49 protein-coding genes and 2 pseudogenes (2 of these 51 running past the window's edge) are annotated in these 57,671 nt (G+C 61.5%); 36 read left to right on the plus strand and 15 right to left on the minus strand.

Features of this window, described 5'->3' with window-relative positions:
• Nucleotides 1-3,318 carry the 3' portion of a CheR family methyltransferase gene (locus KVG91_RS24395; protein ID WP_169374487.1) on the plus strand. Its footprint begins 825 nt before the window's first position, so the window shows 3,318 of its 4,143 coding nt (coding positions 826-4,143); its start codon lies off the left edge, out of view; the stop codon is at nt 3,316-3,318.
• Between the two features lie 7 nt (nt 3,319-3,325).
• Here KVG91_RS24395 and KVG91_RS24400 read toward each other — a convergent pair whose 3' ends face one another.
• The 3 genes from KVG91_RS24400 to KVG91_RS24410 are packed head-to-tail and all read right to left on the minus strand — an operon-like array spanning nt 3,326 to nt 4,524.
• Nucleotides 3,326-3,769 (minus strand): DUF421 domain-containing protein, encoded by a 444-nt coding sequence (locus KVG91_RS24400; protein WP_169374488.1) that lies wholly within the window; start codon nt 3,767-3,769, stop codon nt 3,326-3,328.
• A gap of 12 nt (nt 3,770-3,781) precedes the next feature.
• Nucleotides 3,782-4,297 (minus strand): hypothetical protein, encoded by a 516-nt coding sequence (locus KVG91_RS24405; RefSeq protein WP_169374489.1) that lies wholly within the window; start codon nt 4,295-4,297, stop codon nt 3,782-3,784.
• A 5-nt stretch (nt 4,298-4,302) separates the two neighbouring features.
• Nucleotides 4,303-4,524, minus strand: coding sequence for a PLD nuclease N-terminal domain-containing protein (locus KVG91_RS24410; RefSeq protein ID WP_076954922.1), 222 nt, complete (start codon nt 4,522-4,524; stop codon nt 4,303-4,305).
• 311 nt (nt 4,525-4,835) lie between these two features.
• Here KVG91_RS24410 and KVG91_RS24415 point away from each other — a divergent pair, with 311 nt between their 5' ends.
• Nucleotides 4,836-5,012, plus strand: a complete 177-nt coding sequence (locus KVG91_RS24415; protein WP_076954923.1) for a con-10 family general stress protein — start codon at nt 4,836-4,838, stop codon at nt 5,010-5,012.
• A 188-nt stretch (nt 5,013-5,200) separates the two neighbouring features.
• On the plus strand, nt 5,201-5,437 hold the full coding sequence (locus tag KVG91_RS24420) for a hypothetical protein (protein ID WP_169375992.1): 237 nt from the start codon (nt 5,201-5,203) through the stop codon (nt 5,435-5,437).
• Nucleotides 5,438-5,444: 7 nt separating this feature from the next.
• Here KVG91_RS24420 and KVG91_RS24425 read toward each other — a convergent pair whose 3' ends face one another.
• Entirely contained in the window at nt 5,445-5,693 is a 249-nt protein-coding gene (locus KVG91_RS24425) for a hypothetical protein (RefSeq protein ID WP_169375993.1), read from the minus strand.
• Between the two features lie 236 nt (nt 5,694-5,929).
• Between KVG91_RS24425 and ligD the strand changes: the two genes are divergently transcribed.
• Both ligD and KVG91_RS24435 read left to right on the plus strand, forming a co-directional pair.
• Complete coding sequence (ligD, locus tag KVG91_RS24430; protein WP_169375994.1) at nt 5,930-9,346, plus strand: DNA ligase D; 3,417 nt, start codon at nt 5,930-5,932, stop codon at nt 9,344-9,346.
• A 21-nt stretch (nt 9,347-9,367) separates the two neighbouring features.
• A complete protein-coding gene (locus KVG91_RS24435) occupies nt 9,368-9,592 on the plus strand; it encodes a DUF2188 domain-containing protein (RefSeq protein ID WP_169375995.1) in 225 nt (74 codons plus the stop codon).
• A gap of 196 nt (nt 9,593-9,788) precedes the next feature.
• On the opposite strand, the gene KVG91_RS24440 is transcribed toward KVG91_RS24435, so the two are convergent.
• On the minus strand, nt 9,789-10,307 hold the full coding sequence (locus KVG91_RS24440) for an SgcJ/EcaC family oxidoreductase (RefSeq protein WP_169375996.1): 519 nt from the start codon (nt 10,305-10,307) through the stop codon (nt 9,789-9,791).
• A 155-nt stretch (nt 10,308-10,462) separates the two neighbouring features.
• Between KVG91_RS24440 and KVG91_RS24445 the strand changes: the two genes are divergently transcribed.
• The 19 genes from KVG91_RS24445 (at nt 10,463) to KVG91_RS24535 (ending at nt 32,598) form a co-directional block, all read left to right on the plus strand.
• Nucleotides 10,463-11,620 (plus strand): sensor histidine kinase, encoded by a 1,158-nt coding sequence (locus KVG91_RS24445; protein WP_169375997.1) that lies wholly within the window; start codon nt 10,463-10,465, stop codon nt 11,618-11,620.
• Nucleotides 11,617-12,270, plus strand: coding sequence for a response regulator (locus tag KVG91_RS24450; protein WP_169375998.1), 654 nt, complete (start codon nt 11,617-11,619; stop codon nt 12,268-12,270). The genes KVG91_RS24445 and KVG91_RS24450 overlap by 4 nt, the downstream gene beginning before the upstream one ends.
• Nucleotides 12,267-14,582 (plus strand): ATP-binding protein, encoded by a 2,316-nt coding sequence (locus KVG91_RS24455; RefSeq protein WP_169375999.1) that lies wholly within the window; start codon nt 12,267-12,269, stop codon nt 14,580-14,582. The genes KVG91_RS24450 and KVG91_RS24455 overlap by 4 nt, the downstream gene beginning before the upstream one ends.
• On the plus strand, nt 14,579-15,067 hold the full coding sequence (locus KVG91_RS24460; RefSeq protein WP_076952282.1) for a response regulator: 489 nt from the start codon (nt 14,579-14,581) through the stop codon (nt 15,065-15,067). Before KVG91_RS24455 ends, KVG91_RS24460 begins: the two co-directional genes overlap by 4 nt.
• A 35-nt stretch (nt 15,068-15,102) precedes the next feature.
• Entirely contained in the window at nt 15,103-15,672 is a 570-nt protein-coding gene (locus KVG91_RS24465; protein ID WP_169376000.1) for a sterol desaturase family protein, read from the plus strand.
• A 376-nt stretch (nt 15,673-16,048) separates the two neighbouring features.
• The gene (locus tag KVG91_RS24470) at nt 16,049-16,960 is read left to right on the plus strand and encodes a methyl-accepting chemotaxis protein (protein WP_404822464.1); all 912 of its coding nucleotides are present in this window, start codon (nt 16,049-16,051) and stop codon (nt 16,958-16,960) included.
• 9 nt (nt 16,961-16,969) lie between these two features.
• Nucleotides 16,970-17,338: a response regulator gene (locus tag KVG91_RS24475; RefSeq protein WP_169376002.1), complete on the plus strand. Its 369-nt coding sequence runs from the start codon at nt 16,970-16,972 to the stop codon at nt 17,336-17,338.
• 20 nt (nt 17,339-17,358) lie between these two features.
• On the plus strand, nt 17,359-17,646 hold the full coding sequence (locus tag KVG91_RS24480; RefSeq protein WP_169376003.1) for an STAS domain-containing protein: 288 nt from the start codon (nt 17,359-17,361) through the stop codon (nt 17,644-17,646).
• A 43-nt stretch (nt 17,647-17,689) separates the two neighbouring features.
• Nucleotides 17,690-19,720, plus strand: coding sequence for a chemotaxis protein CheA (locus tag KVG91_RS24485; protein WP_169376004.1), 2,031 nt, complete (start codon nt 17,690-17,692; stop codon nt 19,718-19,720).
• Between the two features lie 29 nt (nt 19,721-19,749).
• On the plus strand, nt 19,750-21,408 hold the full coding sequence (locus tag KVG91_RS24490) for a methyl-accepting chemotaxis protein (protein ID WP_169376005.1): 1,659 nt from the start codon (nt 19,750-19,752) through the stop codon (nt 21,406-21,408).
• Between the two features lie 36 nt (nt 21,409-21,444).
• Nucleotides 21,445-21,984 (plus strand): chemotaxis protein CheW, encoded by a 540-nt coding sequence (locus tag KVG91_RS24495; protein ID WP_169376006.1) that lies wholly within the window; start codon nt 21,445-21,447, stop codon nt 21,982-21,984.
• Nucleotides 21,985-21,993: 9 nt separating this feature from the next.
• Nucleotides 21,994-22,803, plus strand: coding sequence for a CheR family methyltransferase (locus tag KVG91_RS24500; protein WP_169376007.1), 810 nt, complete (start codon nt 21,994-21,996; stop codon nt 22,801-22,803).
• A complete protein-coding gene (cheD, locus tag KVG91_RS24505) occupies nt 22,800-23,321 on the plus strand; it encodes a chemoreceptor glutamine deamidase CheD (protein WP_169376008.1) in 522 nt (173 codons plus the stop codon). Before KVG91_RS24500 ends, cheD begins: the two co-directional genes overlap by 4 nt.
• Nucleotides 23,284-24,366, plus strand: coding sequence for a protein-glutamate methylesterase/protein-glutamine glutaminase (locus KVG91_RS24510; RefSeq protein WP_169376009.1), 1,083 nt, complete (start codon nt 23,284-23,286; stop codon nt 24,364-24,366). The genes cheD and KVG91_RS24510 overlap by 38 nt, the downstream gene beginning before the upstream one ends.
• A 203-nt stretch (nt 24,367-24,569) precedes the next feature.
• Nucleotides 24,570-25,811 carry a multidrug efflux RND transporter periplasmic adaptor subunit MexE gene (gene mexE, locus KVG91_RS24515; protein ID WP_169376010.1) on the plus strand — a complete coding sequence of 414 codons (1,242 nt, stop codon included), beginning with the start codon at nt 24,570-24,572 and terminating at the stop codon, nt 25,809-25,811.
• Between the two features lie 15 nt (nt 25,812-25,826).
• On the plus strand, nt 25,827-29,006 hold the full coding sequence (locus KVG91_RS24520) for an efflux RND transporter permease subunit (RefSeq protein WP_169376011.1): 3,180 nt from the start codon (nt 25,827-25,829) through the stop codon (nt 29,004-29,006).
• Nucleotides 29,003-30,418 carry an efflux transporter outer membrane subunit gene (locus KVG91_RS24525; RefSeq protein WP_169376012.1) on the plus strand — a complete coding sequence of 472 codons (1,416 nt, stop codon included), beginning with the start codon at nt 29,003-29,005 and terminating at the stop codon, nt 30,416-30,418. The genes KVG91_RS24520 and KVG91_RS24525 overlap by 4 nt, the downstream gene beginning before the upstream one ends.
• A gap of 231 nt (nt 30,419-30,649) precedes the next feature.
• A complete protein-coding gene (locus tag KVG91_RS24530; RefSeq protein ID WP_217894946.1) occupies nt 30,650-31,168 on the plus strand; it encodes a hypothetical protein in 519 nt (172 codons plus the stop codon).
• A 911-nt stretch (nt 31,169-32,079) separates the two neighbouring features.
• Nucleotides 32,080-32,598 carry a hypothetical protein gene (locus KVG91_RS24535; protein ID WP_169377307.1) on the plus strand — a complete coding sequence of 173 codons (519 nt, stop codon included), beginning with the start codon at nt 32,080-32,082 and terminating at the stop codon, nt 32,596-32,598.
• A gap of 62 nt (nt 32,599-32,660) precedes the next feature.
• Here KVG91_RS24535 and KVG91_RS24540 read toward each other — a convergent pair whose 3' ends face one another.
• Complete coding sequence (locus KVG91_RS24540; RefSeq protein ID WP_169377305.1) at nt 32,661-33,041, minus strand: hypothetical protein; 381 nt, start codon at nt 33,039-33,041, stop codon at nt 32,661-32,663.
• A 290-nt stretch (nt 33,042-33,331) separates the two neighbouring features.
• On the minus strand, nt 33,332-34,354 hold the full coding sequence (locus KVG91_RS24545) for an AraC family transcriptional regulator (protein ID WP_169377304.1): 1,023 nt from the start codon (nt 34,352-34,354) through the stop codon (nt 33,332-33,334).
• Between the two features lie 165 nt (nt 34,355-34,519).
• On the opposite strand from KVG91_RS24545, the gene efeU reads away from it, so the two are divergent.
• From efeU to efeO (KVG91_RS24565), 4 genes are read left to right on the plus strand one after another with little or no spacing between them, the layout of a single operon-like run.
• Nucleotides 34,520-35,365, plus strand: a complete 846-nt coding sequence (efeU, locus tag KVG91_RS24550; RefSeq protein ID WP_169377303.1) for an iron uptake transporter permease EfeU — start codon at nt 34,520-34,522, stop codon at nt 35,363-35,365.
• Nucleotides 35,366-35,375: 10 nt separating this feature from the next.
• Nucleotides 35,376-36,578: an iron uptake system protein EfeO gene (gene efeO, locus KVG91_RS24555; RefSeq protein WP_169377302.1), complete on the plus strand. Its 1,203-nt coding sequence runs from the start codon at nt 35,376-35,378 to the stop codon at nt 36,576-36,578.
• 14 nt (nt 36,579-36,592) lie between these two features.
• Entirely contained in the window at nt 36,593-37,897 is a 1,305-nt protein-coding gene (efeB, locus tag KVG91_RS24560; RefSeq protein ID WP_169377301.1) for an iron uptake transporter deferrochelatase/peroxidase subunit, read from the plus strand.
• Between the two features lie 26 nt (nt 37,898-37,923).
• Nucleotides 37,924-38,742 (plus strand): iron uptake system protein EfeO, encoded by an 819-nt coding sequence (efeO, locus tag KVG91_RS24565; protein WP_169377300.1) that lies wholly within the window; start codon nt 37,924-37,926, stop codon nt 38,740-38,742.
• 64 nt (nt 38,743-38,806) lie between these two features.
• On the opposite strand, the gene pssA is transcribed toward efeO (KVG91_RS24565), so the two are convergent.
• Nucleotides 38,807-40,150, minus strand: coding sequence for a CDP-diacylglycerol--serine O-phosphatidyltransferase (gene pssA, locus KVG91_RS24570; protein ID WP_169377299.1), 1,344 nt, complete (start codon nt 40,148-40,150; stop codon nt 38,807-38,809).
• A gap of 124 nt (nt 40,151-40,274) precedes the next feature.
• Here pssA and KVG91_RS24575 point away from each other — a divergent pair, with 124 nt between their 5' ends.
• Both KVG91_RS24575 and KVG91_RS24580 read left to right on the plus strand, forming a co-directional pair.
• The gene (locus KVG91_RS24575) at nt 40,275-40,838 is read left to right on the plus strand and encodes a TetR/AcrR family transcriptional regulator (RefSeq protein WP_169377298.1); all 564 of its coding nucleotides are present in this window, start codon (nt 40,275-40,277) and stop codon (nt 40,836-40,838) included.
• Between the two features lie 54 nt (nt 40,839-40,892).
• Entirely contained in the window at nt 40,893-41,372 is a 480-nt protein-coding gene (locus KVG91_RS24580) for a nuclear transport factor 2 family protein (protein ID WP_169377297.1), read from the plus strand.
• A 31-nt stretch (nt 41,373-41,403) separates the two neighbouring features.
• Here KVG91_RS24580 and KVG91_RS24585 read toward each other — a convergent pair whose 3' ends face one another.
• The gene (locus KVG91_RS24585) at nt 41,404-42,279 is read right to left on the minus strand and encodes a LysR family transcriptional regulator (RefSeq protein WP_169377296.1); all 876 of its coding nucleotides are present in this window, start codon (nt 42,277-42,279) and stop codon (nt 41,404-41,406) included.
• Nucleotides 42,280-42,408: 129 nt separating this feature from the next.
• Between KVG91_RS24585 and KVG91_RS24590 the strand changes: the two genes are divergently transcribed.
• Nucleotides 42,409-43,278 carry an NmrA family NAD(P)-binding protein gene (locus KVG91_RS24590; RefSeq protein WP_169377295.1) on the plus strand — a complete coding sequence of 290 codons (870 nt, stop codon included), beginning with the start codon at nt 42,409-42,411 and terminating at the stop codon, nt 43,276-43,278.
• 31 nt (nt 43,279-43,309) lie between these two features.
• A pseudogene (locus tag KVG91_RS24595) lies at nt 43,310-43,468 on the plus strand (cysteine hydrolase); the annotation flags it as partial.
• Between the two features lie 130 nt (nt 43,469-43,598).
• Here the strand turns inward: KVG91_RS24595 and KVG91_RS24600 are convergent.
• Nucleotides 43,599-44,291 (minus strand): glutathione S-transferase, encoded by a 693-nt coding sequence (locus tag KVG91_RS24600; RefSeq protein WP_225927052.1) that lies wholly within the window; start codon nt 44,289-44,291, stop codon nt 43,599-43,601.
• A 140-nt stretch (nt 44,292-44,431) separates the two neighbouring features.
• Between KVG91_RS24600 and KVG91_RS24605 the strand changes: the two genes are divergently transcribed.
• A complete protein-coding gene (locus KVG91_RS24605; RefSeq protein WP_169377294.1) occupies nt 44,432-45,001 on the plus strand; it encodes a TetR/AcrR family transcriptional regulator in 570 nt (189 codons plus the stop codon).
• 381 nt (nt 45,002-45,382) lie between these two features.
• Here KVG91_RS24605 and nirD read toward each other — a convergent pair whose 3' ends face one another.
• On the minus strand, nt 45,383-45,745 hold the full coding sequence (gene nirD / locus KVG91_RS24610) for a nitrite reductase small subunit NirD (RefSeq protein ID WP_169377293.1): 363 nt from the start codon (nt 45,743-45,745) through the stop codon (nt 45,383-45,385).
• The gene (nirB, locus tag KVG91_RS24615) at nt 45,745-48,285 is read right to left on the minus strand and encodes a nitrite reductase large subunit NirB (protein WP_169377292.1); all 2,541 of its coding nucleotides are present in this window, start codon (nt 48,283-48,285) and stop codon (nt 45,745-45,747) included. The genes nirD and nirB overlap by 1 nt, the downstream gene beginning before the upstream one ends.
• A gap of 575 nt (nt 48,286-48,860) precedes the next feature.
• On the opposite strand from nirB, the gene KVG91_RS24620 reads away from it, so the two are divergent.
• From KVG91_RS24620 to KVG91_RS28175, 3 genes and pseudogenes are all read left to right on the plus strand, one after another.
• On the plus strand, nt 48,861-52,844 hold the full coding sequence (locus KVG91_RS24620; protein WP_169377291.1) for a bifunctional nitrate reductase/sulfite reductase flavoprotein subunit alpha: 3,984 nt from the start codon (nt 48,861-48,863) through the stop codon (nt 52,842-52,844).
• Between the two features lie 230 nt (nt 52,845-53,074).
• Nucleotides 53,075-54,076 (plus strand): annotated as a pseudogene (locus tag KVG91_RS28170) (cache domain-containing protein); the annotation flags it as partial.
• Nucleotides 54,077-54,163: 87 nt separating this feature from the next.
• Nucleotides 54,164-54,931 (plus strand): methyl-accepting chemotaxis protein, encoded by a 768-nt coding sequence (locus KVG91_RS28175; RefSeq protein WP_404822465.1) that lies wholly within the window; start codon nt 54,164-54,166, stop codon nt 54,929-54,931.
• 954 nt (nt 54,932-55,885) lie between these two features.
• On the opposite strand, the gene KVG91_RS24630 is transcribed toward KVG91_RS28175, so the two are convergent.
• The 3 genes in view from KVG91_RS24630 to KVG91_RS24640 are tightly spaced (at most 18 nt apart) and all read right to left on the minus strand, a layout consistent with a single transcriptional unit that may run on beyond the window.
• Nucleotides 55,886-56,662 carry a nucleotidyltransferase domain-containing protein gene (locus KVG91_RS24630; RefSeq protein WP_318840914.1) on the minus strand — a complete coding sequence of 259 codons (777 nt, stop codon included), beginning with the start codon at nt 56,660-56,662 and terminating at the stop codon, nt 55,886-55,888.
• The gene (locus tag KVG91_RS24635; protein ID WP_169375002.1) at nt 56,659-57,138 is read right to left on the minus strand and encodes an AAA family ATPase; all 480 of its coding nucleotides are present in this window, start codon (nt 57,136-57,138) and stop codon (nt 56,659-56,661) included. The genes KVG91_RS24630 and KVG91_RS24635 overlap by 4 nt, the downstream gene beginning before the upstream one ends.
• Nucleotides 57,139-57,156: 18 nt before the next feature.
• Nucleotides 57,157-57,671 carry the 3' portion of an apurinic/apyrimidinic endonuclease family protein gene (locus KVG91_RS24640; protein ID WP_169375001.1) on the minus strand. It continues 514 nt past the right edge of the window, so 515 of the gene's 1,029 nt are visible here — the last part of the coding sequence; the start codon falls outside the window, past its right edge; the stop codon is at nt 57,157-57,159.

The raw sequence follows: 57,671 nt of genomic DNA on the forward strand, positions 1-57,671 counted from the left end.
CAACCGGACCTGGCCGCTTACTACACCTATCTCCAGGGGCATCCGGAAGAAACCAAGGCATTGCTGGGCGACATGCTGATCGGCGTGACCAATTTCTTCCGCGACCGCGAGGCCTTCGAAGCCCTTGAGCGCGATGTAATCCCCAACCTGGTGAAGTCACTGGAAGATACTGTGCCGCACCGCGAGGAAGTGCGCATCTGGTCGGCCGGCTGTTCCACCGGGGAAGAGGCCTATAGCCTGGCGATGCTGGTGGCCGAGCAACTGGCGCTGGACGCCAGCAGCGCAAAGATGCAGGTGTTTGCCACCGACATTGATGAGCGCGCCATCAGCCATGGCCGCAGTGGTGTGTATTCCGAAGCGATCATCACCGATGTGCCGCCATCACGGTTGCGCCAGTACTTTTCCAAGGAAAAGAACCAGCACTACCGGGTGCGCAAGGAAATCCGCGAGCGGGTGTTATTCGCCAAGCACAGCCTGCTGGCTGATCCGCCGTTCTCGCAGATCGACCTGATCGTGTGCCGCAACCTGCTGATCTACCTGGATCGCGAAGTGCAGCGCGAGATCCTGCAGCTGTTCCACTTTGCGTTGCGCCCCGGTGGTTATCTGTTCCTGGGTTCCTCGGAGTCGGCCGACGGCTGCCAGGATCTGTTCGTGCCGGTGGACAAGCGCAACCGCATCTTTCGCGTGCGCGCCGGCTCCTCAGCGGTACGTCGTGCGCCCACCATGCCGCGAGGTGGGTATATACGTGCAAACACCCCGGTTGCGGCGGCAGAAATCAAAGCCCCCACCAAGCGTTCGTTCGCCGATATGCACCTGCGCGCATTGGAAAAGGCCGCACCGCCCAGCGTCATTGTCGACATTCATGCCGACATCCTGCACATGAGCGAAGGCGCGGGGCGCTTCCTGCGCTATGTCGCCGGGGAAATCACCCACAACCTGTTGGCGCTGGTTCATCCCGATCTGCGCCTGGATATCCGTACGACACTGTTCCAGGTCCAGCAATCGAATATCCCGGTGACCTCACGCAAGGTGCGCATCCAGCGCGACCAGGGCACATACCTGGTGGACATCACCGCCCGCCCCTATCGCGATGACGCCACCGAAAGCGACTACGTGCTGGTGATGTTCCAGGAAACCGAAGTCGACCCCGAGCAGTCCGACGCCGCCAGCGTCAGCCATGCGGAAAACGCGATCATGAGCAACCTGGAGCGCGAGCTGCAACGCACCAAGCTGCACCTGCAGGACACCATCGAACAGGCGGAAGTCTCCAGCGAAGAGCTCAAGGCCTCCAACGAGGAGATGCAGGCGGTCAACGAAGAACTGCGTTCGGCCACTGAAGAGCTGGAAACCAGCAAGGAAGAGCTGCAATCGATCAATGAGGAGTTGTTGACGGTCAATTACGAGCTCAAGACCAAGGTGGAAGAGACGGATAAGGTCAACGACTACCTGACCAACCTGATCGCGTCCACCGACATCGCCACGGTGTTTGTCGACCGCAACATGCGCATCCGCTGGTTCACCCCGCGCGCCACGGATATTTTCAGCATGCTGCCGGTGGACACGGGGCGCTCGTTGATGGACATCACGCACCGCCTCGACTACCCGGAAATGACCGATGACGCCACCACCGTGTTTGAATCGCTGAGCATGATCGAGCGCGAGATCAGCAGCAAGGACAGCCGCTGGTACATCGCGCGGTTGCTGCCCTACCGCTCCAGCGAAGACCACATCGACGGCACCGTGCTGACCTTTATCGATATCACCAAGCGGCGCCTGGCCGAAGAGGAACTGCGCCTGGGCGAAGAGCGTATGCGCCTGGTCGCCGAAAGCACCCATGATTTTGCCATCATCATCCTGGACGACCACGGCGCCATCACCGATTGGAACACGGGTGCCGAGCTGATCTTTGGCTATACCAAGGACGAAGTACTGGGCGCTTACTACGACCTGATTTTCTCCCCGGAGGATCGCGCCGCCGGTGTACCCGAAACCGAGCTGCGCGCGGCCCGCGAACATGGGCGCGGCGAAGACGAACGCTGGCATGTGCACAAGAATGGCAGCCGGTTCTATTGCAGCGGCGAAGTCACCCTGCTCAAGAGTGACAGCCTGCAAGGCTACGTCAAGATTGCCCGTGACCTGACCGGCCACAAGCGTACCCAGGAAGAACAGAGCCAGCGGTTGATGGAAACCCAGACCAACAGCCATCTCAAGGATGAATTCTTCGCGGTCATGTCCCATGAACTCAAACACCCGTTGAACCTGATCCAGCTGAACGCCGAATTGCTGCGCCGCTTGCCGGTCACCAAGGCGGCGGGCCCGGCGGTCAGGGCCGTGGACACCATCTGCGAGGCCGTGTCCAGCCAGGCACGCATCATTGATGACCTGCTGGATGTCGCCCGGGTGCGCACCGGCAAGCTCAAGTTGAAGAAACAACCGGTCGACCTGATCCGCACGCTCCAGGACATCCACAGTGTGGTGCTCGCTGACGGTCACCACCGCCAGGTGACCCTGCAAACACCGTCGGTGCCTGGCTCACTGATCGTGGACGTAGACCCGACGCGGATCGAGCAAGTGATCTGGAACCTGGTCAACAACGCACTCAAGTTCACCCCCGAAGAGGGACAAGTGCAGTTAGTGTTGAGCCGCTCGGAAAGCCACGCCCAACTGGATGTCATCGACAGTGGCGCCGGGCTCGCCGAAGACAGCCTGGAAAAGATCTTCGACTTGTTCGGCCAGGCGGAAAATCAGCATCAGACCCATCAGCGCGAAGGCCTGGGAATCGGCTTGTCGCTGGTCCGCCAGTTGGTTGAGGCTCATGGTGGATCGGTGAGTGTCTTCTCCAAGGGCCTGGGTTTTGGCTGCACCTTCTCGATCAGGTTGCCCCTCAGCGAACAGAACCACTTGCCCGACACGTGCGACGCCGAGGCCGAAAATGAACGCCTGAACGGCGTCAAGGTGCTGCTGGTGGACGATTCGTCCGAAGTGCTTGAAGTGCTGAATATGTTGCTGGAGATGGAAGGCGCCCAGATCAGCGCGTTCAGTGACCCGCTGAGCGCGCTGGAAACCGCCCGTGAAACCCACTACGACCTGATTATTTCAGACATTGGCATGCCCAAGATGAATGGCCATGAGCTGATGCAGAAGCTGCGCAAGATCAGCCATCTGCGCCAGGTCCCGGCCATCGCGTTGACCGGTTACGGTGCCAGCAGTGACCAGAAGAAGACCGCTGACTCGGGCTTCGACAGCCACGTCAGCAAACCCGTGACCCACGACTCGCTGATCAACCTGATCGAAACGCTACGTCAGTCACGGCGTTAGGCGGGGCTTATGGATAAGGGATAACGGAGATCTTCCCGTTGCGCTCAAGGATCGCGAACTGGATCTGATCGATCTGGACGATCCCTTGAGCGGAGCGGGCCGCTTCGAGAATATCGCTTTCATCCATCCGTGCGCGCTTGAGGCGTTCATGCAGGACCTTGCCATGTTCGACGACGATGGTCGGCCCGCCATCCAGCACCCGGGAAAACCAGCGCGAGCGCAGTTTGAGCAGTGAGAAGCCAATATCGATGGCGATCAGTGTGATGATGACCAGCACGGCATTGGTCAACGAAAAATCATCGCCCAACAGCGCCTGTTGCGTGGCTTCACCGATCACCATCAACAGCACCAGGTCGAAGGTGGTGAGTTCCGCCAGGGAGCGCCTGCCGGCGATCTTGAACAACACCAAAAGCACCAGGTAAATGGCCGCCGCGCGCAATACAGAGTCCATGCTGGCTTACCCCTAGGGATAAATGAATTGTGAAAGACGCACGGACGCGCCCGTCGCGAGCGCAACCTGGGTGTCGAAGCGACCGACGCCGTCGCTGCGCAAGGTCAGGTGCAACACCGCTTTGCCATCATCGTCGCTCAGCAACCACAGCCTCACGCCCTCGCCTGCGGTACTGGCCTTTAGGGGTTGCGGCTGCAGCATTTCAATATTGAAGCCCTGCAACAACTCGCCGCTGATTGCCACCTCAAGCGGCTCGCGGGCCTTGCCCTGCAGATGGATCACCAGTGCGTCCGAGGAGCCGTTGCGCAGGAAGCGTTGGTGCTCGACACGCACCGTCCCGTCGGCGCTGCGCACCTGGGTGGTGCTCAGCGGCCCTTTGGAGAACAGCCCGGCCAAGGTGAGCCCCATGATGACCACCATGGCGTACCAACCGAACCGTTCGAAGCGCCAGACCTTGCGTTGCAAGGTCATGTCCTCATTGATCGGATAGCGGCGGCTGTGCAGGTCTTCGTGCGCCGGCGGCTTCATCGTGTTCAGCCTTTGCTATGTTCCGCCGACGACGGGCCTTTGGTCACGCCACGCGGGCCCGCGATGCCCCAGGCGGCCGCCCCCACAAACGGCAACAGCACCACCAGGGCGGTCCAGCCTGCCTTGCTGCCCGATGAGTTTTCGCTTCGCCACAGACTATTGAGCACCCACAGATCGAGCAACACCGCAATGACTGCCAGGAAAATCCAGAGATAAGTGAATTGCATGATGCACCTCCTGTTTGTGTCTATTTAGGTCCGGAGCGTGCGGCAGGGGTTCATTATTTTTCCGTTGCCGGAACACGCGCCCCACTAAGCGAAGCGGCCGCAGTGCTATCACTTCACTATTAAATAGTTATACGAAGCGGCCGCTTCCTGCGCACTTTGTACAAGTTTATCCAGCATATTGACCGTTCATCGACCGTTTAAAAATCTCTCAAAACAATTTCAAATGCGCCGTTATCGGAATAAAGACCTGTTGCATAAATGGGTAACGAGCGACACGACAACCAACTACTGAAAAATTGTGGAGAAAGACCATGACAACCAGTAATAAAAACCCAGGTAACTTCGCCAACGATCGCGAGAAAGCCTCCGAGGCCGGCAAAAAAGGCGGCCAATCGTCCGGTGGCAACTTTGCCAATGATCGGGAAAAAGCCTCGGAAGCGGGCCGCAAAGGCGGCCAGAACAGCCATGGCGGCGGGCGTAAGTCGTAAGTGATCCAAACGGGGGCAGCTTGCCTGCCCCTTCTGCTGATAAAGGGCACAGGCAACTGGATTGGGGCGGCTTCGCCACCCAGCGCGGGCGGTGCGACGATTCGACAAGCCCGCTCACTACAAAAATCTGAATTATTCTTCGTTGTTAGCCTCTCTTCTTTAAACCAAAAGTCATTAAAGGAGGCGTCTTGAGTTACGTGGATTGGGTTCAATGGCCGGCCATGGTGGTCACGGTGATCGCGGCGTGGCTTATCGGCTCGCAACGCCCGGCAAGAAGAATGGCCGGGTTCTTCTGTTTCATATTGAGCAATATCCTGTGGGTTATCTGGGGCGCCTACGCGCAGGCGTACGCGCTGATCGTGCTACAGATATGCCTTTGCACAATGAACCTGCGGGGATTTAAAAAGAATTTCAGGAGTCAATGACCGCGACTTACTCGCAAGTCTGCTGATTGCGCTGGTTCTTTCTGAAGCCCCTGGCGTTCATACCCAGCAAAATACACTCCAGCGCAATCAGGCCAAACGCATTGGCGTGCCAGCCCCACAGCACCCATAACAGGTTGCTCAGGATGAAGCCCCAAAAGGCAATCATGCGTCGCCGAGGCCGTTGAGAGCCGATAAACCACGCCGAGATGACGGTCACAACCATGGCCGGCCATTGCACCCAATCAATGAGTTCCAAGCGTCACCCGGTTCAGCATGTTTTGGTTGGTTTGGGCAACTACCACAACCTCTGTCATCGATGTCTCCTCTACTGGCCAAGTATCTTCAGCAATCGACAGTACCTTGGGGCAGAAGGTTTAAAGTATCTGGATGGGCGTCGTGCTTGTGCAAACGGCGCCGTGCAATCAAATAGAACTCGCTTCGGCTAATGGCACTCGGATAAGAAGGTTCCGAGTACAGCAAAGGATCGAGCCCATGCAGAACCTCAAGATCGCTACATTCAACGTCAACGGCATAGGGGCGCGACTGCCGAACCTTCTGCGATGGCTTGAGAAAGAACGCCCCGACATTGTGTGCTTGCAGGAACTGAAGGCCCAGGACAAAGCCTTCCCTGCCAAGGATATCGAAGCAGCCGGTTATGGTTGCCTGCACCATGGCCAAGCGTCGTGGAACGGCGTGGCCATCCTTGCTCGCGACGCCGAACCGCTGTTGATTCACAAGGGTTTGCCTGGCGCGCAAGACGATACGCAGTCCCGCTACCTGGAAGCGGCGGCCCACGGCGTGGTGGTCGGCTGCCTGTACCTGCCCAACGGAAACCCGCAGCCGGGGCCCAAGTTCGATTACAAGCTCAAGTGGTTCGAGCACCTGATCGCCCATGCCCAAACGCTGCAAGCCAGCGAACACCCGGTTGTGCTGGCCGGCGATTACAACGTGGTGCCGACTGACGCCGACATCTACAACACCCGCTCATGGCTCAAGGACGCCCTGCTTCAGCCGCAAAGCCGGGAATGCTTCCAAAGGCTGCTGGACCAGGGATGGATCGATTCGGTGAGGCACCTGTATCCGGACGAACGCGTGTACACCTTCTGGGATTATTTCCGTCAGCACTGGCAGAAGAATTCCGGTTTGCGCATCGATCATCTGCTGCTGAACCCGGTGCTTGCCCCTTATCTGAAAAACGCCGGTGTAGACGCGTGGGTACGCGGCGAGGAGCATGCCAGTGATCACGCGCCGACCTGGATCGAGATCTCATCACGCAAATCCAGCGCCAAAAAAGCCCCGAAGCGCAACCCAGCCGACACGCAAGCCACCGACGCCCTTGATGAATACAACCGCAAGCGTGATTTCGATGCGACCTCGGAGCCCTCGGGCGCTGCGAAGCCGCGCAAGCCAACCAGGAAAAAAGCCGACGAGCCCGCTGCGCTGCAATTCTGCATCCAGAAACACGACGCTTCGCGCCTGCATTACGACTTTCGCCTGGAGCTCGACGGCACGCTGAAAAGCTGGGCCGTGCCCAAGGGCCCGTCACTGGACCCCAAGTCCAAGCGCCTGGCCGTGCACGTCGAAGACCACCCGCTGGACTACGCAACGTTTGAAGGCACGATACCGCAGGGGCATTACGGCGCCGGCGACGTCATCGTCTGGGACCGCGGTATCTGGAAGCCCTTGTCTGATCCCGCCGAGGCTTACGCGAAAGGCCGGTTGAAATTCGAATTGCAGGGCGAGAAGCTCGGTGGCGTGTGGAACTTGGTCAAGACGCACATGCCCGGCAAGCAGGAGCAATGGTTTCTGATCAAACACCAGGACGAATTCGCGCGGCCGGAAAGCGATTACGACATCGTCAAGGCTGAACCCCACAGCGCGCTGAGTGACCGCACCCTCGTGCAGAAGAAGCGCTCGGGGAAAGCCGCCGAACCCAAGCCCGTCAAGAAGAAGCCCGCCGCGCGCGCAGAACCGGCACCCACGCAATTGATCAATGCCCAGCCGGCCGAGCTGCCCGAGCAGCTCAAGCCTGAACTGGCCACGCTGGTGGACTCCGCACCCGACGGTGACTGGCGTTACGAGGTCAAGTTTGATGGCTACCGCATCATGGCCCGTGTGGATCAAGGCAAGGTGCAGCTGTTCACCCGCAATGGCCATGATTGGACGCACAAGCTGCCACGCCAGGCCGAGGCGATTGCCAGCCTCGCCCTGGAGTCCGCCTGGCTCGATGGCGAGGTGGTCGTGGCCAATGAGCGAGGCGTGCCGGACTTCCAGGCCCTGCAGAATGCTTTCGAGCTTGGCCGCAGTGCCAGCATCGTCTACTACCTGTTCGACATGCCTTTTCTCAATGGCATGGACCTGCGCGAAGTGCCGGTCGAGCAACGTCGCGCAGCCTTGTCCAAGGTGTTGGAGCGCAGTGAGGACGAGGTACTGCGCTATTCGGACGACTTCGCCGAAACACCCGATGCGCTGCTCAACAGCGCGTGCCAGATGCAGATGGAAGGCCTGATCGGCAAGCGCGTGGGCAGCCCCTATGTTTCCCGGCGCAGCGGCGACTGGATCAAACTCAAATGTAAGCGCCGCCAGGAGTTTGTCATCGTCGGCTACACCGAGCCAAAGGGCTCGCGCAGTAAGTTCGGCGCACTGCTGCTGGGCCTGCACGATGCCGACAGCAACGCACTCAAATACGCGGGCAAGGTTGGCACCGGGTTCAACCAGGTCACACTGAGCACGATCTACGAACAGCTCACGCCCCTGGAAACCAAGAAGCCTGCGGTGGTCAACCCGCCGACGGGTTTTGAGGCCAAGGACGTGCACTGGCTCAAACCGTCGCTTCTGGCTGAAGTCGCCTTTGCCGAAATCACCCAGGACGGCTCGGTAAGACATGCTGTGTTCCAAGGCCTGCGTAACGACAAACCGGCCAAGGCCATCACCGAAGAGCGCCCTGCCCCGGCCCCCAAGGACGAGAAAAAATCCCCGCGCAAACAACCGACTGCGGCCAAAGCCAAGCGCAAAGCGGGCGACGATGGCTCAACCAAAGTCCGGCTCACCCATCCCCAACGGGTGATCGACGCCAGCAGCAGCTCGACCAAGCGTGACTTGGCGGACTACTACATCGGCGTCTCCGAGTGGCTGCTGCCGCAGTTGCTCAACCGCCCGGTCGCCCTGGTGCGCGCGCCAGACGGTATCGGCGGCGAACTGTTCTTTCAGAAAAACGCCGAGCGCCTGGCGATCCCCGGCATCGAGATGATCGGCAAGGAAGCCACGGGCCATCCGGTGATGTTGATCAATAACATCGAGGCCCTGCTGGGCGCGGTGCAGATGAGCACCATCGAGCTGCATACCTGGAACGCGGTGTCCAAGGACCTGCAGCGTCCCGATCGCTTCATTCTCGACCTCGACCCCGACCCAGCGCTGCCGTGGAAAAGCATGGTGGAGGCCACCGAATTGACCCTGACGGTACTGGACGAGCTGGGCCTCAAATCGTTCCTGAAGACCAGCGGCGGCAAAGGCATTCACATCGTCGTACCCCTGACCCCGAAAGCCGACTGGGACGCGGTAAAAAGCTTCAGCCACGCGATTGTCAAACATATCGCCACGCTACTGCCGGACCGATTCTCGGCGGTTTCCGGGCCGAAGAACCGAGTGGGACGGATCTTCATCGATTACTTACGCAACGGCCTGGGCGCGACCACGATCTGCGCCTATGCCGCACGCAGTCGCGAGGGGCTGCCGGTGTCGGTACCGATCTTTCGCGACGAACTCAAAGACATCAAGGGCGCCAACGTCTGGAACATCCGCAACCTCCATGAACGGCTGGGCGAACTGGACGTGGATCCGTGGGCGGATCTGCCTGGAACCAAGCAAACCATCACGGCCCAAATGCGTAAACGCATCGGCCTCAAGTAGCACCACTGCAGGAGAAATGAAATGGATGACTTCCACATCACGCCGACTGAAAACGGTTGGGCATTGAAGAAGCAAGGCGCGGAACGCGCGTCGAAAACGGCGACCACCAAGGCCGAAATCATCAAGTTGGCCAGTGAGTTTCTTGACGGCAAGACCGCCTCGTTGAAGATCCACAAGGAAGACGGTTCGATCCAGGAAGAACGCACCTACCCTCGAAGCGCCGATCCCCGCAGAACCAAGGGCTAGCGGCGAACGCATTAGTGGATAGCGGGCTTGTTGTGGCGAGCGGGCTTGCCCCGCGTTGGGGTGCGAAGCGCCCCCACTACAGACGAATGCGGAGTATCAGACACTCCTCTGCGCCTGGTTTTGGGGCTGCTTCGCACCCCAACGCGGGGCAAGCCCGCTCGCCACAGAAGATGTGGTAGGGCACAGCGCGGCAGCCTCACTGCTTGGCGTGTTTGGCCTGCACCTCAGGCATCGCCGAGGAGTGATGGTTGAGGATCTTCCACTGCCCGCCCACCTGCTCGTAGACGAAGGTATAGCGGGCCTGCACATGACGCACCTGGCCGTTGGCCTCGGTCAGGGTGAAGGTGTAGACGCCGCTGTCCATCGCCACATTGCTGCCCAGTTGGCGGATCTCGCGGTAGTTGATCTGCCCCACCGGCTTGAGCGCCAGGAAGTGATCGAAGTAGTCGCTGATTTGCTCGGGCGTGGTGCGCACCTGGTTGGATACGGTGGGCTGCAGCACCGCGCCGGGCGCATACAGCTCCACCACCGACTTGACGTTACCGGTCTGCAGGGCGCTGTTCCAGCGGTCGAACAGGCCGGCGATCTCACGGTCTTTCACATTCGCCGGGGCCTGGGCCACTTCACGGTAGACATAGGGGGCCGTGTCGGCGGCCTGGGCAAAGGGTACGCTCAAGGCAAACATCAGGGCGATTGCAGCGGGTTTGAATTGCATGGCGAAACTCCAGGGGTGATGGGTGAGCCCACTTTGCCAAGCTGTCCGCCTCGCGCCATCGGCCAACCGGAGTCATTTGCCTATGCCATATGGCAGATAGCGCCAGGGGTGCCTGGCAAGGTCTAATAAGCGTCCTTGCCACCGGAATGTTCACCATGCACAACACGCCTCTAGATCCCGGCAGCGCCTTGGCCTTGCGCGCGCATTTGCGTCAATCGCAAAGCCGCACCGCACGCCTGCGCCTCTTGGTGGATACCGGGCAGGAACTGGCCCGACTGGGCCCCCAGGCCATGCGCGAACGCGTGCTTGCCAGGGCATGCGCGTTCCTCGCGATGGACCACGGGTTGCTGCAGGAATGGGACGCCGAGGGTAGTGCGACGGTTACCGCCCGCCATGGCAGCCCGGCGCGCCTGGCCGACCTGGCCGACCGCGACCTGCGCGCACCACACTGGCACGAGCCGCCGCACAGCGTGCTGCAAGTGCCATTGCGCGGCAGTGACGGCCAGGCCTTCGGCGTGCTGGTGCTGGGCAATAGCGTCAGCCTGCGTGCGCCGGAGCATGAAGACAGCGAATCCCTGCAATTGCTCGCCACGCTGCTGGCCGCGCACCTGGAAAACCAGCGACTGCTGACCACGCTCAAGGCCCGCGACCGCGCGCTGTCCGACCTGGTCAACCGCCTGCTCCGGGCCCAGGAAGATGAACGCAAACGCGTGGCCTACGACTTGCACGACGGCCTGGCGCAGACCCTCGCCGGCTTGCATCAACGCCTGCAAGGGTTCGCCGGCCGCTGCCCCACGCTGCCGGCTGCCCTGGCCGCGGACCTGCAGGCGATTCTCAGCCTGGCCCAGCACTCTGTGGGTGAAGGCCGACAACTGATCGCGGGCCTGCGCCCTACGGTGCTCGACGATTTCGGCCTGTTCAAGGCCCTCGATAAAGAAGCCGACCGCCTGCGTGACGCCGGTATCCAGGTGCTGTGGCGCTCGCAGTGTGCGGCACGCCTGCACAGTTCGGTGGAGATCGCCGTGTTCAGGATCGGCCAGGAAGCGATCAATAACGTGCTCAAACATGCGCAGGCCAGTCAGGTCATGCTGACCCTGGAACTGCGCGACGACATGGCCATCTTGCAGGTCGATGACAATGGCAGAGGCTTCGCACACGACCTGCGCCGAGGCGGGGCCGATCATGTGGGCCTTGCCACCATGCAGGAGCGCGCCAGCCTGCTGGGCGGTCGCTTCAGTTGCGTAAGCGTGGTCGACGGCGGCACCCATGTGCGGGCCAGCGTGCCAGCCCTCGTGAACGGAGCTGCGCAATGAGCCCCGTATTGCGCCTGGTGCTGGCGGATGACCATGAAGTCACGCGTACCGGTTTCGTCGCACTGCTCGCCGGCCATTCGCAGTTCGAGGTGGTCGGCCAGGCACGTGACGGCCAGCACGCAGTGGAACTGTGCGAACAGTTGCTGCCGGATATCGTCATCCTCGACATCCGCATGCCGGTGCTCAACGGCTTGGGCGCCGCGCGCTTGCTGCAGCAACGCCTGCCGGCGGTGAAAGTGGTGATGTTCACCATGGACGACAGCCCCGACCACCTGGAAGCGGCGATGAGCGCCGGCGCGGTAGGCTATCTGCTCAAGGACGCCAGCCGTGACGAGGTGATCCAGGCCTTGCAAACCGTGGCCGCCGGTGGCGAAGCGCTTGACACAGCGGTCAGCGCGCGCCTGTTGCGGCGCATGACCGAACGCCAGGCCAGCGGCGCGGCGCCCAGCGAACGCCTCACCCCACGGGAGCGCCAAGTGCTTGGTCTGGTCGCCAACGGCATGAGCAACCGCGCCATCGGTGAACACCTGGGGATTACCACCGGCACGGCCAAAGCCCATGTGGAGCGGGTGATCGGCAAGCTCGGCGCGGCCGACCGCACCCAGGCCGCCGTGCGCGGCATCGCCCTCGGCCTGGTGGCGCAGCCATGACGCGGCGTTGGGCCGACCTGCCACTGCGCGGCAAGGCGCTGGTGGTCATTTCATTGCCGTTGGTGGTGCTGTTGCTGTCCCTGGTGCTGATCTACACCACCGAGCGCCAGACCGCGCGCGCCGAAGAAGACGTGCGCCGAGTGCTGCGCGTGCAAGGCGATATCCAGGCCGTGCACACCTTGCTCGCGGAAGCGGCGGCCAGTGTGCGCGGCTACCTGCTGACCCGCCGCGAGGACTTCCTGCCCAGCTACCGCAACGCCAGGCCGCAGATTGACGCCGCGCTGCTGCGGCTCGACCGCAACGTGCGCGATCAGCGGGTGCGTGAGCAGCTCAACGCGATAAAGCCGCTGATCGACGCAAAGGCCGACGGGCTCGAAGAGATGCTCAATGACAGCGACGCCAGCGCGCAATCGATCAGCGCCATTCTGATCAGCAACAAACACATCCTCGACGCCTTGCGCCAACACATCGGCACCATGTTGACCCTGGAGGCTTCGCTGCTGGCCGAGCGCAGCACCGCGGCCTACGAGACCCGGCAACGCTTGTTGCTGTCCACCTGGCTGGCGGCGATCTGCGGGCTGTTCGGCGCCATTGTCGCGGTGCTGTTCCTGTCCAAGGGCATTGTCGCGCGGGTGCAGAATGTACAGCGCAATGCGCAACGCCTGGCACTGGGCCAGCCTTTGCTTGCGCAACCACCGGAACAGGATGAGATCGGCCAATTGGGCACTCGCCTGGTGGAAGCCGGGTTGCTGCTGGCCGAACGCGAACGTGCGTTGCGCGACAACGAGGAACGCTTGCGGCTGATCATCGATGGGGTCAAGGATTACGGGATATTTGCCCTCGACACCGCAGGCCATGTCACCAGTTGGAACAACGGTGCCGAACGCATCAAGGGCTACACCGAGCAGGAGATCATCGGCCAGCATTTCTCGGTGTTCTACCTGCCAGACGAATGCCCGCAGCACCCGGACATGGCCCTGCGCGAGGCCACCCGCAATGGCGACTACACCGAAGAGGGCTGGCGCTGCCGCAAGGACGGCACGCGCTTCTGGGCCAGCGTGGTAATCACCGCCCAGTACGACGGCACAGGAGCCCTGCGCGGTTTCTCCAAGATCACCCGCGACATCACCGACCGCCGCGCCGCCGAGATCGCCTTGCGCACCGCCCGCGAGGAAGCCGAGCGCGCCAGCCGCGCCAAAAGCGAGTTCCTGTCGCGCATGAGCCATGAGTTGCGCACACCGCTCAACTCGATCCTGGGGTTTGCGCAACTGTTGGAGATGGATGCGCTATCGGGGCAAAAGGCGCATGTCGCGCATATCCTGCGCGCCGGCCAGCATCTGCTGACGTTGATCAACGAAGTGCTGGACATCGCCAAGATCGAAGCCGGGAGCCTGGCGCTGAATATCGCGCCGATCCCGCTGGCGGACGTGTTGCAAGAGGCGCTGACGCTGGTGTCACCCATGGCCGCCAATGCGGGTATCCGCTTGCAGCCACTGCCGGTGCTGGCGGCGGACACGGGTATCGTTGCCGACCGCCAACGCCTGACCCAGGTGCTGTTGAACCTGCTGTCCAATGCAATCAAATACAACCGGCGCGACGGTCAGGTGAGCATCGAGGTCTGTGTCGACGGGGCACGCATCAGTGTGTCGGTGTGCGATACCGGCCACGGTATTGCGGCCGAGCACCTGGGCCAACTGTTCACGCCGTTCGAGCGCCTGGGCGCCGACCCGAATGTGGAAGGCAGCGGCCTGGGCCTGGCGCTGAGCAAAAGCCTGCTGGAAAACATGCACGGCCGCTTGACCGTGCACAGCCAGGCCGGTGTCGGCTCACGCTTTAGCCTGGAACTGCCGTGCGTGCGCGTGCAGGGTTCCAATGCTATCGCTGCGCCCGTCATCGACACGGCGTTGACGCGCCCTGCCCCTGCCGTGTCCACGTTCCTGGGCAAGGTGCTGTGCATCGAAGACAACATGTCCAGCCTGGCGCTGATCGAAACCCTGCTGCAGCGCCGGCCGGGGATAAAGCTGCTGTCGAGCATGCAAGGCCAACTCGGCCTGGACCTGGCCGCCCAGCATGGGCCGCAGTTGATCCTGCTGGATGTTTCGCTGCCGGACATCGACGGCGTGAAAGTGCTGCAACGCTTGCGCGGCTCGCCGATCACCCGCGACACGCCGGTGCTGATGATCACTGCCGATGCCGGCGACCTCACCCGTCAAGCCCTGCAGGATGCCGGCGCAACGGCGGTCCTGAGCAAGCCGATCAACATCCCGGCGTTTCTTGCCTACCTTGACCAGTATTTTCCGGAGCCCGTGTGAACCTCGACCTGCGCATTCTGATCATCGACGACCAACGCCCGAACCTCGACCTGGTGGAGCAACTGCTGGCGCGCGAAGGGCTGACCAACGTGTTGAGCAGCACCGAGCCGTTGCGCACCCTGGAGCTGTTCAACAGTTTTGAACCGGACCTGGTGATTCTTGACTTGCACATGCCCGAGCTTGACGGCTTCGCGGTGCTGGAACAGCTCAACCGGCGCATCCCCGACGGCGAATACCTGCCGATTTTGGTACTGACCGCCGACGCGACCCGCGACACCCGCCTGCGCGCCCTGGCCCTGGGCGCCCGCGACTTCATCAGCAAGCCGCTGGATGCGCTGGAGACCATGTTGCGGGTGTGGAACCTGCTCGAAACCCGGGCGCTCTACACTACCTTGCGCCGGTTGGTGCCAACGCAGCGGATTGAGTTGTTGCAACGGCGTGAGTCAATGGGCAATCTCCACGCCGCCGGGGACACTCCGGCCTAGCTCCCCTTCGATTGCTCCTCAAGGAAGACCCGCACATGGCGGCTTCGAACAAATGGCTGATGTCGTCGGCCGCGTACTACCTGGATTTCTTCACCATTCCCTTGTTCATCGGCCTAGCGCTCTGGCTGGCACCCCTTGCCCCCTGGCAACTGCTCGCCGGCCTCTTGGCCTGGACGCTGGTGGAGTATTCGGCGCACCGTTTTCTGTTCCACTCGTTGTACCGCCGCGAGCACTGGACCCATCACATTGACGTACTGGCCTACATCGGGGTGTCGAGCTGGAAAACCAGCTCCACCTTTGCCGCATTGCTGCTGCTGGCCTGGTACACCGGACTGACCTCGGTGTTTATCGGTGCGGTCACCGGCTACTTCTATTACATCTCGGTGCATTACGTGATGCACCGTCCCGAGCATTGGGCGTATCGGTACATTCCGGGGCTGGTTGCCAATCACGACCTGCATCACCGCCAAGGCATCGAAAAAAACTTCGGCGTCTCGTCACCGCTGTGGGATTACGTGTTTCGCACCTTCATCGGTAAACCGGCACGGGTTGAAACGGCGAGTGAAAGTCACGTAGCCGTCATAAACCAGACGGAAGGCACATAGGCAGGTCTAAAGTTGCGGCGAATGAAGCGGATAACTCTTATGTTGTTTATATCCGCAACATCGTTCAGGGACCGAACTCATGACGCCGAGTCAATCCAGCCGTACCGCCCTTTCCGCCCCTCCGCGCTTTCTCTGGTTCGCTTTACTCCCGGTCGTCCCCGCCGTGGCGTGGATACTCGTGCAATCCGCCAGCCCCGCCAATCTCGCCGTCTGCGTGCTGCTGGTGCTGGTCGGCCTCGGGGCATGCGCCTTGAATACACGGGCCCAACGTCAGGCGGTGCTGCACGCCCTGGTGCTGGAAGACCCCTCGATTGCCCAGGCCAGGCAACACAGCCTGGATTCACGGGCACAGCTTAATGAAGTGTTGCTCGGCGCCATGCCGATCTGGGCCAAGCACGTGGAAAGCTCGCGCCAACTGACCGAAGACGCCATTGTGAGCCTGGCCAACCGCTTCACCGGGATTTCCGCGCGGCTGCAGGACACCGTGCAGGCTTCTCAGCAAGCCGCCGGCGAGCTGGATGGCCAGGCGGCCGACGGCGCGCTCAAGGTGTTGGCCCGCAGCGACAGCGAGTTGAGCCAGGTGATCGACTCCCTCAAGGCCACGCAATCGAGCCGTGACCAGACCCTGTCCCAAGTGCGCGGCCTGACCGCCTATACCGGCGAGCTGCGCACCATGGCCGCCGATGTGGCGGCCATCGCGGCACAAACCAACTTGCTCGCCTTGAATGCGGCCATCGAGGCGGCGCGGGCCGGTGAAGCCGGTCGCGGGTTTGCGGTGGTAGCCGATGCGGTGCGCAGCCTGTCGAGCAAGTCCAGCGAGACCGGCCAGCAGATGTCGGCCAAGGTCGACATCATCAATAACGCGATTACCCAACTGGTGCAGGCGGCTTCCAGCAGCGCCGACCAGGACAGCCATTCCGTTGCCGCCTCCGAGCAAAGCATCCAGCGGGTACTCGAGCGTTTTCAGAACATCACCGGCCACCTGGCCGACTCCGCCGACCTGCTCAAGCAGGAAAGCTACGGGATTCGCGACGAGATGACCGAAGTGCTGGTCAATCTGCAATTCCAGGACCGCGTCAGCCAGATCCTCAGTCACGTGCGCGACAACATGCACGCCCTGCATGAACACCTGCAGCAGGCCAGCCAGTCACCGGATGCGCCGGTGACCATCGATGCGCGGCAGTGGCTGGCCCGCATGGAGTCCACCTACGCCACCGATGAGCAGCGCCGCACCCACCATGGCCAAGCGGCCGCGCAACCGAATTCTCAAGACATCACTTTCTTTTAGGGAGCCATCATGGCGAAGAGTGTATTAGTGGTCGACGACTCCAGCAGCGTTCGGCAAGTGGTCGGCATTGCCTTGAAAAGCGCCGGTTACGACGTGATCGAGGCCAGCGACGGCAGGGACGCCCTCAACAAGCTCACCGGGCAGAAGGTGCACCTGATCATCAGCGACGTGAACATGCCGAACATGGACGGCATCACCTTCGTCAAAGAGGTGAAGAAGCTCGCCAACTACAAGTTCACCCCGATCATCATGCTGACCACCGAGTCCCAGGAATCGAAGAAAGCCGAAGGCCAGGCCGCCGGTGCCAAGGCCTGGGTGGTCAAGCCCTTCCAGCCGGCGCAGATGCTGGCGGCGGTGTCCAAGCTGATCCTGCCCTGATTGCGGCCAAGGAGTTTCCCATGCCGATCACCCGCGAAACACTCGACGGCACCGCCTGCGTCGGCATCGACGGCGAACTGACGATCTATACGGTGGCTGAGCTGGCCGCCGCGCTGCTGCCGCACATCGGCGCGGCGCCGCGTCTGCAACTGGACCTGTCCCAGGTCACCGAAATGGACGGCGCCGGCCTGCAACTGCTGGCAGTCATCCAGCGCGAAGCGGGCCAGACCGGCACGGCCCTGAGCCTGGCCGGCCAGAGCCAGGCGGTCGCGCAAGCTTTGCAATTGTGTCGCAACGGCGCCTTTTAGCCCGCGTCACAGCCCCGTTCAACGATCGACAAGGAAGGTCCATGTGAGCATCAATCTCGATCAGGCACAGCAGACCTTCATCGTCGAGGCGCGCGAACTGCTGCAGGCCATGGAGCAATCCCTGCTGCAACTGGAGAGCGAGCCCGGCGATGAAGATGCCATCGGCGCGATATTCCGCGCCGCGCACACCATCAAGGGCTCCGCCGGGCTGTTCGGCCTGGCGCCGATCGTGGGCTTTACCCATATCGTCGAAGACGTGCTCGACCGCCTGCGCGACGGCAGTGTGGCGGTGGACGCCGCCCTGATCGCGTTGCTGCTCAAGTGCGGCGACCACATGCTTGAACTGATTGAAGTGGTGGCCAGCCGCGGTGAGCCGCTGACACCGGCCGCGTTGGAGCGCGGTGAGGCGTTGCGCGAGGCGCTGAGTGCCTATCAGCCGATACACTCGGCCCCCGCCGGCGTCGAAATCGCTGTGGTGGATGACGACACGGCAACCGAAGTGCTTTGGCATATTTCCCTGCGCTTTGGCGTCGACGTCTTCCGCAACGGCATGGACCCGCTGTCCTTCCTGCGCTACCTCGACACCCTCGGCACGCTGTTGCAGGTCACCACCCTGACCGACGGCATTCCTGCCGTGGACAGCTGGGACCCGGAAAGCTGCTACCTGGGGTTCGAGATCGACCTGCGCTCGACCGCCAGCCACGCCACCCTTAACGAAGTGTTCGACTTTGTGCGTGACGACTGTGAAGTCATCATCAGCGCCGTCGACGAACCCGACGACAGCACTGCCAGCCCCGTAACCGAGCTGGTCACCCACGCCGAATACGCCCCACCCGCGCCGCAACGCGTGGCAGCGACCAGTGAAAAGTCTCGGGACGGCAACTACGTGAGGGTCAATGCCGACAAGCTCGATGAGCTGATCAACCTGGTCGGTGAGCTGGTGATCGCCAGCGCCGGTGCGAGCCTGCTGGCGCGGTCCTGCAACAACGACCCACTGCAAGAAGCCACCTCCACCGTATCGGGGCTGGTGGAAGAGATCCTCGATGGCGCGCTGCACCTGCGCATGATCCCCATCGGCGACACGTTCAACCGCTTTCGCCGCGTGGTGCGCGATGTCAGCCAGGAACTGGGCAAGGACATCGACCTGATCATCAGCGGCGCGGAAACCGAACTGGACAAAACCGTGGTGGAGAAAATCGGCGACCCGCTGATGCACCTGCTGCGCAATGCCATGGACCACGGCATCGAAAACGCCGACGCACGGCTGGCCGCCGGCAAGTCGGCCAAGGGGCACCTGAGCCTGAATGCCTACCACGACTCCGGCAGCATCGTGATCGAAATCGCCGATGACGGCGCCGGGCTCAACCGCGAGCGCATCCTGGAAAAAGCCCAGGAACGCGGGCTGGTCGCCAGCGGTGCGGTGCTCACCGACCAGGAAATCTACAACCTGATTTTCGAAGCCGGTTTCTCCACGGCCGAGGCGGTGACCAACCTCTCGGGGCGCGGCGTCGGCATGGATGTGGTCAAGCGCAACATTACCCTGCTGCGCGGCACCGTCGACCTCGACAGCCGCCCGGGCCAGGGCACGGTGATACGCATCCGCCTGCCGCTGACCCTGGCGATCATCAATGGCTTCCTGGTCGGCATCGACCAGTCCACCTACGTGATTCCGCTGGACATGGTCCAGGAATGCATCGAACTGGATGAACGCCAGCGCCAATCCAGCCGCAACCAGGGCTACCTGGACCTGCGCGGCGAGGTATTGCCACTGGTGGACCTGCGCGACCACTTCAGCCACGAAGGCCTGGCGGCCCGCCGCCAGAATGTGGTGGTGGTGCGTTATGCCGAGCACAAGGCCGGGTTGGTGGTGGATGACCTGCTCGGCGAGTTCCAGACCGTGATCAAACCCTTGGGCAAGCTGTTCGGCGCGCTGCGCGGCATCAGCGGCTCGACCATCCTGGGCAGCGGCGCGGTAGCGCTGATCCTGGACATACCGGCACTGCTCAATCAAATCGTACAACAAGAAGCCCGCACGCCCCAGGCGCCTCAATCGCCCCCGGTCGTCGTTCGCTGACGTATTTGCTTTTCCATGGAGGTTCCCTGATGAAATGGTTCTACGATCTTAAAATTTCCACCAAGCTGATCAGCTCATTCCTGGTGGTCCTGGCGCTGACGGCGATCATGGGCGTGTTCGCCATCCTCCAGCTTGGCGCCGTCAACCACGCGGCGCAGGACATCAGGGGCAATTGGATGCCTTCGATGCGTGCGGCGGCCGGCATGCGTTTTTTTGCCGCCAACTATCGCTTGAAGGAAAACCGCAACATCGGCACCGAAGTCGCCGAGGAAAAAGCCCAGGCCGAGCGCGAAGCCGTCGAGGCTCGCCAGCAGTTCGAAACCCGGCTGGGCACCTACGAGCAATTGATCTCGAACGACGAAGACCGCCAGCTCCTGGCCAGCGTGAAGAGCACCTGGAGCGCTTACCTGGCGTCCAGCCAGCAACTGTTCGAGCTGTCCCGACAAAATCAGGAAGCCCAGGCGCGCGCCGTGCTGCGCGGCGACTCCAAGGTGCACTTCGATGAGTTGACCAGCCGTCTGCAAAAAATGGTCGAACTCAACGACGCAGGCGCCACCGTGGCCGGCGACAAGGGTTCGGCGCTGTATGAAAGCTCACGCCTGTTGATCATCGTGGTACTGGGCGCCGCGCTGCTGATCGGCCTGGGCCTGGCGCTGTTCATTGCGCGGATCATTTCCCGCCCGCTGCGACTGGCCGCGAGCGCCGCCGAGCAGTTGGCCGAAGGTAACCTCAACACCCCTATCGCGCCAGGCTCGAAGGACGAAACCGGCATGGTGCTCAATGCCATGCGCAATATGGTCGGCAAACTCGCGCTGATCATTGGCGAAGTGCGCAACGCCGCCGACAACCTGGCCAGCGCCTCGGAGCAAGTCAGCGCCACCGCGCAGTCAATGAGCCAGGCCACCAGTGAGCAGGCCGCCAGCGTCGAGGAAACCAGCGCGTCGGTGGAACAGATGAGCGCCAGCATCAACCAGAACACCGAGAACGCCAAGGTCACCGATGGCATGGCCAGCAAGGCCGCCAAGGAAGCCACCGACGGCGGCGAGTCGGTGCAGCAGACCGTGGTGGCGATGAAGAAAATCGCCCAGCGCATCAGCATCATCGATGACATTGCCTACCAGACCAACCTGCTGGCGCTCAACGCCGCCATCGAGGCGGCACGGGCCGGCGAGCACGGCAAGGGCTTCGCCGTGGTGGCCGCCGAAGTGCGCAAACTGGCGGAGCGCAGCCAGGTCGCCGCCCAGGAAATCGGCGAATTGTCGTCCAGCAGCGTGGACATGGCGGAGAAAGCCGGCAAGTTGCTCGACGAAATGGTGCCCTCCATCAACAAGACGTCCGACCTGGTGCAGGAAATCAGCGCCGCGTCCGAGGAACAGGCCGCGGGTGTCGCGCAGATCAACACGGCCATGACCCAACTCAACCAGGTGACCCAGCAGAACGCCTCCAGCAGCGAGGAGCTGGCCGCCACCGCCGAAGAAATGAGCAGCCAGGCCGAACAGCTGCAACAAGCGATGAGTTTCTTCGTGCTTGATTCGGCCCCCAGGGCTGTTGCTAACAGCCACAACGGGGAGAACCCGGGCAGCAAGCCAAACCGCCAGCCACCGCGCCCGGCACCGCAGGCACCGCGCAAGGCGTTTGCCTACAACATGGCCAGCGCACCGGACGAATCGGAATTCACCCGTTTCTGATGGCAACCATCACTGCGGGCTTACAGGGAGAATGACATGGGTGCACTGATGACTACCCGGCATACCGCGATGGCGGCCGATGAGGATGCGCAATACCTGACCTTCATGCTCGGGGGCGAGATGTTCGCCATCGGTATTCTGGGCATCAAGGAAATTATCGAATACGGCAGCCTGACCGTGGTGCCGATGATGCCCGCGTTCGTGCGCGGCGTGATCAACCTGCGCGGCGCCGTGGTGCCGGTGGTGGACCTCTCGGCGCGTTTCGGCCGGGCGAACTCGCCGATTACCCGGCGCTCCTGCGTGATCATTATCGAAGCGAGCACCGAAGACAGTCGGCCCCAGGACATCGGGTTGTTGGTGGACACGGTTTCGGCGGTACAGGAGATCCCGGCGGCGCAGATCGAGCCCCCGCCCAGCTTTGGCGCGCGGATCCGCGCCGACTTCATCGGTGGGATGGCCAAGGTCGAAGGCAAGTTCGTGATTGTGCTGGAGGTGGACAAAGTGCTGTCTATCGATGAGATGTCCAGCCTGGCCGAAAGCGCCCAGGCGCCGACGCTCGACCTCGACCCACGTTGAGGCCCGACCATGTCAGACGCCGCCGCACTTGATGACCGTGAATTCGGTCAATTCCAATCCTGGTTGTACCGCGCGGCAGGCATCAACCTGTCGCCGGCCAAGAAAGCCCTGGTGGCCGGGCGGCTGTCCAAGCGCCTCAAGCACTATGAGCTGGACAGCTATGGGGACTATTTCAAGCTGATCATGAGCGATCAGCGCACGGGAGAACTGCAAGTCGCGCTGGACCTGCTGACCACCAACGAGACCTACTTTTTCCGCGAGCCCAAGCACTTCGATTTCCTGCGTCAGCAGGTATTGCCCAAGGCCGCGCCGGGCAAGGTGTTTCGCGTCTGGAGCGCGGCCAGCTCCTCGGGCGAAGAACCCTACAGCCTGGCGATGACCCTGGCCGAGAGCCTGGGTACCACGCCCTGGGAAGTGATCGGCTCGGACATCAGCACCCAGGTGCTGGCCAAGGCGCGCAACGGGCATTACTCCATGGAGCGTACCGGCACCCTGCCCCAGCCGCTGCTGACCAAGTACTGCCTCAAGGGGATCGGCCGCCAGGAAGGCACCTTCCTGATCGACAAGGCCTTGCGCAACCGCGTCAACTTTGTGCAAGTCAACCTGAACGAGCCGCTGCCGGCGCTCGGCGAGTTCGATGTGATCTTCCTGCGTAACGTCATGATCTATTTCGACCAGCAGACCAAGCGCCAGGTGGTCGCACGTTTGTTGCCGCTGCTCAAGCCCGGCGGCTATTTCATCATCAGTCACTCGGAAAGCCTCAACGGGGTCAATGACACCTTGAAGCTGGTGGCGCCGTCGATCTACCACAAGCCATGAAAAAGCCCCTCGGTGCGGCCGAAGTGGTGTTGGCGCCAGGCCAGGTCAGTTTTGCCACGCGGCCGACGCGCCTGCGCACCTTGCTCGGCTCCTGCGTGGCGTTCACGTTCTGGCATCCGCAACGGCTGATCGGCGGCATGTGCCATTTCATGCTGCCGGCGCGCTTGCGCAACAATCAACCGCTGGATGGCAAATACGGCGACGAAGCGCTGGAATTACTGCTTCGGCACGCGCGCGTGCATGGCACGCGAGCGCAGGAGTACCAAGTGAAGGCGTTCGGCGGTGGCCAAATGTTCCCCGCGGAGCAGCACCAGAATGTGGCCAGCTTGAATATCCGCGCAGCGCTGGCCCTGGCCGAGCACCACCATTTGCACCTGGCGGCCCAGGACATGGGCAGCACCGGCTATCGCGCTATTGTGTTCGACCTGTGGAACGGCAACGTCTGGGTCCGGCATCAACCAATGGGACTACTTGAAAACAATGCCTTCGAAAAAAATCAGTGTATTGCTGGTCGATGACTCGGCCGTGGTGCGCCAGGTGCTGCTGGCGATCTTCAACGACACGCCGGACATTCACGTGATGGGCGCGGCTTCCGACCCGATTTTCGCGATGGACAAACTCGCCCGCGAGTGGCCGGACGTGATCGTGCTGGATGTGGAAATGCCGCGCATGGACGGCATCACCTTTCTGCGCAAAATCATGAGTGAGCGGCCGACACCGGTGGTGATCTGCTCCTCACTGACCCAGAAAGGCGCGGAGACCTCGCTGCAAGCGCTGTCGGCCGGCGCGGTGGAAATCATCACCAAGCCCACCACCGGGTTGAAGAACTTCCTGATCGAGTCGGCGGCCGAGCTGGTCGCGGCGATCCGCGCCGCGGCCCATTCCAATGTCAAGAACCTGGGCAAGCGCACGGCGCGACCGACGCCCGCAGCCGCACCCGCGGGCAAGCTCAGCGCCGATGCGATTCTGCCCGCCGCCAACGGCCAGGCCATGGCCCAGACCACCGAACGTATTGTCGCCATCGGCACCTCCACCGGCGGCACCCAGGCGCTGGAAGCGGTGCTGACCGCGCTGCCAAGGGTATGCCCGGGCATGGTGATCGTGCAGCACATGCCGGAGAAGTTCACCGCGTCCTTTGCCGAACGCCTCAACAGTGTGTGCCAGATCGAGGTGCGCGAGGCCCGCAACAACGACCGCATACTCCCCGGCCTGGCGCTGATCGCTCCCGGTGGCAAGCACTTGATGGTGACGCGAAGTGGTGCCTTTTATCACGCGCAGGTCATCGACGGGCCGCTGGTCAACCGCCACCGCCCCTCGGTGGATGTGCTGTTTCGCTCGGTGGCCAAGTTTGCCGGCAAGAACGCCACCGGCATCATTATGACCGGCATGGGCGACGACGGCGCCCGGGGCCTCAAGGAAATGCTCGATGCCGGTGCGGCCACGGTGGCCCAGGACGAGGCCAGTTGCGTGGTGTTCGGCATGCCCAAGGAAGCCATCAAGCTCAATGCCGCCCAGCGCATCATGGCGTTGCAGGATATTCACCAGGCGATATTGCATAAGTGAGAAACGCACCACTGTTGCGCAACCGATAACAGTCCTTTGTTATCACGCCCATTGATAGCCCCCTAACGAAACCCCCATCCTAGAGGGCTAATCTCGCGCTTATATCATTCCGAATGATAGTTACCTTTGCTTCATTCGATTCGTGACATAGCACATCGCCGCGCATGATCCGCCCATCTCAAATACATTGGCGGATGCACCTCATGGAACAGTCATTCAACTATTTGCGCTTACCCCTGGCGATTCTGGCCGTGGCGGTGATGAGCGCATGCGGCAAGGCCCCGGACCAGGCGGCCGCCATGCCGGCGCCCAAGGTCAGCGTGGCCAAGGTGCTGGAGCAACCGGTCAACGAGTGGGATGAGTTCACCGGTCGCCTGGAAGCCCCGGAGACCGTACAGATTCGTCCACGGGTTTCCGGCCAGATTGACCAAGTCGCTTTTACCGAAGGCGCTTTGGTCAAGAAAGGCGACCTGCTGTTCCAGATCGACCCGCGTCCGTTCCAGGCCGAAGTGCGCCGCCTTGAAGCCCAGCTTGCCCAAACCAAGGCCGCCGCCAGCCGCAGCGATAACGAAGCGCAACGTGGCGAACGCCTGCGCCAGAGTAATGCGATTTCCGCCGAACTGGCCGACTCGCGCACCACCGCCGCCCAGGAAGCCCGCGCCGCCGTCGCCGGGATCCAGGCGCAACTGGACCTGGCCAAGCTCAACCTGAGCTTCACCCGCGTGACCTCGCCGATCAGCGGCCGCGTCAGCCGTGCCGAAATCACCGCCGGCAACCTGGTGACCGCCGATGTCACCGCCCTGACCAGCGTGGTGTCCACCGACAAGGTCTACGCCTACTTCGACGCCGATGAGCGCGTGTTCCTCAAGTACACCGAACTGGCCCGCCAGGGCCGTCGCGGCGCAACCACACCGGTGTACCTGGGCCTGTCGAATGAAAGCGGCAACCCGCACCTGGGCCAGATGAACTTCATCGACAACCAGGTCAACCCGGCCACCGGCACCATCCGGGGTCGCGCCGTGTTCGACAACAGCAAGGGCGAATACACCCCAGGCCTGTATGCACGCCTGAAGCTGGTCGGCAGCGGCACCTACTCCGCCGTGCTGATCAACGATGAAGCCGTCGGCACCGACCTGGGCAAGAAATTCGTGCTGGTGATGGACGGTGACAAGCCGGCCTATCGCTCGGTGGAACTGGGGCCGAAGATCGAAGGGTTGCGCATCGTGCGCAGCGGCCTGACCAAGGACGACACCGTGATCGTCAAGGGCCTGCAGCGTGCGCGTCCCGGCTCTCCGGTCGCTCCGGAAACCATCCCGATGGCCAGCCAGGAAACCCTCGCCGCCTTGGCCCAACAACGACAAGCGCTGGAAGCGAGCAACCTGGAACAGGTCGCGCCGCAAAAAGCCGCGCCCAAACTGGCCAGTAGCGCGACTCCACGCGGTTAAGGGATACGACTCAAGATGAATTTTTCCAAGTTCTTCATTTCGCGGCCGATCTTCGCAGCGGTGCTGTCGCTGCTGATCCTGATCGCCGGCGCGATTTCGCTGTTCCAGTTGCCGATCAGCGAATACCCGGAAGTGGTGCCACCGACCGTCGTGGTCCGCGCCAACTTCCCGGGCGCCAACCCCAAGGTCATCGGTGAAACCGTGGCGGCACCGCTGGAGCAGGCGATCACCGGCGTCGAGAACATGCTGTACATGTCCTCGCAGTCGACCGCTGACGGCAAGCTGACCCTGACCATCACCTTCGCCCTGGGCACCGACCTGGACAACGCGCAGGTACAGGTACAGAACCGTGTCACCCGCACGCAGCCAAAACTGCCGGAGGAAGTGACGCGCATTGGTATCACCGTGGACAAGGCCTCCCCCGACCTGACCATGGTGGTGCACTTGACCTCGCCGGATCAGCGCTACGACATGCTGTACCTGTCCAACTACGCGATCCTTAACATCAAGGATGAGTTGGCGCGACTCGGCGGCGTGGGCGATGTGCAGTTGTTCGGCATGGGCGATTACTCGCTGCGCGTCTGGCTGGACCCGAACAAGACTGCTTCGCGTAACTTGACCGCGACCGATGTGGTCACCGCGATCCGTGAGCAGAACCGTCAGGTGGCGGCCGGCGCCCTGGGTGCGCAACCCGCACCGAGTGACACCAGCTTCCAGTTGTCGGTCAACACCCAAGGCCGCCTGGTCACCGAGGAAGAGTTCGAGAACATTGTGATTCGCGCCGGCGCCAACGGTGAAATCACCCGCCTCAAGGACATCGCCCGGGTTGAGCTGGGCTCCAGCCAATACGCGCTGCGCTCGCTGATCGACAACCAGCCGGCCGTTGCGATCCCGATTTTCCAACGCCCAGGCTCCAACGCCATCGACATCTCCAACGATGTGCGCAGCAAGATGGCCGAGCTTAAAAAGGGCTTCCCGGCGGGCATGGATTACCGCATCGCCTATGACCCGACGATCTTTGTGCGCGGCTCCATCGAAGCGGTGGTGCACACCCTGTTCGAAGCGCTGATCCTCGTGGTGCTGGTGGTGATCCTGTTCCTGCAGACCTGGCGCGCCTCGATCATTCCGTTGGTGGCGGTGCCGGTCTCGTTGATCGGTACGTTTGCGGTGATGCACCTGTTTGGGTTCTCGCTGAACGCGCTGTCATTGTTCGGCTTGGTACTGGCCATCGGCATCGTGGTCGACGACGCCATCGTGGTGGTGGAGAACGTCGAACGCAATATCGAGCTGGGCCTGGAACCGTTCCCGGCCACTGAAAAAGCCATGAGCGAAGTGACCGGGCCGATCATCGCCACGGCGCTGGTGCTGTGCGCGGTGTTCATTCCAGCCGCGTTTATCAGTGGCTTGACCGGACAGTTCTACAAACAGTTCGCCTTGACCATTGCGATCTCGACAGTGATCTCGGCCTTCAACTCGCTGACCCTGTCCCCTGCCCTGGCTGCCGTGTTGCTGCGGGCTCACGACGCACCGAAGGATCGCTTCTCGCGGTTCCTCGACAAGCTCTTCGGCGGCTGGTTGTTCCGTCCCTTCAACCGCTTTTTCGAAAAAGCCAGCCATGGCTACGTGGGTACCGTGCGCCGAGTGATTCGCGGCAGCGGCATTGCCCTGTTCGTGTACGCCGGCTTGATGGTGCTGACCTTCTTCGGCTTTGCCCACACCCCGACCGGTTTCGTACCGGCCCAGGACAAGCAATACCTGGTGGCCTTCGCGCAATTGCCCGATGCCGCAAGCCTGGACCGCACCGAAAACGTGATGAAGCGCATGTCCGATATCGCGCTGAAACAGCCCGGCGTGGAAAGCGCGATTGCCTTCCCTGGCCTGTCGATCAACGGTTTCACCAACAGCCCCAACAGCGGCATCGTGTTCGTGACCCTGAAGCCCTTCGATGAGCGCAAAGACGCGAGCATGTCCGCCGGTGCGATTGCCGGTGCGCTGAACGGCCAGTACAGCAACATCGAAGAAGCGTATATGGCGATCTTCCCACCGCCGCCGGTACAGGGCCTGGGTACGATTGGTGGCTTCCGCCTGCAGATCGAAGACCGTGGCAACCTCGGCTACGACGAGCTGTACAAGGAAGTGCAGAACATCATTACCAAGAGCCATGGCGTACCGGAGTTGTTCGGCCTGTTCACCAGCTACACGGTCAACGTGCCCCAGGTCGATGCCGCCATCGACCGTGAAAAGGCCAAGACCCACGGCGTGGCGATCAGCGACATCTTCGACACCCTGCAGGTCTACCTGGGTTCGTTGTATGCCAACGACTTCAACCGCTTCGGGCGCACCTACCAGGTCAACGTGCAGGCCGAGCAACAGTTCCGCCAGGACTCCGATCAGATCGGCCAGCTGAAAGTGCGCAACAACAAAGGCGAGATGATCCCGTTGGCGACCTTTATCAAGGTCAGCGACACCTCGGGTCCCGACCGCGTGATGCACTACAACGGCTTTATCACCGCTGAAATCAACGGCAACGCCGCACCGGGCTACAGCTCCGGCCAGGCCCAGGTCGCGATTGAAAAACTGTTGAAGGATGAACTGCCCAACGGCATGACCTACGAGTGGACCGACCTGACTTATCAGCAAATCCTCTCGGGCAACACCGCGCTGTTCGTGTTCCCGCTCTGCGTACTGCTGGCGTTCCTGGTACTGGCCGCCCAATACGAAAGCTGGAGCCTGCCGCTGGCGGTGATCCTGATCGTACCGATGACGCTGCTGTCGGCGATTACCGGGGTGATCATCTCGGGCGGCGACAACAACATCTTCACCCAGATCGGCCTGATCGTACTGGTGGGCCTGGCGTGCAAGAACGCGATTCTGATCGTCGAGTTCGCCAAGGACAAACAGGAGGAAGGCCTCGACCCGCTCGCGGCGGTGCTGGAAGCCTGCCGTCTGCGTCTGCGGCCGATCCTGATGACCTCGTTCGCCTTCATCATGGGTGTGGTGCCACTGGTGTTGTCCAGCGGTGCCGGTGCCGAGATGCGCCATGCCATGGGCGTGGCGGTGTTCTCCGGGATGATCGGTGTGACCTTCTTCGGCCTGTTGCTGACGCCCGTGTTCTACGTACTGATCCGTCGCTATGTGGAGCGCCAGGAAGCGCGCAAAGCGGCCAAGGCCTTGAAGCTGGAGACACAGCAATGAGTGTGAACCTGTTTTTGCCGAGCTTGCTGGTCCTGGCGCTGAGCGCCTGTGCCGTGGGCCCGGACTACAAGACCCAGACCCCGGAGGCGGCGAATATCACCGCCGCCGTCGACGCCAAGCAGTATGACCATGCCAAATTCGAAGGCATCTGGTGGCAGCAGTTCGAGGACCCGACCCTCAACCAGTTGGTGACTCAGTCGCTGCAGGGCAACCGTGACTTGCGCGTCGCCTTTGCCCGCCTGCGCGCCGCTCGGGCGATTCGCGATGACGCCAGCAACGACATCATGCCAACCATCACCAGCCGCGCCAGCAGCGACCTGGCCAAGGGGCAAATCCCCGGCCAGACCACGCGGCGCGTCAACAGTGAGCGTTACGACCTCGGCCTGGACATGGCCTGGGAGCTCGACTTGTTCGGCCGCATCCGGCGTAACCTGGAGGCCAGCGACGCCGACCAGCAGGCCGCCGAAGCGGACTTGTACCAGTTGCAAGTGACCATGATCGCGGAGCTGGTGGACGCCTACGGTCAACTGCGCGGCGCGCAACTGCGTGAACGCATTGCCCTGGACAACCTGAAGAACCAGCAGGATTCACGCACCATTACCGAAAGCCTGCGCGATGCCGGCGTGGGCGACCAACTCGACGTGGAGCGCGCCAACGCGCGCCTCGCCGCGGTGGAAGCCAGCGTGCCGCAACTGCAAGCCGAACAAGTGCGCGAGCGCAACCGCATCGCCACCCTCCTCGGCCAGCGTCCGGACAAGCTCAGCGTAGACCTGAGCCCCAAGGACCTGCCGGCCATCGCCAAGGCCTTGCCGATCGGTGATCCGGGACAACTGCTGCAACGTCGCCCGGACATCCTCAGCGCCGAACGCAAACTGGCGGCCGCCACCGCGCGCATCGGCGTTGCCAAGGCCGACTTGTTCCCTCGGGTCAGCCTCAGCGGCTTCCTCGGCTTTACCGCCGGGCGAGGTTCGCAGATCGGCTCGTCCGCCGCCAACGCCTGGGCCCTTGGCCCGAGCATTACCTGGGCAGCGTTCGACCTGGGCAGCGTGCGCGCGCGTTTACGCGGCGCGGACGCCGAGGCGGATGGCGCCCTGGCCACCTACGAGCAGCAAGTGCTGCTGGCCCTGGAAGAATCCGAAAACGCCTTCAGCGACTACGGCAAGCGCCAGCAACGCCTGGTGTCGCTGATCCGCCAAAGCGAATCGAGCCGCGCCGCCGCCGACCTGGCCGCGATCCGCTACCGCGAAGGCACCGTGGACTTCCTGGTGCTGCTGGACGCCCAGCGCGAACGCCTGGCCGCCGAGGATTCCCAGGCCCAGGCCGAAGTGGATCTGTATCGCGGGATTGTCGCGATCTACAAAGCGCTGGGAGGTGGCTGGCAGCCGGACGCGGTTGTGGCCACAGCGAAGTGAAGTAAAGAGCTCCTTTGGTTGGTCGCATCCAGCCAATTTTTAGCCCCGTGGTCCATTCGGTCATGGGGCTTTTTTTGGCTTGGTGCTTTACGGGGATGATGGTTCGGAAGTTGCCCGCAAGTTATTCAGGCTTATCTGTCAGAGAGATCTGAAACTGCTTTGGGGCGCTAATGTTGGGATGCGGGGCGTCGATAACGGGGGTGTAGTTCTTACTCTAGGCAGGAGACGGATATGCAAGTTACAACCACCCCGACCGCGTTATCGAAGCAAACCGATGCTCGCGTGATTAGAAACCCAACGATGGTCACGAATGCGTTTACGCTGACGGAAGAGTCCAAGGCGGCGGAAACGCTGAAGCTTAAGCAGCAGGAAAAAATAGCTGAGCTTAAAACTTTCTTGAAAGATTACGACATGACGTCCATTAGCACTTACGAGCTTAAAAAAGTAGGCCGCAGACTGTATGAGGCCGACCTGATCGATGTAAATACTTTCGGAATGTTCATTTCGGGAGATGGTGCATCCGATGAAAATGGCCACCAAACAAAACAGGATGTAAAATTTAACGCCATTGCTCTTTTCAATGAAAAATACGAAGACCAATTAGCGTATTTCAGCACCGACCGTTACTCGACTCAAGAAAGCGTGACTTACATTTTAGGGGGAATGAAAAGTGCGAATCAGGCAATCAACGCGCTCGCCTATTTTGCCAACTCTGCAAAAAACACCCTAGCGGTAGACGAGTTTGTTTGAGCCGGGAATACGGTGTGCCAGAGCATTTCCTGGCACACCGCCCCCCGGTTATCGACTGTATCTAACGTTTCCCGAATAGGCTTTTGAAATAGCGTCAGGGTTTTTTAGCCTCACTCGATACGTACCGAACGACCCCACATAAGAAACACTACTTCCTATGCTGGACGCTACTGGACTCCATCCTCCTCCCGACTCTCGCTCGATTGAAATCAGAGGCGCGCGCCCGGCACCGCTAGCAGAAACCATGGCGTTGATATTCGCTCCAGAACACCCACCGGCAGAAGTTATAGTGAAGGGGCCATGCGCCGTTGATTGCATGTCACCCTCTATGATTCCGCTATAACTCTCCGAGATATTCAAGCACAACGCCGACACCTGAAACGACAACCCCAGCAATAGAGCAAATGGAAGCACTATAAGACGCCTCATAAATTCACCTCATAAATAAATGATTAAATCCTCAGCATGCGACGCATGCAACAAAGCAACCACAGGCTTTCATTCCCCATAGGCGTTCCTCAGATGGACGATGATTGGTCATACCGATTATTCACAGCTGCACCTTAACTGGAACCCAGTGAACATCGGCGGGGAACCACGCCATTACTATGCATGAACTTTCAAACACGAGTAGCCGCTCGCCTCCTAAAAAGTTGCAGGAAAGCTCTTCAGACCTTGATGACATGAAAATGGGCGTGCCTTAGCTCCCCAACTAAAATCACGGCAGCCATCGAGCTAAAGTGGCATCAGTTTTTTGTCTAGGTTTTATTCAGAAGCGCTATTCAGGAGGTTTCCTGCAAATCATTCAGCCTTATCTGTCAGAGAGATCTGAAACTTCTTTCGAGCGCTAATGTTCAATTGCAGAGCGTCGATAACGAGAAGGTAATTCTTATTCTAGACAGGAGACGGATATGCAAGTTACAACCACCCCGACCGCGTTATCGAAGCAAACCGATGCTCGCGTGATCAGAAATCCGACGATGGTGACGAATGCGTTTACGCTGACGGAAGAGTCCAAGGCGGCGGAAACGCTGAAGCTTAAGGACCCAGAAAAAATTAATGATCTGAAAATTTTCTTGAAGCGTTATGACTTCACTTCGATCAGCACCAATGAACTTAAAGAAGTTGGCAGCATGCTCTACGATAACAAGCTCATAGATGACAATACGTTCATGATGTTCATAGCGGGCGACGGCGCATCAGATGCTAATGGCCGCCAAACCAAAATGGACGTTAAATTCAATGCGATCGCTTTGTTTAACGAAAAGCTGGAGGATAACATGGCGTATTTCAAAACTGATCGATATTCGAAACCTGAGCATGTTGCCTATATCACTCACCGAATGGTCAGTGCCAACCAAGCGCTTAATGCGATGGTATACTTCGCAAACTCCACAGCCAGCACCCTCTCTATAGATGAACACGCATGATCAACAAACACTATAAAAGCAGCGCGTTGAAGGTGTCTGTCAACGCGCTGTTTGCATACATATTAACGCCCGTATCTGACGCTACCTGAATAAGACTTTGAAATCGCATCAGGATTATCCAACCTCACTCGATACGTGCCGAAACCACCAACATAGGAGACGCTGCTCCCTATACTATTGGCAACGGATTGCCAGCCCCCTCCCAACTCTCGCTCAATAGCAATTCGAGGTGCGCTTCCCGCACCGCCTGGAGAAACATTGGCATCAATACTAGCTCCGGAACAGCCGCCGGCGGGTGTGATTATAAATGGCCCATGCGCCGTCAGCTCCATTTTACCCTCTATGATACCGCTGTAACTTTCTGACACGTACAAGCACAACGCCGACACCTGAAACGACAAACCCAACAATAAAGCAAATGGCAACACTATAAGACGTTTCATATATTCACCTTCATAAATAAGTTATCAAATCCTCAGCATGCAACAACGCAACCACGGGCTCTCAATCTCCTCATAGGCGTTCCTCACGAAGGAAAAATGATTTGTTATACCGAGCATTCAGTGCTGCGCCCTTAACCAGGACCCTGTGAACTATCGGCGAGAACCACGCCATTACTATGCGATGACCTTTCAAACACGAGTAGCCGCTCGCCTCCTAAAAAGTTGCGGGAAAGCTCTTCAGACTTTATGAAGGACGACGGTGTCTATATCTCTGATCTTCAAACTTAGGACTAAACGCGCGCAACCTCATTCAAAATCAAACTCCGATAATGCCCCGGGTTCGACCCGCTCCATTTACGAAACGCCTTATAAAACGAACTCGTATCGGCAAACCCCAGCCGCTCGGTAATTTCGGCAAAGCTGATGTGCGCTTCCGCCAGCCAGACAATCGCCAGCTCTTTGCGCACACTGTCCTTGAGGCCCTGGTAAGTCTGCCCCTCTTCCGCCAGGCGGCGGCGCAGGGTCGAGGCGGAGATGCACAGGCTGGCGGCGAGGCGTTCGGTTTCCGGCCAGGTGTCGGGGGGCATGTGGCGCAGGTCGTGTTTGATACGGGTGGCGAGGCTGTCGGGGTCGCGGTATTTGACCAGGATGTTGGCCGGCGCGTGGGCCAGGAAGCGTTTGAGTTCTTCGGCACTGCGCTTGATCGGCAGGTCCAGGCAGTCGGCGGAGAAGATCATGCGGGTACGCGGGCGGTCGAACCGCAGGTTGTCGGAGAACATCACTCGGTAGTCGTCGCAGAAGTCCGGTGCTGAACAGCGCAGTTCGATCGCCAGGATCGGAATGCGCCGGCCTGCCAGCCAACAGGCCACGCCGTGGACGATCATCCAGTAGGTAAAGTAGGTGAAGGCACGACGGGGTTCGGGCTCAGGCTCAAGCAACACGATCTCGGCCAGGCTTTGTTGGCGCACCAGTTGCGCGGGCAGTTGCTCAAGCATCAGCGACAGAAACCCCAGGCCGGTTTCCAGACCGGTGGCGACGGTCGGCTGCGCCATGGCCGCGCGGCAAAGGAACGCCAGGCTGCCGGACTTGAGCTTGCGCGGGTCCATGCCGAAGAACTCGTCATCGGTGCGTCGCGCCAGCAGGCGCCACAGGCGTGCGTAGGTCGTGGCCGGCACCCGCGCGGAGGGTTCGGTGAGCAGTTTTGCGTCGATACCGGCTTTGTGCAGCACCTGGGCACAGGCTGCCTCGTCCGCACAGCCCTGGAGCAGGGCTTCGCACACGAGGCGGATGGAGATGGTGTCTTTTTCCGACATGTGGATCGATGTCCAACTGCGCAAAGAATGGCGTGCATCATAAGGGCGGACGGGATTCGCTACTACCGTTCAGCTTAGGTTCAGCTAAAGTCAACAGTTCGTGTTTGGCAATGAGTATCATTATGTTACAACTTAGCACCCTATCTAGTTCTGCTGCGGTGCCGAATGCTCGTTCCTTTTCTCATCATGCTGCGCGAAGGCATTGAAGCCGCATTGATCGTCGGCATTATCGCCAGTTACCTGCAGCAGACCGGCCGCGGCCAGTGGATGCCGGCCGTGTGGATCGGCGTGTTTCTCGCGGCCGCGCTGGCATTGCTGGTGGGTGGCGGGCTGGAACTGGTCAGCGCCGAATTTCCGCAAAAGCAGCAGGAACTGTTCGAGGGCATCGTCGGCCTGGTCGCCGTGGCCATCCTCAGTTCGATGGTGTTCTGGATGCGCAAAGTGGCGCGGTCCATCAAGCATTCGCTGCACCAATCCCTGGACCACGCCCTGGCCGGTTCCAGGCACCAGGTCACCGCGCTGATTCTGATGGTGTTTTTCGCCGTGGCCCGCGAGGGACTGGAAACCGTGTTCTTCCTGCTGGCAGTGTTCCAGCAGAGCGAAGGCCCGGGTGCACCGATAGGCGCCCTGCTCGGCCTGATCCTGGCGATCATCGTCGGCTTGCTGATTTACACCGGCAGCATGCGGTTGAACCTGGGTGCGTTTTTCCGCTGGACCGGCCTGTTCATTCTGGTGGTGGCCGCCGGCATCCTGGCCAATTCGGTGCAGGCGCTGCACGAAGCCGGGGTATGGAACCACTGGCAAACCGTATTGTTCGACTTCAGCGCCGCGTTGCCCATAGACAGCCCGCTGGGCTCGGTGTTTGCCGGTATGTTCGGCTATCAGGAAGCCCCTACCCTCAGCACGCTCGGCGCCTACCTGATTTACCTGGTGGTGGCTTTGGTGATGTTTTTCCTGCCCGCCGCACCGTCCAAGCCTGGCGCCACGCCCTCTTGCGTTTCCACTCAGTAAGGACCGCCCTTTGTCCAACCCAACTCCTCAACCGGCGCCAGCGCCCCGCGCCCTGCGCTGGGCCGTGGCGGGCTCGGTGGTCGTGATGATCGCCGCCGGAGCGCTGTTCTATTACGCCTCGCAACGGGCGGCCAGCAAACGCCAGGCCAACCACGACGAGATCGCCGTGACCATCCTTGGCCACGCCTGTGAGCCGAACGAACTGAGCGTGCCCGCTGGCCGCGCCAGCTTCCGTATCATCAACCGCTCCGATCGTGCGGTGGAATGGGAGATCCTCGATGGCGTGCTGGTGGTCGAAGAACGCGAAAACATCGCCCCGGGCCTCAGCCAGGTGATCAACGCCAACCTGCCGCCGGGCGACTATGCGATCACCTGCGGCCTGTTGAGCAACCCGCGCGGCACCTTGCACGTGACGCCGACCGCCGCGTCCGATGCCCAGGCCAAGGCCAGACCGTCGATGGTGGCGTTTATCGGCCCGTTGTCCGAGTTTCGCGTGTACTTGAGCAGCCAGGGCAGCGCCTTGATCAAGGCCGCGACCGCCCTGCAGCACGCCATCGACGCAGGGGATCTGGCCCAGGCGCAAACGCTCTACGTCCCGGCGCGTGAGGCTTACCAGCGACTCGCGCCGGCGGCGCAACGCCTGGCGCAGCTGGACAATGCGATCAACGCGCGCGCCGACTACTTCGAGAAGCGCGAACAGGACCCGGCCTTCAGCGGCTTTCACCGCCTGGAATACAGCCTGTTCCAACAACGCAGCCTCGACGGCCTGGCCCCGATTGCGCAGCAACTGGTGACAGACCTCGCGACGCTCAAGACCCAACTGTTGGCCCAGTCTCTGCCGCCGGAGCAGCTGGTGAGCATCGTCGTGCGCAACCTCAACAGCCTCGCCGAGGTACGCGCCATCAGCGGTGAAGAGGAGCGTTACAGCCACGTCGACCTGAATGGTTTCGCTGCCAACCTGCAAGCCGCCCGCAAGGTGGTCGACCTGATGCGCCCGCTGCTGGCCAAGGCCGCCGCCGACCTGCTACCGAACATCGACAGCGCGCTCGCAGCCTTCGACGCCGAACTCAATGGTTTTAAAGTCGACGGCCAGTACAGCCGCTACGACAGCGTGACCGCCGATCAGCGCAAGCAGATCGCCGACAAGGCCAAGGCTCTGGCCGTTGCACTCGATGGAATCGACCCCGCCCTTGGCCTTTCCGGCCTGCAGTGAAGACGACCGCACCCATGAGCGATTCAAAACAGTTTGATCTCCAGCGCCGCCGCGTCCTGCTGGGCATGGCCGCCACCGGTGCCGCGATTGCCGGCGGCAGCCTGGCCTGCCCGGCCATGGCGGCCGCCGCCGAGCAAGTCGCCACCGCACCGCGCAGCGACAACACCCAGGACCACCACGACTTTTTCGGCCGCCATCAAAGCGGCATCGTTACCCCGCGTCCGGCCTGCGGCATGGTCGTGGCATTCGATGTGCTGGCCAGCGACCGCGCAGACCTGGAGCGCCTGTTGCGCACCTTGAGCGAACGCATTGCGTTCCTCATGACCGGCGGCACCGTGCCGCAAGTGGACCCGAAACTGCCGCCCACCGATTCCGGGATTCTCGGTCCGGTGGTCACGCCGGACAACCTGACCATCACCGTGTCTGTCGGTGAATCGCTGTTCGATGAGCGCTTTGGCCTCACGGCGATCAAGCCCAAGCGCCTGATCCGCATGGTCGGCTTCCCCAACGATGCGCTGGAGCCGGCGCAGTGCCACGGCGACCTGAGCCTGCAGTTCAGTTCCAACACCCCCGACACCAATATCCACGCCCTGCGCGACATCGTGAAAAACCTGCCGGACCTGCTCCTGGTGCGCTGGAAGCAGGAAGGCAGCGTGCCGCCCCAGGCGCCGGCCAAGCCTGGTGAGCCTGCGCAGAGCGCGCGTAACTTCCTGGGCTTTCGCGACGGTTCGGCCAACCCGAACTCCAACGACGACAAGGCGATGGACCAGATCGTGTGGGTGCAGCCTGGCAGCGACGAACCGGCCTGGGCGGCTGGCGGCAGCTACCAGGCCGTGCGCATCATCCGCAACTTCGTCGAGCGCTGGGACCGTACCCCGCTGCAAGAACAGGAAAGCATCATCGGCCGCATCAAGCCCAGCGGCGCGCCCATGAATGGCGACAAGGAAACCCAGGTGCCCGACTACAGCAAGGACCCGCAAGGCAAGTTGACCAAGCTCGATGCCCACATTCGTCTGGCCAACCCGCGCACCCCGCAGACCCAGGCCAACCTGATCCTGCGTCGACCGTTCAACTACTCCAACGGCGTCAACAAAAACGGCCAGCTGGACATGGGGCTGTTGTTCATCTGCTACCAGGCTGATCTGGAAAAAGGTTTTATCAGCGTGCAAACCCGGCTGAACGGCGAGCCCCTGGAGGAATACCTCAAGCCGGTTGGCGGCGGGTACTTCTTCAGCTTGCCGGGAGCCACGGGGCCGGATGATTTCATCGGGCGAACGCTGCTGGCTGCAACGCACCTTCACACCACTGCCACTACCTGAACAACCCCCAGAGCGAATAACGTCCCATGAAGAAGTCGACCATTGCGTTGTCGTTGTTAATGACCCTTTCCCCGCTGCCAGCCTTCGCCGCAACCGCGCCGCTGGACCTGGTAGGCCCGGTGTCGGACTACAAGATCTACGTCACCGAAGAAATCGGTGAGCTGGTCACCCAGACCCAGGCGTTCACTGATGCCATCAACCAAGGCGACCTGGCCACCGCCAAAAAGCTCTACGCGCCGACCCGCGTGCACTATGAATCCATCGAGCCGATCGCCGAGCTGTTCAGCGACCTCGACGCGTCCATTGATTCGCGCGTGGATGACCATGAAAAAGGCGTGACCGCCGAAGATTTCACCGGCTTCCACCGCATCGAATACGCGCTGTTCTCGCAGAACAGCACCCAGGGCCTGGAAACGCTGACCGCCAAGCTCAACACCGACGTCAACGACCTCAAGACCCGCGTCGACGGCCTGACCTTCCCGCCCGAAAAAGTCGTTGGCGGCGCCGCTGCCCTGCTCGAGGAAGTCGCCGCCACCAAGATTTCCGGCGAAGAAGACCGCTACAGCCACACCGACCTGTATGACTTCCAGGGCAACATCGACGGCGCGAAGAAAATCGTCGACCTGTTCCGTGGCCAGATCGAGAAACAAGACAAAGCCTTCCTGGCCAAGGTCGACAAGAACTTCGCCAGCGTGGACAAGGTCCTGGCCAAGTACAAGACCCAGGACGGCGGCTTCGAGACCTACGACAAGGTCAAGGACAACGACCGCAAGGCCCTGGTCGGTCCGGTCAATACCCTGGCTGAAGATCTGTCGATGTTGCGTGGCAAGTTGGGTTTGAACTGAACGCCGCATAAAAGAGACCCAGCCCCTGTTGAAGGGGCTGGGTCTTTTTTTTTGCCTGCGGGTTTTAAAGGATGCGGTACAGCAACCGTTCGATCCGCACGCGGCTGACCCGTCGCAGGAACTTGCCGACCGCCTCCGGGTAATCCGGCAGCGTCTGCAAATCCAGGTAACGCTCGATCCGCGTGGTGTGCTGGAAAATCTGCGCCAGTTCGGTGCGGCGTGGCTCCAGCCACTGGCCTTGCGGGTCGTCGATCAGCAAGGCGTTTTCCAGGTCGAGGCGGAACGCCCGTGGGTTGAGGTTGTTGCCGGTGAGCAAGGTGTAACGCTGGTCGACCCACATACCCTTGAGGTGGTAGGTGTTGTCGCCGTCGTGCCACAGGTGCAGGTTCAACTGGCCGCTGTCGATCATCGGCTGATGGCGCTTGGCGAAGCGGCGCAGGCTGATTTCATACAGGTAGGGCAATGCCGCAATCACCTTGAACGGCTCGCTCGGCGGGATATAGAAGTCGTTGGCGGTTTTGTCGCCAACAATGATGTCTATCTTCATACCGCGCGCCAGGGCCCGGTTGATTTCACGAGTCACCGGCAGCGGCAGGTTGAAATACGGTGTGCAAATGGTCAGTTGATCTCGGGCGCTGGCGATCAGTTCGAGGATCACCCGGCTCAACGGGTTGTTCTTGCCTACCCCGAGCAACGGGCTGACCGACAGCTGCCCATTGGGCAATTGCCCGGCCGTGGTGTCGTAGGCCGCGTGCTTGAGACGGCTGCGCAGGTCGCCGATGTCGTTGCGCAGGCTGCGGGTGGTCGGTGGGTTCGGCAGGTCCAGGCGATGCACGGCCTTGGACGCGACCAGGCCGTGCTCCACCAGGTGCTGCATGGAGTCGGCGAGCGGTTTGTTGTGGATCAGGTGGTAACGGTCGAAGCGGTACTTGTCGAACTTGTGCAGGTACACGTTGTTCAGGCTGGCGCCGCTGTAGAGCACCGTGTCGTCGATCACAAAACCCTTGAGGTGCAGCACACCGAACAGCTCGCGGGTTTGCACGGGCACGCCGTACACCGGTACTTCGGTGCTGTGGTGCTGGGTCATGGACTGATACCAGGCGCTGTTGCCCGGCTGCTTTCCAGCCCCGATCAAGCCGCGCTGGGCGCGCAGCCAATCGACCACCACCACGATATCCAACCGCGGCCGCGCAGCCTTGGCGGCATGCAGCGCGTCGTAGATCTCCTGCCCTGCCTCGTCCTGCTGCAAGTACAGCGCAACGATGTAGATGCGTCGGGTGGCCTGGGCGATTTTTTCCAGCAGGCAGCGCCGATACGCGTCGGCACCGGACAGCACTTCAAGGGCCTCGGGCGTGAGGGGGAAACCGCGCAATTTGGGCAACAGGGAGCGTTTGAAGAACGACGGCATAAGGCTCGCAATGGGTCGAATCCGAAGAAGCCCCGAGCTTACACCATGGGGGTGCCCAGGTCTTGCTGCGCGGCCGCGAAAAGAATGATTGACCAAGAAGAACGATCGTTCTACTGTTCGCAACATGAACGAACAGACCAGCAATGAAACCCGCGACATCATCCTCGACGTTACCGAAAAGTTGATCTATCGCCATGGCATCGCCGCCACCGGCATGGACTTGCTGGTGAAAACCGCCGGGGTCTCGAGGAACAGTATTTACCGTTACTTCGCCAACAAAGACGACTTGGTGATCGCCGCGCTGCAACGCCGCGACCAACGCTGGCTGCAGTGGCTGCGCGATGAGGTGGAACGCAGCGAAGGCACGGGTGAGCGCCTGTTGGCGCTGTTCAGCGCCCTCAAGGCCTGGTTCGGCACCGCCGACTTCCGAGGCTGCGCCTTTATCAACACCAGCGGCGAAACCGGCGACCCACACAATCCGGTACGCCTGTTGGCCAAGGCGCATAAACAGAAACTGTTCGAGTACGCACTTGAACTGTGCCAGGCACATGGCACCTGCGACCCCGAACGGCAGGCCGCGCAGCTGCTGATCCTGATCGATGGCGCCATTACTGTCGCCCTGGTGATGGGCGATCCGACCTGCGCCGATAATGCGCAATGCATGGCACAAACTTTATTGGCCCTTTGAAAAGACGGCCCAGCGCAACGTTCGATAAAACCTTTAGTCTGGAGGAACTGCCCCATGTCATCGACCGCAGAAACACGTCCACCCTTGCCGCCGTTTACCCGCGCGTCGGCCATCGAAAAAGTGCGCCTGGCCGAAGACGGCTGGAACTCCCGCGACCCGGAACGGGTGTCCCTGGCCTACACCCTCGACACGCAGTGGCGCAACCGTGCGGAGTTCGCGCATAACCGCGAAGAGGCCAAAGGCTTTCTTACCCGTAAATGGGCCAAGGAGCTGGATTACCGGCTGATCAAGGAATTGTGGGCGTTCACCGATAACCGCATCGCGGTGCGCTATGCCTATGAGTGGCACGACGATTCAGGCAACTGGTTCCGCTCCTACGGCAACGAAAACTGGGAATTCGATGCGAACGGCCTGATGGCCAATCGCTTTGCATGCATCAACGATATGCCGATCAAGGAAAGCGAGCGCAAGTTCCAATGGCCGCTGGGCCGGCGCCCGGACGATCATCCCGGGCTTTCAGCGCTCGGTCTTTAGACCTGTGAAGCCGGACCGGTTTGCGGACGGCCTATCCTGTCAGTACCAGCGACTGATCCGGGTATCGAGCACACATGAATTCGACAAATGCCCGAACCTTCGGCGCCGCGAGGCGCCTGGAGGTATGCAGCACCCAAAGCTGCGGTTCTACATCCTTCACCGTGCCCCACTGAACCAGTTCGCCACGCGCTAGTTGACTCCAGGCGATGGACTGTGGAATCAGCGCAACACCGCCACCTGCGACGGCGGCATCGCGAACCATCAGCAACGACGAAAACTGCAGGGCCGGGATCGGCTCCAGCACCCGTTGCCCACCGTCTAGCGTCCACTGCGTGGGCTGGAAACTCGACGTCACGATGCCAGCAACGGATCTGACGGCGCCGGGTTCCGGCTTGGGGATTCCAGGTGCGGCCACGACGACCAGCCGGTCCTTGGCGAAGCAACGTCCGACCAGCGTGCTGTCCGGGCTGGGGTTGATCCGAATCGCGACGTCGAATTTTTCCTCCACAAGATCCACCATGCGATCTTCCGCCACGACGTCCATCATGACCTGCGGGTAGATCGCACAGAATTCCGCGCCAATACGGCCCATCGCAAGTTGCGAAAACAGGATCGGGGCAGCGACACGCAAGCGCCCGCGTGGCGTCAACACGCCCTCCTTGGCCGCATTCAAGGCTTCGGCCACCTCGCCCAGCGGACCTTCAGCGCGCAACACCAGCATTTCGCCGGCCTCGGTGAGCCGCAGGCCACGTGCGCTGCGTTCGATCAGCCGGACACCCAATTGCTCTTCAAGGTCGGCAATACGCCGCGACAGGGTAGCCTTGGAAATACCGCTCGCACGGCTTGCCTTGCCCAGCCCCTCGTTGGTGGCGACGAGGATGAAATCGATCAACGCATTGAGGTTCATGGTGTTCCATTTTTGAAACGAAGTGTCTGAATTTTGTAGCCTCCGTTTTTCATCTGCAACAGATTACTGTCTCGTCATCGCAACGCGGTTCCAAGGCGATCAATCTTTTATCCACGCGGGAGTTACATCATGAGCATTCTGGTCATTGGCGCCACAGGCACTATCGGTTCACTGATCACCCAGCGCCTTGCCGACGCGGGCGCCGAGGTCAAGGCCCTGGTTCGTCAAGCCGGCAAGCGAGCCTTCGCACCCGGCGTTACCGAGGTGGTCGCCGACCTTACGGACGTGCCGTCGATGCGCGCTGCGTTGTCGTCGGTGCGTACGCTGTTCCTGCTCAATGCCGTAACGCCGGACGAGGTCACCCAGGCACTCATTACGCTGAACCTCGCTCGCGAGGCTGGCATCGAGCGCATCGTCTACCTGTCGGTGATTCATGCCGACACATTCGTCGATGTCCCGCACTTCACCGGCAAGCAAACGGTCGAGCGCATGCTTGAAAGCCTCGACATCCCCGCGACCATTCTGCGTCCGGCTTACTTCATGCAAAACGACCATAGGGTTCAATCGACGATTCAGGACTACTCGGTGTACCCGATGCCAATCGGCTCGGCGGGCGTCTCGATGATCGATGCACGCGATATCGCCGACGTTGCGGTTGCCGAGTTGCTGCGACGCGACAAGGCCTGCGCTGCGCTGGATCCTTTGACGCTGGAGTTGGTAGGCCCGCACGCGCTTACCGGGGCATCAGTGGCGAAAATCTGGAGCGCAGCCCTGGGCCGTGAGATCGCCTACGGCGGTGATGACGTCGCCGCTTTTGAAGCGCAACTGGCTTCGTACGGCCCCACCTGGCTGGCGTACGACATGCGCCTGATGATGGCGGGTATCCAGCGCTTGGGCATGCAAACCAGCGAAGGGGCCGTGGACAAACTGCAGGCCCTTATTGGCCACCCGCTGCGCAGTTATGAAGACTTCGTGCGTGAGGCCGTTGCGCAGGTCTAGGCGCGTTTGGCAAAGTGGAATGATGGTGTATGTGAGCGTAGTGGCGGACGCCTGCTACACCTTTGATCAAACTGATTTATCCGGGCGCCTGTGGCCGGCCGAAGATGTACATGCGCTGTCGTTAAGCAACCTGGCGATGGACTATGCCGCCGTGGTCGAGACTGACCAAATCCTGGCTCATTCACCTTGATTCGCGCCAGCCAACCGGTCTGTTGTGGAAACTCGCCAGCCTCTGGCAGCGGCCGGACGTGTCATGTCCGACCCGCCGTCTCTGTGCAGTGCAACAACCGGTCTCACGGTGGCCGTGCAAACCTTCGCCTCTAACGAGGCTGCGCCACCATCGCGCGCCAGGCTTGAACACTAGCCCGTTCATTTACCCTGGCATGCCAAGCGTGCAACGCCTCACATTCGGCCGGTACCGGCAGCTCCACCAGCGCGGCGAAGATCATGCCGCCCAGCACGGCAATATCCGCCATGGAAAACTCATCGCCCGCCACGTAAGGCCGGGTCTTGAGCACAGCGTCGAAATAGCGCATGCCGCGTAGCGCTTTGTCACGCATACGCTGGCCCCATTCGGCATTCTGATACAGCTCAACCTGCGGCCCGAGGCCAGGCGTTGCGTGATGGAAATACACGCTGACCGCGTCCATGAACTCGATCTCTGCGCGTTTGGTCATCATGTGGATCAGGCCTTGCTCGGCCGGGGTGTTGCCGGTCAAGGTCGGCGTGCCGTCCAGAACGTCGAGGTACTGGGTAATCGCCGTGCATTCGGCGATGAGCGTGCCGTCCTCAAGTTGCAAGACGGGTAAGGTTCCCGAGTAGTTGAGCGCCAGGAATGCGGGTTGTTTGTGCTCCCCTTTCCACAGATCGATCGACACGAACTCCACCTTGGGCAGCAGGCCTTTCTCGGCCAACGCAATACGCACACGCGCCGGATAGGGGCCGTTGTACCAGTCATAAATCTTCATCTTCGGGTGTTGGATAGCATCGGAATGTTGCGGTTGAGTCGTCATGATTCAGCTGCCTACCTGTCAAGTGGTAGGTAAAGATTGAGAGCTTTCTTTTCAGCTGTCAAGCACTACCTACCACTTGGCAGGTAAAAAGTTTTAAGCGTAGAATCCGCCCATCTCTGTACGCATTCAGGAATCCAAACGTGAGCGAAAACGCCCGGGAAGCCATTCTGGAAGCCGCCAGGATCGCCGCCCAGCATTACGGCTACAACGGCATCAATTTCCGCAGCATCGGTGAAACAGTGGGGATCAAGAACGCCAGCATCTACTACCACTTTCCGAGTAAAGCCGACCTCGGCGCAGCCGTTGCCAAGCGTTACTGGGAAGACACCGCCGGCGCGCTCGAGGCCATACGCCTGCAAAACCCCGAGCCGCTGGAATGCATGCGGATGTACCCGAGCATCTTTCGCAAATCGCTCGAAGACGGTAACCGCCTGTGCCTGTCCAGCTTCATGGCCGCCGAGTACCTGGACCTGCCCGAGGGCGTTAAGAAAGAGATCCTGGCGTTTGCCGATATCAATGTGACCTGGCTGGCGGCGGTGCTCAATGAGATCGCGCCAGGCGATGCGCAGGGCTGCGAACGCCGTGCCCGCGCCCTCTACAGCGCCGTCGCCGGCGCCCAGTTGATTGCCCGCACCCGCGCCGATCTGCGCGTGTTCGACGAACTGATCCAGAGCTATCGGGACGTGGGACTCATCCCTAATGCCGGTTAATTAAGCCTGCATCGCTCCTACAAGCTGTGGGAGCTGTCGAGCCCCAGCGAGGCTGCGCAGGCGGCGGCACTGCCAACTTATTCAGCGCCTGACACTCCGCTTTCGCAGCCTCGCTAAAGCTCGACAGCTCCCACAGGGGATCGGCTGTGACAGGTGGGATTTGCGGTGTTGCGGCCGACGGTATTTCAGCAGCACCGCAGCTCAACTGTGGGAGCTGTCGAGCCCCGGCGAGGCTGCGCAGGCGGCGGCACTGCCAACTTATTCAGCGCCTGGCACTCCGCTTTCGCAGCCTCGCTAAAGCTCGACAGCTCCCACAGGGGACCGGCTGTGGCAGGTGGGATTTGCGTTCCAGCGGCGGGCGCAACTCCAGTAGATGGAATATCACTCCATCCCAATCTCCACCACTCCACCGTTCAACCGCACCGGCCACACCCGCAGGTGCTGATCCGGTGTTTCCAGGCATTGGCCGTCTTCGAGGCGGTAATGCTGCTTGTAGATCGGCGCCGCCACCACCAGGTCGCCCTTGATACTGCCGATCAAGCCACGACCGATCACGTTCGCCCCCGACTCCGGGTCGTGGTTGTCGATGGCATACAGCGTCTGGTTCTGCGCACCCGGCAGGTAGAACAGCGCGACTTGCGCGCCGTCCAACCACACCACCACGCCGGAGTTGCTCACCAAATCCTTCTCGCTGCACACGCTTTTCCAGGTGGCCAGGTTGCGTTGAGTGTTGAGCGTGCTCATCAGGCAGTCTCCTCGATCACGGGGATCAGGTTGAGTTCGGCGGCCATGATCGGCCGGCGCTGGCCGCGTTCCTGGACGAAGTGGATGTCCGGGTCGGGGCGTTTGTCGTTGACGAAGGTGCGGAAGCGCTTGAGTTTTTCCGGGTCTGCGAGGGCGTTGGCCCACTCGCATTCGTAGCGGTCGACCACCAGCTGCATCTGCGCTTCGAGTTCAGCACCCAGGCCGAGGCTGTCGTGCAGGATTACGTCCTTGAGGAAATCCAGGCCACCTTCCAGGCTTTCACGCCACACCGAGGTGCGCTGCAACTTGTCGGCGGTGCGGATGTAGAACATCAGGAAGCGGTCGATGTAGCGGATCAGCGTGGCGTCGTCCAGGTCGGTGGCGAACAGCTCGGCGTGGCGCGGGCGCATGCCGCCGTTGCCGGCGATGTAGAGGTTCCAGCCCTTCTCGGTGGCGATCACGCCTACGTCCTTGCTCTGGGCTTCGGCGCACTCACGGGTGCAGCCCGATACCGCAAACTTGAGCTTGTGCGGCGAACGCAGGCCTTTGTAGCGGTCCTCGATCAGCAGCGCCATTTTCACGCTGTCCTGTACGCCGTAGCGGCACCAGGTGCTGCCCACGCAGGACTTCACCGTGCGCGTGGATTTGCCATAGGCGTGCCCGGTCTCGAAACCCGCCGCGATCAGCTCGGACCAAATGTCCGGCAGTTCGTGCAATTGCGCACCAAACAGGTCGATGCGCTGACCACCGGTAATCTTGGTATAGAGGTCGTATTTCTTCGCCACTTCGCCGATCACGATCAGTTTTTCGGCGGTGATCTCGCCGCCTGGAATGCGCGGCACCACCGAGTAGGTGCCGTTCTTCTGCATGTTGGCCATGAACGTATCGTTGGTGTCCTGCAGCGGCACGAGGGACGCGTCCATGATTGGCTGGTTCCAGCACGACGCCAGGATCGAACCCACCGCCGGTTTGCACACATCGCAACCGGTGTGCCCACGGCCATGCTTGGCCAGCAGTTCGTCGAAGGTGATGATCCCTTCCACGCGTACCAGGGCATACAGCTCCTGGCGAGTGTAGGCAAAGTGTTCGCACAGGCTTTTATCGACGCTGACGCCACGGGCGATCAGTTCATGCTCGAACACCTGCTTGAGCAGACCGGCGCAGCCACCACAACCGGTGCAGGCCTTGGTCTGGGCCTTGAGCGCACCGAGCTCGCTGCAGCCGCTATCGATCGCTGAGCAAATCGAGCCTTTGGTCACGTTGTGGCAGGAGCACACCGTGGCCGACTCCGGCAAGGCGCCGGGGCCCAGGGTCGGTGCGCCGCCGGACGAAGGCAGGATCAGGCTGGCCGGTTCGGACGGCAGCGCAATGCTGTTTTGCATGTATTGCAGCAGAGCGTCGTAGTAGCTGTTGTCACCCACCAGCACCGCGCCGATCACATGCTTGCCTGATGCATCGACCACCAGGCGCCGGTAGCTGGCGCTGGCTTCGTCGATAAACTGGTAGCTGCGCGCGCCCGGTGTGTGGCCGTGGGCGTCGCCGATGGAGCCTACGTCGACGCCGAGCAACTTGAGCTTGGTGGACATGTCGGCGCCAACAAACGGCTCGGCGGTTTGCTCGCAAAGCAGCGCGGCGACCCCGCGGGCCATCTGGTAGCCCGGCGCGACCAGGCCGAACAGGCTGCCATTCCAGGACGCGCACTCGCCAATCGCGTAGATATTCGGGTCGATGCTCAAGCATTCGTCATTGATGACCACGCCGCCGCGCGGGCCGATCTCCAGGCCGGCCTGACGCGCCAGCGCATCCTGGGCGCGGATACCGGCGGAGAACACCACCAGGTCGGTTTCGAGAAATTCTTCATTGGCAAAGTTCATGCGGTAGCGGTACTGCTCGCCCGCGCTGATCGACTGGGTCGCACGCGCCAAATGCACACCCACGCCCAGCCGTTCGATCTGCGCCTTGAGCGCGAGGCCGCCGAAGTCGTCCAGTTGCACCGGCATCAAGCGCGGCGCGAATTCCACCACGTGCGCTTCAAGGCCCAGGCTCTTCAGCGCGTTGGCGGCTTCCAGACCCAGCAGGCCACCGCCCACCACCACACCGCGGCGGGCGTTGGCCGCCGCCTTGCGAATCGCGTCCAGGTCCTCAAGCGTGCGATACACCAGGCGCGAATCGCCCTCGGCGCCTTCAATGGGCGGCACGAAGGGATAGGAACCGGTGGCCAGCACCAGCTTGTCATAGGCCACGCAACCGTCGGCGGTGATCACCTCACAGCGGGCGCGGTCGATCTCCAGCACCGGCACGCCCAAGTGCAAGGTCACCCCTGGGGTCTGGTACAACGAGGCTTCGGACAGTGCCAGCGACTCGGCATCGCGGCCGGTGAAATACTCGGACAGATGCACCCGGTCATAGGCGCGCATCGGCTCCTCGCTGAACACGTGCAAGCGGTAGTGATTCAGCGCACCGCGTTCGATCAGTTGCGCCACACAGTGGTGGCCGACCATGCCATTGCCGACGACGATCAGGGTTTTGAGACTGTTCATATAAAGCACCCGACAAAGCTCATCACGGTTTAAAAAAGCAAAAAAAAGCGCCTGAAACCTTTCGGTTCCAGGCGCCTTTGCCTGTTCTTATGCAGGTTGGGACCGGGCGACTGCGCCGGATCCACCGCTATTGCCCAAGGTGTCGATCGTCGTTGACCGAAGTGGGTTGAAGGGGAGCTTGCAGGGTCTGTGCCAAACACTTGCGCTGCCCGCGGCAACGGCCCCTGGCCGTCAATCGCATAAGCCAGACACCTTCTCCAGCGCCTCCAACTGGTGCGCCACGCTTCATAAATGTGCATGTAGTGAGCGGGCTCGCCCCGCGCTGGGGGGCGAAGCCGCCCTAATCGGACCGCTGCGGTGTGTCATTTGAAATTGGGGTGACTGGTTCAGGGGCGGCTTCGCCCCCCAGCGCGGGGCAAGCCCGCTCACTACAGGGTCGAACCTGGCGCGTGACTTGCTAGGAAGATTCAAACCAAGCAGTCAACGCTGACTGCCCTCTCACGACAAAGGCGCCGTGTAACCCCCGTTTTCAACGGAGGGTTGCAAGGCGCCTTTTTTGTTTACACAGGTGATAGATGGCAAACCAGAGCGTACGCAGCGTGTGTCCCTATTGTGGCGTGGGCTGCGGCATCGTCATGCAGGTCGAACACAACAAGGTGGTGAAGGTCATCGGCGACAAAGACCACCCCACCAATTTCGGCCGCCTGTGCACCAAGGGCACCACCTGCGGGCAAGCCATCGCCGAGTCCGGCCGCATGGAGAATGCCTATGTGCGCCAGGCTCGGGACCACGACCCGGTGCGCATCGCCATGGACAAAGCCATCAGCGAAACCGCCGGCCGCTTGCGCCAGATCTTCGACACACACGGGCCGGATGCGTTGGCCTTCTACGTGTCGGGCCAGATGTCGCTGGAATCCCAATACCTGATCAACAAGCTGGCCAAGGGCTTCGTGCGCACCGCCAACATCGAGTCCAACTCGCGCCTGTGCATGGCCAGCGCCGGCAGCGGCTACAAACTGTCCCTGGGCTCCGACGGCCCACCGGGGTCCTATGAGGACTTCGACCGCGCCGATGTGTTCTTCGTGATCGGCGCCAACATGGCCGACTGTCATCCGATCCTGTTCCTGCGCATGATGGACCGGGTCAAGGCCGGCGCAAAACTCATCGTGGTCGACCCCCGGCGCAGCGCCACCGCAGACAAGGCCGACCTGTTCCTGCCGATAAAACCGGGCACCGACCTGGCCTTGCTCAATGGCCTGTTGCACTTGCTGGTGAAAAACGGCCATACCGACCCGGCCTTTATCGCCGCCTTCACCGAAGGCTGGGAGGTCATGCCGGCGTTTTTGGAAGACTACGCGCCCCAGCGGGTCGCCGCCATCACCGGCCTTGCCGAAGCCGATATCCGCCAGGCCGCCGACTGGATCGGCCAGGCCGCCGAGTGGATGAGTTGTTGGACCATGGGCCTCAACCAGAGCACCCACGGCACTTGGAACACCAACGCGCTGTGCAACCTGCACCTGGCCACCGGCGCCCTTTGCCGGCCGGGCAGCGGGCCGTTTTCCCTCACGGGCCAACCCAACGCCATGGGCGGTCGCGAAATGGGTTACATGGGGCCGGGCCTGCCGGGGCAGCGTTCGGTGTTGGTCGAGGCGGACCGTGCCTTTATCGAGGACCTGTGGCAAATCCCCCGCGACAGCCTGCCGCGCAAGGCCGGCGACGGTACCGTGGCGCTGTTCGAGCAGATGGCGGCCGGGCAGATCAAGGCCTGCTGGATCATCTGCACCAACCCGGTGGCCAGCGTGCCCAACCGCCAAACCGTCATCAAAGGCCTGCAAGCCGCCGAACTGGTGATCGCCCAGGATGCCTTCCTCGACACCGAGACCAACCGCTACGCCGACATCCTCTTGCCCGGCGCGCTCTGGGCCGAGGCCGAAGGGGTGATGATCAACTCCGAGCGCAACCTGACCCTGATGCAAAAGGCCGTCGACGCCCCCGGCGAGACCTTGCCCGACTGGCAGATCATCGCCAGGGTCGCGTGTGAGATGGGCTTTGCCGACGCCTTCACCTACGCATCCGCCGCTGAGGTGTTTGAAGAAATCAAACGTGCCTGGAACCCCAAGACCGGCTACGACATCCGCGGCGCAAGCTACCCGCGCCTGCGCGAAAAACCCCTGCAATGGCCCTGCGCATCAGGCGACGCAGCGGACCGTAACCCGATCCGCTACGTGAAGGACGGCACGCTTGCCTTCGCCACCGAAAACGGCAAAGGCCAGTTCCTCGCCCGCCCCCATCTACCGTCGGCGGAACTGCCCGATGACGCATTCCCCTTCGTGCTCAACACCGGCCGCGTGCAGCACCAATGGCACACCCTGACCAAGACCGGCAAGGTCGCCACGCTGAATAAACTCAACCCCGGCCCGTTCGTGGAACTGCACCCCGAAGACGCCGCGCGCCTGGGCATCAAGGACAAGGACGCCGTGGAGGTGCGCTCCCGGCGTGGCCGCGCCGTGCTGCCGGCCGTGGTCACCCGCCGTGTGCAGGCCGGCAACTGTTTCGCACCGTTCCATTGGAATGATGTGTTCGGCGAAAACCTGGCGATCAACGCGGTGACGCATGATGCTGTCGACCCGATTTCGTTGCAGCCCGGGTTCAAGTTCTGCGCTGTGTCCCTGGCCCGGGTTGAACTGATCGAACACCAGTTTCTGGCCCCCCAAGCCCCTGTAGCAGAGGAACTCGGCATCTCGCGCCTCGACGTTTTCGCCGACATCGCCGGCCTTCGCACGGTGTCGCCGCCTCAGTTGAGCGAGAGCGAACGCACCTACCTTGCTGGTTTTCTCAGTGGCCTGCGGTCCAGTGCCGCACGTGAGGACGACGGCGTACCGACGCTACCGGCGAATGCGCCGCTGGCCCGGGAGTCGCGCTTGTGGCTGGACGGCTTGCTCGGCGGCTTGTTCAGCCGTGCGCAAAACAATGCAGCGCCCGCCCCGGCAGTCACCCTGCTATGGGCATCGCAGACCGGCAATGCCGAGGCCCTGGCCGAGCGGTTCGCCAAGCGTCTGCGCGAGGCCGGCATCAGCGTAGAGTTGAGCGCGATGGCGGACTTCCCCGCAAGCAAACTGGCGAGCACCCACACCCTGGCGCTGATCAGCAGCACCTTTGGCGACGGCGACCCGCCGGACAATGGCGAGGGCTTCTGGCACAGCCTCAGCACCGCCGAGACGCGCCTGGAGTCGCTGCGCTTTGCGGTGCTGGCCTTGGGCGACCCGAATTACGACCAGTTCTGCAACCACGGCAAGCGGCTCGACCAGCGCCTGCTGGAACTGGGCGCCACTCGCCTGCTGGAACGCGTCGACTGCGACACCGAATTCGAAGCGCCCGCCGACGCCTGGCTGGTGCGGTTCCAGCAAAGCCTCAACCCGGCAAAGCCCGTAGCGCCCGCGACGCCTGCCACGCCTGCTGGCAAAACCAAGCTGTATGGCTCGCGCCTGCTGCTCAACCGGCACCTGAACCCGCAAAGCCCGCACAAGGAAACCCGCCAGTTCGCCCTGGACCTGGCCGACTCCGGGCTGAGCTATGAAGCCGGTGATGCCCTCGGTGTCAGGCCACGCAACTGCCCGGAACTGGTCAGCGAACTGCTCGAACTGACGCGCCTGGATGCCGGCACCTGCGTGAACATCGACACTTTCGGCGACGTACCGCTGCAACAGGCGCTCACCCAACACTTCGAAATCGCCCGCCCCAGCAGCGACACCTTGACCTTCATCGCCGAGCGCAGCGCCAATCCAGGCCTCAAGCATTTGCTCAACCCCGAGCACAAGGCCGAACTGAATGAGTGGTTGTGGGGCCGGCAACTGGCGGACGTATTGCAGCAATACCCCATCGAGTGCTCGGCGGACGAACTGTTGGGCACCCTCAGGCGCCTGCAACCGCGCTTGTATTCCATCGCATCGAGCGCCAAGGCCTTCCCGCGGGAAGTCCACCTCACCGTGGCCGCCGTGCGCTATGGCAAGCGCAAAGGCGTGTCCTCGACCTTCCTGGCCGACCGGGTCGGCGACGGCGAAGTGCCGCTGTTCGTGCAGCCGTCCAAGCACTTCCGCACGCCAAGCGATGGCGATGTGCCGATGATCATGATCGGCCCCGGCACGGGCATCGCACCCTTCCGTGCGTTTTTGCAGGAGCGTCGCGCCCTGGGACATCAAGGCCGTAACTGGCTGTTTTTTGGCGAACAACACGCGGCCACTGATTTCTATTACCGGGAAGAGTTGCAAGGCATGCAGCACGACGGCCTGCTCACCCACTTGAGCCTGGCGTTCTCCCGCGACCAGGCGCAGAAGGTCTACGTGCAGGACCGCATCCGCGAACAGGGTGCGCAGCTGTGGGGCTGGTTACAGGAGGGCGCCAAGCTGTATATCTGCGGCGATGCGAGCCATATGGCCAAAGACGTCGACCAGGCCCTGCGGCACGTCGCGCAAACCCACGGTGGGCTTGGTGTTGAAGGCGCCGTGGAGTATTGGCGCCAGTTGAGCGAGCAGAAACGTTATCTGCGTGATGTGTACTGATTGGATACAGAACAATCGCAATTTGTATTGTGTACAAAAAACCCTAAAGGTTTCTCGAATCCGGGCCGAAACACAGTGATAGCAAATCGCCGTAGCTCATACGCTTGAGCACGATGATTTGGCCGCCCTTCACGCTGATGGTCGTCTCGATGAAAATAAAAAATAAGCTGGTGCTGGCGTTTGTTTCTGTGGCTTTTATCCCGGTGAGCCTGGTGGCCGTCATTTCCGTCATGAACACACGGACCCAGGCGGTGGATCAATTTATCGACGGCAGCACTCGGGAAATCCGCCAGATCGACGGCAACATCCGCCAGTTTTTCGATGGCACGCTGCAGAACGTCGATCAAATGGCCACCGATCCTGTATACACGTCGATTAACACACTCAAGAACTATCAGCCCGCCGATGCCGCCAGCCAGCCAATGCCCGCCGAAGCCCAAGCGGTGATCGAGCGTTTCGCGCGCTTCGGCGCCACCCACCCGGCGGCGGCGATCCTGTCGATCGGGCTGGAAGACGGCACCTACGCCAAGTGGCCGGATGACCCGCAACTGGCCAAGTACGACCCGCGCACCCGGCCCTGGTACAAGGCAGCGATGGCCAGCCCCGGCAAGACCGTGCGTACACCCGCTTATTACTACGACAAAGACGACGTGGCATTGGTCGGCACCGCCCGGGCGCTGTTGGAAAACGGCAAGGCCAAGGGCGTGTTCGTGGTCAGCGTCTCGCTGAAAAACCTCACCGAACTGGTCAAGAGCATCAAGCTGGGAGAAAGCGGCTACGTGATGCTGATCGAAGACGGCGTGGTGCTGGTTGACCCGCGTGACGCAGCCCACGGTTTCAAGCCGCTCAAGGACCTGGGCGCACCGTATGCGCACCTGGCCGACACACCCCAGGGTTCCACCGAAGTGGTGATCGATGGCGTACGCTACATGGCTAACATATGGACCTCGCCCGGCCTGGGCTGGCGCTATATCGGGCTGATCGAACAGCGCGAAGTCATGGCCGAAGCCATGCGCATGACCTACCTCACCGCCATTATCGTGGGCGTCTTGGTGCTGATATTCGGGCTGATCGCGGCGGCGTTTTCCAAGGTCATCGTCAAGCCCATCGGCCAGGTCAGCACCGGCTTGCAGTCCATCGCGGAGGGTGAAGGTGACCTGCGCCACGAACTGCAGGTGCAAGGCAAGGATGAAACCGCCGAACTGGCCGGCTGGTTCAACAAGTTCCTCGCGGCGATTCGTCAGCTGATCCAGCATATCGGTGCGGCTTCGGCCAATCTGCACAACGCGTCCAAGGTCAACAGCGAAGTGGCGCACAACATGAACGAGGCCGCGGGCCGGCAACGCGAAGCGGTGGAGCTGGTGTCCACGGCGTTCAACGAAATGGTCGCTACCGCCAACGAAGTGGCACGTTCCTGCAGCGGCGCGGCGGAGTCCGCCGAAAACGGGCACCGTCGCGTGGCCGAGGGCAAGCAGCAGATCGAAGTCACCACCGACAACGTCAACCGTCTGGGGCGCCGCTTGACCGAGTCGTCCGAGGCCATGGCTGAACTGGAGGCTGGCAGTCGCAGCATCAACCAGATCATTGGCACCATCCGCGCGATTGCCGAACAGACCAACCTCCTGGCGCTCAACGCCGCCATCGAGGCCGCCCGCGCCGGTGACCAGGGCCGTGGGTTCGCCGTCGTGGCCGACGAAGTCCGTGCGTTGGCCAAGCGCACTTCGGACTCCACCGGCGAAATCGAGCAACTGCTCGGCACCCTTGGCAGCAAGACCGAGGAAGTCACGCAAAAGATGGGCAGTTGCCTGGACTTGTCGCGGGCCAGCGTCGCCTCCATCGAGAGCGCGCGCGACAGCTTTGAAGGCATACAGACGTCGGTCAACGAGATCCGCGATCAAAACCTGCAGATCTCCGCCGCCGCCGAGGAACAACACAGCGTGGCCGAAGAGATCAACCGGCATATCCAACAGATCTACGACGAGGCGCGCTTGGTGGAAAGCCTGGCCCACTCGGCACAGGACGACTCGGCGCGGTTGTCGGACCTGTCGGATGAATTGAATGGGTTGGTGGGGCGGTTCAAGTCATAGCTGTCTTTTCCGATGGCCTGGCACACCGCTATCGCAGCCTCGCTAAAGCTTGACAGCTCCCACAGGGGATCGGCTATGTGGGTTGGATTTGCGGTCCAGCGACTGGCCCAATTTGAACCACACCGCAGCTCAACTGTGGGAGCTGTCGAGCCCCGGCGAGGCTGCGAAGGCGACGGCATTGCTGGCATCTTCATCGCCTGACCCACCGCTTTCGCAGCCTCGCTAAAGCTCGACAGCTCCCACAGGGGATCGGCTGTGTACGCTGGATTTGCGGTTTAGCGGCTGCCGCAATCTCAGCCGCGACGCAGCTCAACTGTGGGAGCTGTCGAGCCCCAGCGAGGCTGCGATGGCGGCGGCATTGCCAATATTTTTATCGCCTGACACACCGCTATCGCTGCCTCGCTAAAGCTCGAGAGCTCCCACAGGGGATCGGCTGTGTACGCTGGATTTGCGGTCTAGCGGCTGGCGCAATCTCAGCCGCGACGAAGATCAACTGTGGGAGCTGTCGAGCCCCGGCGAGGCTGCGAAGGCGGCGGCATTGCTGGCATCCTCATCGCCTGACACACCGCTTTCGCAGCCTCGCTAAAGCTCGACAGCTCCCACAGGGGATCGGCTTTTGTCGGTTGGATTTGCGTTGCAGCAGCCGGCCCAATCTCAGCCGCGACGAAGATCAACTGTGGGAGCTGTCGAGCCCCAGCGAGGCTGCGAAGGCGACGGCATTGCTGGCATTTTCATCGCCTGACCCACCGCTTTCGCAGCCTCGCTAAAGCTCGACAGCTCCCACAGGGGATCGGCTGTGTGGGTTGGATTTGCGTTATAGCGCCTGGCCCAATCTCAGCCGCGACGAAGCTCAACTGTGGTAGCTGTCGAGCCCCGGCGAGGCTGCGAAGGCGGCGGCATTGCTGGCATTTTTTTCGCCTGACACTCCGCTTGATCATACGAGCACCAGGAAAACTATCGTTGCTCCAGGAGCATCCACGCCAAAAACGCTTCAAGACGCACTGCGAACTTTTCGGCGTCGGCACTCGGATTTCGGGCTTCAAACAGGAAGAACGCCAGCTCCGTTACCTTCGCCGGATAACTCTGGACGAACAGCGCAACATGCTCTTCAAGCGTCTGCGGCCATGTAAGCGCATCCTGCGGCCGTAGCACCTGCGTGGCCCGGAGCAATTTGCGTGAGGCTTCGCGCTGCAAGACAAGCCGTTGCTGCGCTGTGTCGGCGCGCGCGATACGCGCAAGATAGGCGGCCAATACCGATTCGAAGTCTCCATTCACCGCCAAGGCAACGTCGAGTGAGGGGCGAAACGGCTCAAAGCGCAGTGCAAGGTCATTACCCCACAGGCATCGGCAGTGATGCTTGAGCCAGAACCCCCAGCTGTACGTGTTTTGCGCCGCGAGTACCTGCGCGCGGCTGCCGATATCAAAATCGACCTTGGTGACCAGCGGGTGCCGACGTTCGATGTCGCACCGCAGCGTTTCCAATTGTTCCAGTACCTGTGGAGTCGGCGATTCGCGCAGCACCAGGGTGAGGTCAAGGTCGGAAACACCCGGCACGGCGTCGCCACGTGCGATGCTGCCATAAAGGTAGATGCCGTCCAATCCCAGTTCCTCCCGCGAGAGAGAGGTGCAGACATCATCAAGCAATGGCTGAAATGGTGACTGCACGCCAGTCTGGGGAACGGTGAGGATGAACCCCTCGGGGTCGATACCTCCGGCGTTCGTTCTACTCACGGCCGATGCACCTCAATCACCAAGCCCTCCTCCTCACTGGGTGGATAAAAATGCCGCGTGATCAGGTCAAACTCGGCGTCCGTCGCCGCAAAGTCGTGTTCACCTTGCGTATTGCGCGCGTGCAGGCGGGCGCGGCAGGTGGCGTCGTCCAGTTCCAGGTAGTGCAGGCGGTGCGGTACGCCCGCCGTCTGCGCCAGGCCCACCAGCCAGGTGCGATTGGCCAGGGTGTTGGCCGGGAAATCCAGCACGACATTGACGCCGGAGGCCAGCATGCCCACCACCAGCGGCTCCAGCACGCCGCGAATGCGTTGAGCGCAGCGCAGGTAATCGGCCACTGACGCTATTTCGGCGGGGTATAGCTGCGCAAGCCACTGGTCCTCACTCAGCACAACTGCGTTGTGTTGCACGCCGAGGCGCTTGGCGAGCGTGGATTTGCCCGAGGCGATCTTGCCGCACAGCAGGTGCAGGGTGGGCATGGGTGCAGGCTCCTCTCTCTAGCTTGAACGGCGCTTGAAATGCTCATAAAACGCCAGCGCCGCCACGTTCTTGTCCTTGGCTTCGAGCATGATGTCGAAGCGATCGAAAAACTGCAGCGCGTAGTCATTGGTCCAACGGTTCCACATCTGCGCACTGTGAGCATACAGATCGCGCTTGGAGACCACCTGCAACAGCGCCTCCATTTCCAACTTTTGCTCGGCGTCGAACCCCAGTTCCTGCAAGACTTCCTGCGGCTGCGAGTAATGCAGGGTCGGGCGCACGCCGCGCCAGCTTTCAATCACGCGGGCAACCCGTTCGGAATCGGGAGCGATGTAGTCGTTTTCATTGATCCAGCAATGGTGAATGTCCAGCACCACCGGCGCAAGGTCGGCCATTTGCAGGCAGTAATCGAGGCCGTAGGTCTTCTCGTCGTTCTCGAAGGTGATGCAATTGCGCGCCACCTCCGACAGGCGCGACCACACCGCGCGGGTGCCTTCCACACCCAGGCGGCCGGCGATGTGCACGTTGCACT

It is taken from the genome of Pseudomonas azadiae (assembly GCF_019145355.1).
GTDB lineage: Bacteria > Pseudomonadota > Gammaproteobacteria > Pseudomonadales > Pseudomonadaceae > Aquipseudomonas > Aquipseudomonas azadiae.

Bases quoted from the DNA above. Each gene is read 5' to 3' on its own strand.
- KVG91_RS24400 (WP_169374488.1), bottom strand. From the start codon at position 3,769: ATGGACTCTGTATTGCGCGCGGCGGCCATTTACCTGGTGCTTTTGGTG.
- KVG91_RS24405 (WP_169374489.1), bottom strand. From the start codon at position 4,297: ATGAAGCCGCCGGCGCACGAAGACCTGCACAGCCGCCGCTATCCGATC.
- KVG91_RS24410 (WP_076954922.1), bottom strand. From the start codon at position 4,524: ATGCAATTCACTTATCTCTGGATTTTCCTGGCAGTCATTGCGGTGTTG.
- KVG91_RS24415 (WP_076954923.1), top strand. From the start codon at position 4,836: ATGACAACCAGTAATAAAAACCCAGGTAACTTCGCCAACGATCGCGAG.
- ligD (WP_169375994.1), top strand. From the start codon at position 5,930: ATGCAGAACCTCAAGATCGCTACATTCAACGTCAACGGCATAGGGGCG.
- KVG91_RS24435 (WP_169375995.1), top strand. From the start codon at position 9,368: ATGGATGACTTCCACATCACGCCGACTGAAAACGGTTGGGCATTGAAG.
- KVG91_RS24440 (WP_169375996.1), bottom strand. From the start codon at position 10,307: ATGCAATTCAAACCCGCTGCAATCGCCCTGATGTTTGCCTTGAGCGTA.
- KVG91_RS24445 (WP_169375997.1), top strand. From the start codon at position 10,463: ATGCACAACACGCCTCTAGATCCCGGCAGCGCCTTGGCCTTGCGCGCG.
- KVG91_RS24450 (WP_169375998.1), top strand. From the start codon at position 11,617: ATGAGCCCCGTATTGCGCCTGGTGCTGGCGGATGACCATGAAGTCACG.
- KVG91_RS24455 (WP_169375999.1), top strand. From the start codon at position 12,267: ATGACGCGGCGTTGGGCCGACCTGCCACTGCGCGGCAAGGCGCTGGTG.
- KVG91_RS24465 (WP_169376000.1), top strand. From the start codon at position 15,103: ATGGCGGCTTCGAACAAATGGCTGATGTCGTCGGCCGCGTACTACCTG.
- KVG91_RS24470 (WP_404822464.1), top strand. From the start codon at position 16,049: ATGCCGATCTGGGCCAAGCACGTGGAAAGCTCGCGCCAACTGACCGAA.
- KVG91_RS24475 (WP_169376002.1), top strand. From the start codon at position 16,970: ATGGCGAAGAGTGTATTAGTGGTCGACGACTCCAGCAGCGTTCGGCAA.
- KVG91_RS24480 (WP_169376003.1), top strand. From the start codon at position 17,359: ATGCCGATCACCCGCGAAACACTCGACGGCACCGCCTGCGTCGGCATC.
- KVG91_RS24490 (WP_169376005.1), top strand. From the start codon at position 19,750: ATGAAATGGTTCTACGATCTTAAAATTTCCACCAAGCTGATCAGCTCA.
- KVG91_RS24495 (WP_169376006.1), top strand. From the start codon at position 21,445: ATGGGTGCACTGATGACTACCCGGCATACCGCGATGGCGGCCGATGAG.
- KVG91_RS24500 (WP_169376007.1), top strand. From the start codon at position 21,994: ATGTCAGACGCCGCCGCACTTGATGACCGTGAATTCGGTCAATTCCAA.
- cheD (WP_169376008.1), top strand. From the start codon at position 22,800: ATGAAAAAGCCCCTCGGTGCGGCCGAAGTGGTGTTGGCGCCAGGCCAG.
- KVG91_RS24510 (WP_169376009.1), top strand. From the start codon at position 23,284: ATGCCTTCGAAAAAAATCAGTGTATTGCTGGTCGATGACTCGGCCGTG.
- mexE (WP_169376010.1), top strand. From the start codon at position 24,570: ATGGAACAGTCATTCAACTATTTGCGCTTACCCCTGGCGATTCTGGCC.
- KVG91_RS24520 (WP_169376011.1), top strand. From the start codon at position 25,827: ATGAATTTTTCCAAGTTCTTCATTTCGCGGCCGATCTTCGCAGCGGTG.
- KVG91_RS24525 (WP_169376012.1), top strand. From the start codon at position 29,003: ATGAGTGTGAACCTGTTTTTGCCGAGCTTGCTGGTCCTGGCGCTGAGC.
- KVG91_RS24530 (WP_217894946.1), top strand. From the start codon at position 30,650: ATGCAAGTTACAACCACCCCGACCGCGTTATCGAAGCAAACCGATGCT.
- KVG91_RS24535 (WP_169377307.1), top strand. From the start codon at position 32,080: ATGCAAGTTACAACCACCCCGACCGCGTTATCGAAGCAAACCGATGCT.
- KVG91_RS24540 (WP_169377305.1), bottom strand. From the start codon at position 33,041: ATGAAACGTCTTATAGTGTTGCCATTTGCTTTATTGTTGGGTTTGTCG.
- KVG91_RS24545 (WP_169377304.1), bottom strand. From the start codon at position 34,354: ATGTCGGAAAAAGACACCATCTCCATCCGCCTCGTGTGCGAAGCCCTG.
- efeU (WP_169377303.1), top strand. From the start codon at position 34,520: ATGCTCGTTCCTTTTCTCATCATGCTGCGCGAAGGCATTGAAGCCGCA.
- efeB (WP_169377301.1), top strand. From the start codon at position 36,593: ATGAGCGATTCAAAACAGTTTGATCTCCAGCGCCGCCGCGTCCTGCTG.
- efeO (WP_169377300.1), top strand. From the start codon at position 37,924: ATGAAGAAGTCGACCATTGCGTTGTCGTTGTTAATGACCCTTTCCCCG.
- pssA (WP_169377299.1), bottom strand. From the start codon at position 40,150: ATGCCGTCGTTCTTCAAACGCTCCCTGTTGCCCAAATTGCGCGGTTTC.
- KVG91_RS24575 (WP_169377298.1), top strand. From the start codon at position 40,275: ATGAACGAACAGACCAGCAATGAAACCCGCGACATCATCCTCGACGTT.
- KVG91_RS24580 (WP_169377297.1), top strand. From the start codon at position 40,893: ATGTCATCGACCGCAGAAACACGTCCACCCTTGCCGCCGTTTACCCGC.
- KVG91_RS24585 (WP_169377296.1), bottom strand. From the start codon at position 42,279: ATGAACCTCAATGCGTTGATCGATTTCATCCTCGTCGCCACCAACGAG.
- KVG91_RS24590 (WP_169377295.1), top strand. From the start codon at position 42,409: ATGAGCATTCTGGTCATTGGCGCCACAGGCACTATCGGTTCACTGATC.
- KVG91_RS24600 (WP_225927052.1), bottom strand. From the start codon at position 44,291: ATGACGACTCAACCGCAACATTCCGATGCTATCCAACACCCGAAGATG.
- nirD (WP_169377293.1), bottom strand. From the start codon at position 45,745: ATGAGCACGCTCAACACTCAACGCAACCTGGCCACCTGGAAAAGCGTG.
- nirB (WP_169377292.1), bottom strand. From the start codon at position 48,285: ATGAACAGTCTCAAAACCCTGATCGTCGTCGGCAATGGCATGGTCGGC.
- KVG91_RS24620 (WP_169377291.1), top strand. From the start codon at position 48,861: ATGGCAAACCAGAGCGTACGCAGCGTGTGTCCCTATTGTGGCGTGGGC.
- KVG91_RS28175 (WP_404822465.1), top strand. From the start codon at position 54,164: ATGAACGAGGCCGCGGGCCGGCAACGCGAAGCGGTGGAGCTGGTGTCC.
- KVG91_RS24635 (WP_169375002.1), bottom strand. From the start codon at position 57,138: ATGCCCACCCTGCACCTGCTGTGCGGCAAGATCGCCTCGGGCAAATCC.